The sequence below is a fragment of the Thalassovita mediterranea genome (assembly GCA_019448215.1).
Taxonomy (GTDB): Bacteria; Pseudomonadota; Alphaproteobacteria; order Caulobacterales; family Hyphomonadaceae; genus Henriciella.
This window is the reverse complement of sequence record CP080408.1, coordinates 454,332-511,023: the sequence shown is the minus strand read 5'-3', so window position 1 is coordinate 511,023 and position 56,692 is coordinate 454,332. Positions and strand designations below refer to the sequence as shown.

At 61.2% G+C, this 56,692-nt stretch carries 56 protein-coding genes (2 of these 56 only partly in view); 23 read left to right on the top strand and 33 right to left on the bottom strand.

Translation table 11 applies throughout. The features are described from left to right. The 5 genes from mutL to KUV46_02450 form a co-directional block, all read left to right on the top strand. Positions 1-1,056, top strand: the 3' portion of a protein-coding gene (mutL, locus tag KUV46_02470; protein ID QYJ01268.1) for a DNA mismatch repair endonuclease MutL. Its footprint begins 855 nt before the window's first position; only the last 1,056 of its 1,911 coding nucleotides appear in the window; its start codon lies off the left edge, out of view; its stop codon occupies positions 1,054-1,056. After that, positions 1,057-1,719 (top strand): HAD family hydrolase, encoded by a 663-nt coding sequence (locus tag KUV46_02465; GenBank protein QYJ01267.1) that lies wholly within the window; start codon positions 1,057-1,059, stop codon positions 1,717-1,719. 200 nt (positions 1,720-1,919) lie between these two features. Next, positions 1,920-3,407: a hypothetical protein gene (locus KUV46_02460; GenBank protein ID QYJ01266.1), complete on the top strand. Its 1,488-nt coding sequence runs from the start codon at positions 1,920-1,922 to the stop codon at positions 3,405-3,407. 171 nt (positions 3,408-3,578) lie between these two features. Next, entirely contained in the window at positions 3,579-4,736 is a 1,158-nt protein-coding gene (locus tag KUV46_02455; GenBank protein QYJ01265.1) for an alpha-hydroxy-acid oxidizing protein, read from the top strand. 28 nt (positions 4,737-4,764) lie between these two features. Beyond that, entirely contained in the window at positions 4,765-5,400 is a 636-nt protein-coding gene (locus KUV46_02450) for a methyltransferase domain-containing protein (GenBank protein ID QYJ01264.1), read from the top strand. A gap of 115 nt (positions 5,401-5,515) precedes the next feature. Here KUV46_02450 and KUV46_02445 read toward each other — a convergent pair whose 3' ends face one another. Together KUV46_02445 and KUV46_02440 are read right to left on the bottom strand one after the other, a co-directional pair. Then, positions 5,516-5,965, bottom strand: coding sequence for a YaiI/YqxD family protein (locus KUV46_02445; protein QYJ02336.1), 450 nt, complete (start codon positions 5,963-5,965; stop codon positions 5,516-5,518). A 5-nt stretch (positions 5,966-5,970) separates the two neighbouring features. Continuing rightward, positions 5,971-8,064 carry an amidohydrolase family protein gene (locus KUV46_02440; protein QYJ01263.1) on the bottom strand — a complete coding sequence of 698 codons (2,094 nt, stop codon included), beginning with the start codon at positions 8,062-8,064 and terminating at the stop codon, positions 5,971-5,973. Positions 8,065-8,206: 142 nt separating this feature from the next. On the opposite strand from KUV46_02440, the gene KUV46_02435 reads away from it, so the two are divergent. The 5 genes from KUV46_02435 to KUV46_02415 all read left to right on the top strand — a co-directional run bounded on the left by KUV46_02435 (position 8,207) and on the right by KUV46_02415 (position 11,748). Next, positions 8,207-9,124, top strand: coding sequence for a serine protease (locus KUV46_02435; protein QYJ01262.1), 918 nt, complete (start codon positions 8,207-8,209; stop codon positions 9,122-9,124). Between the two features lie 64 nt (positions 9,125-9,188). Continuing rightward, a complete protein-coding gene (locus KUV46_02430) occupies positions 9,189-10,490 on the top strand; it encodes a sorbosone dehydrogenase family protein (GenBank protein QYJ01261.1) in 1,302 nt (433 codons plus the stop codon). 164 nt (positions 10,491-10,654) lie between these two features. Then, positions 10,655-11,074 carry a DUF2178 domain-containing protein gene (locus KUV46_02425; protein ID QYJ01260.1) on the top strand — a complete coding sequence of 140 codons (420 nt, stop codon included), beginning with the start codon at positions 10,655-10,657 and terminating at the stop codon, positions 11,072-11,074. A gap of 28 nt (positions 11,075-11,102) precedes the next feature. Then, entirely contained in the window at positions 11,103-11,525 is a 423-nt protein-coding gene (locus KUV46_02420; protein QYJ01259.1) for a hypothetical protein, read from the top strand. Positions 11,526-11,529: 4 nt separating this feature from the next. Further along, positions 11,530-11,748, top strand: a complete 219-nt coding sequence (locus KUV46_02415) for a helix-turn-helix transcriptional regulator (GenBank protein ID QYJ01258.1) — start codon at positions 11,530-11,532, stop codon at positions 11,746-11,748. On the opposite strand, the gene KUV46_02410 is transcribed toward KUV46_02415, so the two are convergent. Beyond that, the gene (locus KUV46_02410; GenBank protein QYJ01257.1) at positions 11,745-12,956 is read right to left on the bottom strand and encodes a permease; all 1,212 of its coding nucleotides are present in this window, start codon (positions 12,954-12,956) and stop codon (positions 11,745-11,747) included. The genes KUV46_02415 and KUV46_02410 overlap by 4 nt on opposite strands. A 293-nt stretch (positions 12,957-13,249) precedes the next feature. Here KUV46_02410 and KUV46_02405 point away from each other — a divergent pair, with 293 nt between their 5' ends. Beyond that, positions 13,250-13,960: a hypothetical protein gene (locus KUV46_02405; GenBank protein ID QYJ01256.1), complete on the top strand. Its 711-nt coding sequence runs from the start codon at positions 13,250-13,252 to the stop codon at positions 13,958-13,960. Positions 13,961-13,978: 18 nt separating this feature from the next. Here the strand turns inward: KUV46_02405 and ttcA are convergent, their stop codons facing one another. From ttcA to rnhB, 6 genes are all read right to left on the bottom strand, one after another. Continuing rightward, positions 13,979-14,857 carry a tRNA 2-thiocytidine(32) synthetase TtcA gene (ttcA, locus tag KUV46_02400; GenBank protein ID QYJ01255.1) on the bottom strand — a complete coding sequence of 293 codons (879 nt, stop codon included), beginning with the start codon at positions 14,855-14,857 and terminating at the stop codon, positions 13,979-13,981. A 167-nt stretch (positions 14,858-15,024) separates the two neighbouring features. Further along, positions 15,025-15,375, bottom strand: coding sequence for an endonuclease domain-containing protein (locus KUV46_02395; GenBank protein ID QYJ01254.1), 351 nt, complete (start codon positions 15,373-15,375; stop codon positions 15,025-15,027). Positions 15,376-15,449: 74 nt separating this feature from the next. Continuing rightward, on the bottom strand, positions 15,450-16,412 hold the full coding sequence (locus KUV46_02390; GenBank protein ID QYJ01253.1) for a hypothetical protein: 963 nt from the start codon (positions 16,410-16,412) through the stop codon (positions 15,450-15,452). Between the two features lie 91 nt (positions 16,413-16,503). Beyond that, positions 16,504-18,288 (bottom strand): alpha/beta hydrolase, encoded by a 1,785-nt coding sequence (locus KUV46_02385; GenBank protein QYJ01252.1) that lies wholly within the window; start codon positions 18,286-18,288, stop codon positions 16,504-16,506. 353 nt (positions 18,289-18,641) lie between these two features. Next, the gene (locus tag KUV46_02380; protein ID QYJ01251.1) at positions 18,642-20,273 is read right to left on the bottom strand and encodes an acyl-CoA synthetase; all 1,632 of its coding nucleotides are present in this window, start codon (positions 20,271-20,273) and stop codon (positions 18,642-18,644) included. Between the two features lie 97 nt (positions 20,274-20,370). After that, positions 20,371-20,991, bottom strand: a complete 621-nt coding sequence (gene rnhB / locus KUV46_02375) for a ribonuclease HII (GenBank protein QYJ01250.1) — start codon at positions 20,989-20,991, stop codon at positions 20,371-20,373. Between rnhB and KUV46_02370 the strand changes: the two genes are divergently transcribed. Beyond that, positions 20,990-21,961, top strand: a complete 972-nt coding sequence (locus KUV46_02370) for a quinone oxidoreductase (GenBank protein QYJ01249.1) — start codon at positions 20,990-20,992, stop codon at positions 21,959-21,961. The two genes, rnhB and KUV46_02370, sit on opposite strands and share 2 nt — an antisense overlap. A gap of 6 nt (positions 21,962-21,967) precedes the next feature. Here the strand turns inward: KUV46_02370 and KUV46_02365 are convergent, their stop codons facing one another. The 6 genes from KUV46_02365 to KUV46_02340 form a co-directional block, all read right to left on the bottom strand. After that, positions 21,968-22,414 carry a cupin domain-containing protein gene (locus tag KUV46_02365; GenBank protein ID QYJ01248.1) on the bottom strand — a complete coding sequence of 149 codons (447 nt, stop codon included), beginning with the start codon at positions 22,412-22,414 and terminating at the stop codon, positions 21,968-21,970. Positions 22,415-22,488: 74 nt separating this feature from the next. Next, complete coding sequence (locus KUV46_02360; protein ID QYJ01247.1) at positions 22,489-22,698, bottom strand: dodecin family protein; 210 nt, start codon at positions 22,696-22,698, stop codon at positions 22,489-22,491. Between the two features lie 80 nt (positions 22,699-22,778). Next, positions 22,779-23,639, bottom strand: a complete 861-nt coding sequence (locus tag KUV46_02355) for an SDR family oxidoreductase (protein QYJ01246.1) — start codon at positions 23,637-23,639, stop codon at positions 22,779-22,781. Between the two features lie 10 nt (positions 23,640-23,649). Then, positions 23,650-24,537, bottom strand: a complete 888-nt coding sequence (locus KUV46_02350; protein QYJ01245.1) for a M23 family metallopeptidase — start codon at positions 24,535-24,537, stop codon at positions 23,650-23,652. Further along, entirely contained in the window at positions 24,534-24,752 is a 219-nt protein-coding gene (locus KUV46_02345; GenBank protein QYJ01244.1) for a DUF2093 domain-containing protein, read from the bottom strand. The genes KUV46_02350 and KUV46_02345 overlap by 4 nt, the downstream gene beginning before the upstream one ends. Positions 24,753-24,821: 69 nt before the next feature. After that, positions 24,822-25,556 (bottom strand): hypothetical protein, encoded by a 735-nt coding sequence (locus KUV46_02340; GenBank protein ID QYJ01243.1) that lies wholly within the window; start codon positions 25,554-25,556, stop codon positions 24,822-24,824. Positions 25,557-25,810: 254 nt separating this feature from the next. Between KUV46_02340 and recA the strand changes: the two genes are divergently transcribed. Together recA and alaS are read left to right on the top strand one after the other, a co-directional pair. Then, on the top strand, positions 25,811-26,917 hold the full coding sequence (gene recA / locus KUV46_02335) for a recombinase RecA (protein QYJ01242.1): 1,107 nt from the start codon (positions 25,811-25,813) through the stop codon (positions 26,915-26,917). A gap of 162 nt (positions 26,918-27,079) precedes the next feature. Continuing rightward, entirely contained in the window at positions 27,080-29,731 is a 2,652-nt protein-coding gene (alaS, locus tag KUV46_02330) for an alanine--tRNA ligase (protein QYJ01241.1), read from the top strand. A gap of 125 nt (positions 29,732-29,856) precedes the next feature. Here alaS and KUV46_02325 read toward each other — a convergent pair whose 3' ends face one another. The 3 genes from KUV46_02325 to KUV46_02315 all read right to left on the bottom strand — a co-directional run bounded on the left by KUV46_02325 (position 29,857) and on the right by KUV46_02315 (position 31,697). Continuing rightward, complete coding sequence (locus KUV46_02325; GenBank protein QYJ01240.1) at positions 29,857-30,516, bottom strand: glutathione S-transferase; 660 nt, start codon at positions 30,514-30,516, stop codon at positions 29,857-29,859. Further along, positions 30,513-31,463 (bottom strand): rhodanese-related sulfurtransferase, encoded by a 951-nt coding sequence (locus KUV46_02320; GenBank protein ID QYJ01239.1) that lies wholly within the window; start codon positions 31,461-31,463, stop codon positions 30,513-30,515. Before KUV46_02320 ends, KUV46_02325 begins: the two co-directional genes overlap by 4 nt. 87 nt (positions 31,464-31,550) lie before the next feature. Beyond that, on the bottom strand, positions 31,551-31,697 hold the full coding sequence (locus tag KUV46_02315; GenBank protein ID QYJ01238.1) for an entericidin A/B family lipoprotein: 147 nt from the start codon (positions 31,695-31,697) through the stop codon (positions 31,551-31,553). 124 nt (positions 31,698-31,821) lie between these two features. On the opposite strand from KUV46_02315, the gene purQ reads away from it, so the two are divergent. Both purQ and KUV46_02305 read left to right on the top strand, forming a co-directional pair. Further along, positions 31,822-32,484 carry a phosphoribosylformylglycinamidine synthase subunit PurQ gene (gene purQ, locus KUV46_02310; GenBank protein ID QYJ01237.1) on the top strand — a complete coding sequence of 221 codons (663 nt, stop codon included), beginning with the start codon at positions 31,822-31,824 and terminating at the stop codon, positions 32,482-32,484. 57 nt (positions 32,485-32,541) lie between these two features. Next, on the top strand, positions 32,542-33,729 hold the full coding sequence (locus KUV46_02305) for a DUF418 domain-containing protein (protein QYJ01236.1): 1,188 nt from the start codon (positions 32,542-32,544) through the stop codon (positions 33,727-33,729). Here the strand turns inward: KUV46_02305 and KUV46_02300 are convergent. Then, entirely contained in the window at positions 33,711-34,829 is a 1,119-nt protein-coding gene (locus KUV46_02300) for a GNAT family N-acetyltransferase (GenBank protein QYJ01235.1), read from the bottom strand. The two genes, KUV46_02305 and KUV46_02300, sit on opposite strands and share 19 nt — an antisense overlap. Positions 34,830-34,978: 149 nt before the next feature. On the opposite strand from KUV46_02300, the gene KUV46_02295 reads away from it, so the two are divergent. Continuing rightward, on the top strand, positions 34,979-36,208 hold the full coding sequence (locus KUV46_02295) for a DUF3089 domain-containing protein (protein ID QYJ01234.1): 1,230 nt from the start codon (positions 34,979-34,981) through the stop codon (positions 36,206-36,208). A gap of 19 nt (positions 36,209-36,227) precedes the next feature. On the opposite strand, the gene KUV46_02290 is transcribed toward KUV46_02295, so the two are convergent. Next, the gene (locus tag KUV46_02290) at positions 36,228-37,358 is read right to left on the bottom strand and encodes an FAD-binding oxidoreductase (protein QYJ01233.1); all 1,131 of its coding nucleotides are present in this window, start codon (positions 37,356-37,358) and stop codon (positions 36,228-36,230) included. A gap of 151 nt (positions 37,359-37,509) precedes the next feature. Between KUV46_02290 and KUV46_02285 the strand changes: the two genes are divergently transcribed. Together KUV46_02285 and KUV46_02280 are read left to right on the top strand one after the other, a co-directional pair. Next, positions 37,510-37,734 (top strand): DUF2945 domain-containing protein, encoded by a 225-nt coding sequence (locus tag KUV46_02285; protein QYJ01232.1) that lies wholly within the window; start codon positions 37,510-37,512, stop codon positions 37,732-37,734. Beyond that, positions 37,731-38,075 carry a hypothetical protein gene (locus KUV46_02280; GenBank protein QYJ01231.1) on the top strand — a complete coding sequence of 115 codons (345 nt, stop codon included), beginning with the start codon at positions 37,731-37,733 and terminating at the stop codon, positions 38,073-38,075. The genes KUV46_02285 and KUV46_02280 overlap by 4 nt, the downstream gene beginning before the upstream one ends. 79 nt (positions 38,076-38,154) lie before the next feature. Here the strand turns inward: KUV46_02280 and KUV46_02275 are convergent, their stop codons facing one another. Continuing rightward, positions 38,155-38,763, bottom strand: a complete 609-nt coding sequence (locus KUV46_02275) for a hypothetical protein (protein QYJ01230.1) — start codon at positions 38,761-38,763, stop codon at positions 38,155-38,157. Positions 38,764-39,034: 271 nt separating this feature from the next. Between KUV46_02275 and purL the strand changes: the two genes are divergently transcribed. Next, complete coding sequence (purL, locus tag KUV46_02270) at positions 39,035-41,290, top strand: phosphoribosylformylglycinamidine synthase subunit PurL (GenBank protein QYJ02335.1); 2,256 nt, start codon at positions 39,035-39,037, stop codon at positions 41,288-41,290. A gap of 283 nt (positions 41,291-41,573) precedes the next feature. After that, positions 41,574-43,448 carry a M2 family metallopeptidase gene (locus KUV46_02265; GenBank protein QYJ01229.1) on the top strand — a complete coding sequence of 625 codons (1,875 nt, stop codon included), beginning with the start codon at positions 41,574-41,576 and terminating at the stop codon, positions 43,446-43,448. Between the two features lie 77 nt (positions 43,449-43,525). Here the strand turns inward: KUV46_02265 and KUV46_02260 are convergent, their stop codons facing one another. Further along, the gene (locus KUV46_02260; GenBank protein ID QYJ01228.1) at positions 43,526-44,497 is read right to left on the bottom strand and encodes a M20/M25/M40 family metallo-hydrolase; all 972 of its coding nucleotides are present in this window, start codon (positions 44,495-44,497) and stop codon (positions 43,526-43,528) included. 79 nt (positions 44,498-44,576) lie between these two features. Here KUV46_02260 and KUV46_02255 point away from each other — a divergent pair, with 79 nt between their 5' ends. Then, the gene (locus KUV46_02255) at positions 44,577-44,810 is read left to right on the top strand and encodes a BolA family transcriptional regulator (GenBank protein QYJ01227.1); all 234 of its coding nucleotides are present in this window, start codon (positions 44,577-44,579) and stop codon (positions 44,808-44,810) included. Between the two features lie 6 nt (positions 44,811-44,816). Here the strand turns inward: KUV46_02255 and KUV46_02250 are convergent, their stop codons facing one another. Genes KUV46_02250 through KUV46_02240 form a run of 3 tightly spaced genes read right to left on the bottom strand, consistent with a single transcriptional unit; the run spans position 44,817 to position 48,781 of the window. Next, positions 44,817-46,022, bottom strand: coding sequence for a hypothetical protein (locus tag KUV46_02250; GenBank protein ID QYJ01226.1), 1,206 nt, complete (start codon positions 46,020-46,022; stop codon positions 44,817-44,819). Positions 46,023-46,064: 42 nt separating this feature from the next. Further along, the gene (locus KUV46_02245; protein QYJ01225.1) at positions 46,065-47,894 is read right to left on the bottom strand and encodes an ABC-F family ATP-binding cassette domain-containing protein; all 1,830 of its coding nucleotides are present in this window, start codon (positions 47,892-47,894) and stop codon (positions 46,065-46,067) included. A 47-nt stretch (positions 47,895-47,941) separates the two neighbouring features. Further along, positions 47,942-48,781 (bottom strand): ABC transporter permease, encoded by an 840-nt coding sequence (locus tag KUV46_02240; GenBank protein ID QYJ01224.1) that lies wholly within the window; start codon positions 48,779-48,781, stop codon positions 47,942-47,944. A 230-nt stretch (positions 48,782-49,011) separates the two neighbouring features. Here KUV46_02240 and KUV46_02235 point away from each other — a divergent pair, with 230 nt between their 5' ends. Then, entirely contained in the window at positions 49,012-49,539 is a 528-nt protein-coding gene (locus KUV46_02235; GenBank protein QYJ01223.1) for a GcrA cell cycle regulator, read from the top strand. Between the two features lie 94 nt (positions 49,540-49,633). Here the strand turns inward: KUV46_02235 and KUV46_02230 are convergent, their stop codons facing one another. From KUV46_02230 to KUV46_02195, 8 genes are all read right to left on the bottom strand, one after another. Beyond that, positions 49,634-51,382 (bottom strand): cation:proton antiporter, encoded by a 1,749-nt coding sequence (locus KUV46_02230; protein QYJ01222.1) that lies wholly within the window; start codon positions 51,380-51,382, stop codon positions 49,634-49,636. Between the two features lie 137 nt (positions 51,383-51,519). Further along, entirely contained in the window at positions 51,520-52,200 is a 681-nt protein-coding gene (locus tag KUV46_02225) for a TorF family putative porin (GenBank protein ID QYJ01221.1), read from the bottom strand. Positions 52,201-52,360: 160 nt separating this feature from the next. Further along, the gene (locus tag KUV46_02220; GenBank protein ID QYJ01220.1) at positions 52,361-53,173 is read right to left on the bottom strand and encodes an SDR family oxidoreductase; all 813 of its coding nucleotides are present in this window, start codon (positions 53,171-53,173) and stop codon (positions 52,361-52,363) included. Positions 53,174-53,242: 69 nt separating this feature from the next. Then, on the bottom strand, positions 53,243-53,707 hold the full coding sequence (gene rlmH, locus KUV46_02215; GenBank protein QYJ01219.1) for a 23S rRNA (pseudouridine(1915)-N(3))-methyltransferase RlmH: 465 nt from the start codon (positions 53,705-53,707) through the stop codon (positions 53,243-53,245). Positions 53,708-53,723: 16 nt separating this feature from the next. Beyond that, positions 53,724-54,089, bottom strand: a complete 366-nt coding sequence (gene rsfS / locus KUV46_02210; GenBank protein ID QYJ01218.1) for a ribosome silencing factor — start codon at positions 54,087-54,089, stop codon at positions 53,724-53,726. A gap of 81 nt (positions 54,090-54,170) precedes the next feature. After that, positions 54,171-54,758 (bottom strand): nicotinate (nicotinamide) nucleotide adenylyltransferase, encoded by a 588-nt coding sequence (gene nadD, locus KUV46_02205; GenBank protein ID QYJ02334.1) that lies wholly within the window; start codon positions 54,756-54,758, stop codon positions 54,171-54,173. Between the two features lie 57 nt (positions 54,759-54,815). Beyond that, positions 54,816-56,090, bottom strand: coding sequence for a glutamate-5-semialdehyde dehydrogenase (locus tag KUV46_02200; protein QYJ01217.1), 1,275 nt, complete (start codon positions 56,088-56,090; stop codon positions 54,816-54,818). 84 nt (positions 56,091-56,174) lie between these two features. Next, positions 56,175-56,692, bottom strand: partial view of a TrkH family potassium uptake protein gene (locus KUV46_02195; protein ID QYJ01216.1) — the 3' portion only. Its footprint extends 937 nt past the window's final position; the window shows 518 of its 1,455 coding nt (coding positions 938-1,455); the start codon falls outside the window, past its right edge; it ends in the stop codon at positions 56,175-56,177.

Genomic DNA, 56,692 nt, shown 5'->3' with positions numbered 1-56,692 from the left:
GGCGTCATCCGCGCGGCCTATCAGGATTTCTTAGCCCGCGACCGCCATCCCATGGCTGCGCTCTTCGTTGATTGCGACCCGGAGCTTGTCGACGTGAACGTCCACCCGGCCAAGACCGAAGTGCGCTTCCGTGACGCCGGCAATGTCCGCGGACTTATCATTGGAACGCTCCGCCATACGCTGGCAGCTGCCGGGCACCGCGCAAGCACGACGGTGGCAGGCTACGCCCTCGGCAAGATGCAGCGCGAAGAACGCCCCAAGGACCAGCCGCTTCCCCAGCCATCGGTCTGGGACCGCTCCAGCTTGTTCCGCGACAGCTATGGCAGCACGCCGCCACGTCCGCAGGCACCGTCCCAGCCAATGCCGGATTGGGCCACCCCGCAGGCGCCTGCCTCTGGCTTTGCAGAGGATAGCGGCCGCTACGATGCCCCGTCCGCCCGGTTTGAGCCTCAGCCAGAAACCACACAGCATGACTTCCCGCTCGGCGTCGCCCGCGCCCAGCTGCACGAAACCTATGTCGTGGCCCAGACGCGCGACGGCATCGTCATCGTCGACCAGCATGCGGCCCATGAACGCCTCGTCTATGAGCAGATGAAGGCGCAGATGGCCACCGATGGCGTCAAACGCCAGGCGCTCCTCATCCCCGAAGTGGTCGAACTCACCGAAGACGAAGCGGCCCGCGTCATCGACCGCGCCGATGAGCTTGCCGAGATGGGCCTGGAGATCGAAGCCTTCGGGGCAGGAGCCGTCTGCGTCCGCGCGACGCCAGCGCTCTTCGGCAATATGGATGCCGCAGGCCTCATCAAGGACCTTGCCGATGACTTTGCCGAGTATGAGGAAGGCCTCGCTCTGAAAGAGCGGTTCGAGGACATCATGGGCAATATGGCCTGCAAGGGCGGGGCGGTGCGCGCAGGCCGCCGTCTCAATGCCGATGAAATGAATGCGCTTCTCCGCCAGATGGAGGCCACGCCCTATTCAGGCCAGTGCAACCATGGCCGCCCGACCTATGTCGAGCTGAAACTCGCCGACATCGAAAAGCTGTTCGGGCGCCGCTAGGTGGAAAGACCAGAGGCCATCATCTTCGATTGCGATGGCGTCCTGGTCGACTCCGAGGTCATCGCCATTGCGGTGGAGCGCGAGCACCTGTCCGGCTGGGGACTTGTCTATGACAATGAAGAGTACCTCTCCCGCTTTGTGGGCCTCCATAACCGCGACTATCATGCCGCCCTCCGCCAGGACGCCGAGGACCGGCGCATAGACCTGCCTCACGACTTCCCGGCGATCATACAGGCCGCGATCTGGACGCGTTTCGAGGCGGAGCTTTCAGCCATAGACGGCGCGCTCGACCTTGCGACCCGTTTCGATGGCCCCGTCGCGGTCGCCTCCTCGTCAGAGCAGGACAAGCTCCACCGCAAGCTGGAACTCACAGGCCTGGCAGCCGCATTCGGGGCCCACGTCTATTCAGCTGACCTCGTTGCAAACGGAAAGCCTGCGCCGGACCTTTTTCTCCACGCGGCTGACAAGCTGAACGCACCTCCCGCCCGGTGCCTCGTCATAGAGGACAGCGAAAACGGCGTGCGGGCAGGGCGCGCGGCGGGGATGATCGTTGTCGGCTTTACGGGCGGCGCGCATGCCGATAGTGGTCTCGCCGCACGTCTGGAAGCGGCAGGGGCGCACGCAATTGCCGCCTCATTCGCTGAGGTCTCCCCTCTACTTTGAGACGGCCGAGCGGCGCCGACCGTTAAGGTTATTCAAAAGTAAAATATTACATATTTTCATGTAGTTAGGCCAATTCTGGTTCTCAGGATGCCGATTTTGTGCCATGAGCCGCGCACCCGAAAGCGCGCTGTGAGTCGTCTTCAGCGCTTGAGGGGGGACGCGAGCTGTGAGGGCAGCCCGCGAAGTGAAAGGGAAATCTCATGAAACTGGCCACCAGGCTCGCATCCGGCGTTGCAGTTTTCGCCGTGGTCGCACTCGCTCCATTTGCGAGTGCACAATCGCCAAGCAATGAAGAACTGCTTGCGCGTATCGAAAACCTAGAAGCACAGAACGCTGCCCTGATGGCGCGTCTCGACGGCATGATCGAGGACAGCCAGATCGAGCGCGTTCCGGCAAGTGACGGCCCAGAGGTCGCGACCGACACGCTCGCGAACCGTACTGGCTTTGTCAGCGCGGACGCCGCCTATGGCTTTGACGTTCTCGATGCCGCAGAACACGTCAACAAGAAGCCGATCATCCAGCTCAAGGCGCGTGCCGAAGACCGCCTCGCCACGCCGCTCACCATCAGCGGCTCGATCATCGGTATCGCCAACTATCAGGACAGCAACCGCGACTCCAAGTTCGGCTACCTGATGCGTAACCCGACCTCTGCAAACCAGATCGGCGATCATGTCTCCGAAGCGCTGATCCACTCGGCCCAGCTTGGCTTCACAGCGAACTTCTCCGACTGGCTGACCGGCTATGCAGAGATCCTCTACAACCCGCAGCAGAACTTTGGTCCGGGTACGATCGCTGGCCGCGACCGCAACCAGCTTCTCATGCAGCGCGCCTATCTCATGATCGGCGATCTTGAGCGTTCACCTGTCTTCGGTGTCGTCGGTAAGGTCGATATCCCGTTCGGTCTCAATGATACGGTCAGCCCGTTCACCAACTCGACCAGCTGGCACTCCTTTGCTGGTCTCGCCTATGGCGCGCAGCTTGGCTATGTCGACGAGAATTTGATGATCCGCGCCATGGCGATCCAGGGCGGCGCCCAGTTCCGCGCAGCCAACGCCCCGGTCGAAGGCACCGGGGTGCCATCGCGCATCAACAATTTCGCCGTCGATGCGAACTACACCTTCAACTTCAACGAAGCCGACTGGATGATGCTGGGCGCCAGCTACCAGCACGGGTCTACCTACTGCCAGAACTATCCAATCTTCCACTTCAACCCGTGTGACGACAACAACCCTGCCTGGGCCGCTTATGCGCAAGGCTCGATCGGCAATCTTGAGCTCCTTGGTGAGTTTGCCGAGACGACGGATGTGTGGCCGGGCTCTGCCGTTCCGATCCCGACCAACCCGCTCAGCGTCTTTGACGCCCAGAAGACGCGGTCCTGGACTGTCGGTGGCCGCTATGGCTTCGGCGACACGCTGCTTTCTGGCAAGCGTGACCACTACGTCTCGCTGGAATTCAGCAAGTTCCGCGCTGGCGAAGAAGGTGCCCCATGGGAGCGCCAGAACCAGTTCGTGCTCGGCTATTCACGCTACCTGATCGACAATGTGAACATCTTCGCAGAGGCGATCCACGTCGATGGCTTTGCACCGCTCAACTTCCTGACGGGCGGCAACTTCCCGGATGGTAGCACCTGGTCTGACAATGACGCCAAGACCGAAGTCATCCTGATCGGCGCCCACACCGCCTTCTAGGCCTCGGCCAGACGCAATATAAAAACGCCCGCATGCCTCAACGGTGTGTGGGCGTTTTTTTACCCCGCAACACGGCTCGCAAGGTTTCCCATTTCGCCTTGCAATTGACGCCGGCTTGCTGAGCCGTCTATCGATCTTCCAGTTCCGCCTTCCGGTGAAAGCACCTCTTTCATGAAGCTTGCCCGCGCCACCAATATCGATGACCTCCGCACCATGGCGAAGGCGCGCCTGCCGCGCATGGTGTTCGACTATATCGATGGCGGTGCTGAGGATGAGGTGACGCTGAAGCATTCGGTCACCCGGTTTGACGATTACCAGCTGACCTGGCGCACCCTCCGCGACGTCTCCAAGGTCGATTGTTCGACAACGATCATGGGCCAGAAGACGCGCCTTCCCTTTTTCATTTCGCCTACAGCATCAACGCGGCTCTTCCACCCGGCGAAGGGAGAGCTGGCCATGGCAGGGGCCGCCGATACGAAAAAGGTGATCTACGCCTGCTCCACGCTGGCCTCGCAGACACTGGAAGCGATTGCCGAGGCTAATCCCGGCCCCAAATGGGTCCAGCTTTATGTCTGGCACGACAAGGAGATCGTGAAGACTTTCCTGAAGCGGGCAAAGGCGGCTGGCTTCACTGGCTGTATCCTGACCGTCGACATGCCGGTCGCCGGCAACCGGGAACGCGATCCGCGTAATCATTTCTCTATCCCGCCAACCCCAAACCTGAAAGTCGCTAGCCAGGTGCTCGCCCGCCCGCGCTGGCTCTGGGACCTGGTGCGGAGCCCGAAGATCACGCCAGCCAACTTCACCCATCTTCGCGGCGGCAATGCAGGCCAGACAGGCGGCGTCATCGGCTTCGTGAATGAGCAGTTCTCACGATCGACCACCTGGGATGATGTCAGCTGGATGCGCGATGCATGGGATGGCGGCTTTGCGATCAAGGGCATCTCGCGCGGTGAGGATGCAGAGCGCGCCATCGAGATTGGCGCGAATGCTGTCTGGGTCTCGAACCATGGCGGACGCCAGCTGGATACGGCCGTGCCGGTGATCGACCTCCTGCCAGAGATCGCAGAGGCGGTGGCGGGGCGCGCGGATATCATCGCGGATGGCGGCGTTCGCCGTGGCGCGCATGTCGCAAAGCTGCTGATGCGCGGGGCCACCGGCGTCGCGCTTGGCCGCGCCTCGCTCTATGGCCTCGGCGCAGGTGGGCAGCGCGGCGTGGAGAAGGCACTCTCCATTCTGGAAGATGAGTTCAGGCGCGTCATGGCCCTTCTTGGCGCAACCCGTCTGGAAGAGCTTGACCCGGACCTTTTACGGGCGCCTAAGGCTTAGAAATACGCTTCGTGGGGGACAGCGGAAAATGAGAACAGCATCAAAGAGCGATCAGCGCTTCTGGGACAGGCTTGCATCAAAATATGCGCGCCAGCCCATCTCCGATCAGGAGACCTATGAAAAGAAACTCGCCATTACCCGCAAATATCTGACGCCGCAGAGCAGCGTCTTTGAATTTGGCTGCGGGACAGGCTCAACGGCGCTCCTGCATGCCCCGCATGTCGACTATATTCTCGCCACCGACCTGGCGGAGAACATGCTTGATGTCGGACGGGTAAGGGCAGCGGAAGCCGACATTCAGAATGTCGATTTCCAGCGTATCGGAATTGAGGAGTTTGACCCGGCCGGCCACAGCTTCGACGTCGTTCTCGGCCTCAACATCCTTCACCTCTGCCGCGACCCGGACGCCGTCACGAGAAAAGTCCGCGCCCTCCTGAAACCGGGCGGCTATTTCATCCAGAGCACCGCCTGCCTGAAAGACGCGTCCTTCATCCTGCGCCTCGCCATTCCTGTCATGCAGGCTGTCGGCAAGGCACCCAATGTCAGCTTCCTTTCAGAAGACGACATCCTTTCCATGCTGGACAATAACGGCTTCGACCTCACCGAAAGCCTGCGCACCGACAGCAGCATGTCCGCAAACTTCTACGTCGCCCAGAAACGCTGAAGCACCCGGACAACGACCGCCCTCATCCTGAGCGAAGTCGAAGGACGAGGGCGCGCCGGATGTTCTGGAATCATCTCAACGATCCGCGTCACGCCCGACCGCGCCAGCAGCCGCCTCAGCGTCCCCGCTTCAGCTTCTGGATTTCCACTTCCAGTGCCGACAGGAAGTTGGACCGGTCAGCGGGCTTGAAAGCCGCTGGCCCGCTCGTCTGCTCGCCCATACCGCGCAGGTCCTCCATGATCGCCCGCGTTGCGACGGCCTGACCGATGGAGTTCGTGGTGAACGCCTTGCCCTTTGGTGAGAGCACGCGCGCGCCAACCTTGATGCAGCGTTCTGCCAAGAGGATGTCTGACGTGATCACAATTGTATGCGGCCCAGCCCGCTCGGCGATCCAGTCATCGGCGATGTCGGGGCCTTCGGGCACCGTCACCCGCGTAAACAGCCTGTGCTGTGGCACGCGCATGAAACTGTTGGCCACGACATTCACCGTCAGCTCATGGCGCAGCGCGACCTTGTACACCTCGTCCTTTACCGGGCAGGCATCCGCATCGACGTGGATGACAATGTCGGTCACTCGGCCTCAGTGCCTGCCGGTGCCACCACTTCAGGCGCCTCCACGAATGGCTCGATGCCGAAGGCCGGATAGATCTCGCTTGGGAAATAGGCCGTGCCATCCTTCATGACGAGTTGCACGGTCTTGATCGCCGCGAGGTCATCCAGCGGATTGCCCGGCACCAGGAAGAAGTCAGCTTTCTTGCCCGCCTCGATGGAGCCGATTTCGTCGCCCATGCCGAGATAATCGGCCGCTTCCTGCGTGGAGCGTGTCAGGATCTCGCCCGGCGTGAAGCCGACATCCTGATAAAGCTCCATCTCGCGGTGCTGATTGAACGCGCCGCCCATATCGGTGCCGAACCAGATCGTAATCCCGGCCTCGCGCATTCTCGACAGCGTCTCGACGATCTGGTCGAAAGCGCCTGCATAGGCGGCGTCATCTTCCGGCGTCTTGATGTTCGACCAGGCCTGCTTTGCGCCGCGCTGCACGCCGACCGGCATATGGTCGATATAGTCAGCCACACCGGCACGTGTCTCGCCATTGCGTGAGAGGAGCAGCGCCTCATGGATGGCCAGTGTCGGGTCGATGGAGACGTCATTCTCCACCATCAGGTCAATCGTTTCCTGAACCTGCGGGCTATCAAGATCGACATCCGGCAGGCGCGAGAGTGCTGTCAGGCGCAGCAGCGTGCGCGTGTCTTCTTCAGCTTCAAGCACCCAGCCCAGCATCACCTGGTTGATATGGGTCAGCTCATCATACCCTGCCTCGATCATCGCATTCGCGCGCGAGAAGGCCGGAACGTGGCCCGCCACCTTCAGCCCGCACTCATGCGCGATATCGACCATTTCGGGCACCCATTCGCCCTTCATGGAGTTGTAGATCTTGATCATGAAGAAGTGCCCGGCTTCACACGACGTGCGGACCGCGTCATTGGCTTCTTCCTGATTGGTGACGATGATGCCGTTATTGGAATTATAGGGGCTCTTGCCCTCGATGAAGCTGGAGCGGACGATGCGTGGCCCGGCCAGCGTGCCGTTCTCGATCTTGTCGATCAGCTCACCCAGCACCTCATTGTCATTGCCCATGTCGCGCACAAAGGTGACGCCAGCCAGCACGTTCAGAAGGGCTGAGTTCTGGCCCATATGGCCGTGCATGTCGGAAAGGCCCGCGATCAGCGTGCCGCCATTGCCGTCGATGACATACTCGCCGTCGCCGGTTGCGTCCGCCGCCTCGATGGCGGTGATCCGGTCATCCTCGACGAGGACAGATGACGGCTCGCTCAGCGCCATGCTGGCCGGGTCATAGATGCGCACATTGGTGATGCGGACGGGTGCGTCGAAGTTCTTCGCATATTCGGCCTGCAGCTCTTCAAACCGCTCGGTCGAGTATTGCACCGCACGCTCGCGCAGCATCTCGTCATTTCCCTCAAAGCCTTCCTTGATGATCAGGAATTCCGGCGAGATGATGCCAAGATAGTCTTCGCCCGACGCGTCCATCAGGAAATAGGTCGGGTCGAGCTCTGGCCCGATCAGGCCATAGACCATCGCGTCGACCGTCCCTTCGCCAGCGTCCAGTTGCACCCGGTCCAGCTCTTCAAGGCTGAGAGAGCCTGCAGGCAGTGCCGGCATGGAGCGGTCATCATCGGCCAGCAGCGCGCCAGCATAGACGGCCAGCGCATAGGGCGTGCCCGACTGGGCGATATACATGGACGGCTCGATGACGTTCGCTTCACCGCTACCGGTCGAGTCGGTCCAGCTCGCCGCGCCATCTTCCAGGCTGAAGCTCTCCTCGACCGCATTGCCGAAGGTCGTATTGCCGGTCACCGTCCAGGCGACAGGCATGCCGTCCTCGTCCAGCGTGATCTCTTCGGCCATGGTCGGCCCGCGGCCATTATTGCGATACTCGTAATCGACCGTGATCTCATTGCCCACCCGGTCGACGACCATGTCGCCAATCTTCGTGCCGCTGGTCATGATCGTGTAAACGGTCTGGCTCGTTTCCGCGGTCTCGCTCGCGCTCTCTGCAGGCGCGTTTGCGGCCTCATCGCCGGAAGGATTTGAACAGGCGCCCAGCGCCAGAAGGCCCATCGCGGCCAGCCACTTATAAGTCATTGTCGAAAACTCCCTCAGCCCGATTACGGATTTTGTGCATCAAAGCAGACCCGCGCGCTGAAAGCGAGAGGCAGGGCTTCCCTCACCCCCGGCAAGCTGCTTTCTATGCGATAATGAACGGGCAGGCAGGAAGGGGACCTCTATGCACCGCAAACACGCTCTAGAGCTGGTCGGGCTATCGCTGCTGCTGGGGGCAGCAGGCTGCGTCGCGGGCGGTGAGGAAGCCGACATTGCTGACTGGTCCGGCATGGTCTCGGTCCAGTACATGGAAAGGCGCAGCGCCATGCATCAGTGCGGCGGCACGCTGATCGCCGAACGCTGGGTGCTGACCGCCGCCCATTGCGTCGAATATGCCGCCTCAGGCTCCAACGGCCGCATGACGCAATACGCCCCGGCTGATGACGGCACGATGGAAGAGCGCGGGCCGCTGCGCGTGGCTATCGGGCGCGAACATCTTGGTGAGGGTGAGGACACGGCCACCTATGCCGTGACAGACATCCACATCCACCCAGACTACACAGCCGGGCGCTTCATCGAAGGCGCCGACATCGCCCTGCTTGAGATCGAGGCGGGCTATACCGGCCCCGTCATGTCGCTCAACGTGTTCGAAGACACTGTGGCTGAGCCTGTCCCCGGCGACTGGGTCATGGTGGCTGGCTATGGCAACACGTCTGCAGATGATGATTATTCCGGCGCGCTCAACGCACGCGGGCGCGGCGTCTTCGCCCCCAGTCTCGCTCTGATGCAGGCAGAGCTTGAAGTTATCGACAATGAGACCTGCCGGGCAGAGCTTGGCGGCAATATCACAGGCGATGCCTCGCTTCCCGAATGGCCAGAAGACGCCGTGCTCTGTGCGGGTGCACCGGGGCGCGACGCCTGTTCAGGCGATAGCGGCGGGCCCATCACGCTCACCTCCTACGATGGTTGGCCGGTCCAGGTCGGCCTTGTCAGCTGGGGGATCGGATGCGCAGAGGAAAACCTGCCCGGCGTCTATACCGCCCTCGGCCCGTACCGCGACTGGATTGCCGAAACGATAGGGGCGTCAGGCATGGCCAGCTGATCGGCGGCGCCAGTTCGCCTCACCGGGTAATCGCTCCATCTTCTCCTCTCGAAGGAGACCCATGATGATGCGTTCTATTTCCATGTTTGCTCTGCTGGCTGGTGCCCTCTCTGCGTGTGGCACCACCGCCGATGCCCCCGTCTCGATTGGCTATGGCCCGTCGCCAGAGCTGCCAGCGCCGTCCAACAATTTCCTCCCGGTCGTGAATGTTCAGGAAGCGACAGGTTGGCCCGAAGGTGCCATGCCTGTGGCCGCAGACGGGCTCAGCGTGCAGGCCTTCGCCACCGGCCTCGATCACCCGCGCTGGCTGCATGTCCTTCCCAATGGCGACGTGCTTGTCGCCGAAACCAACGCGCCGCCCCGTCCGGAAGATGGCGATGGCATCCGCGGCTTCTTCATGAAGCAGGCAATGGAAAAGGCGGGCGCGGCCGTGCCAAGCGCCAACCGTATCTCGCTCCTGCGCGATCGTAATGGTGACGGCGTCGCGGATGAAAAGCACGCCTTCCTCACCGGTCTCAATTCCCCTTTCGGCATGCAGCTCGTCGGCGACACGCTCTACGTCGCCAATACCGATGCCATCGTCGCCTTTCCGTATGAGGAAGGCGCGACCAGCATCACCGCGCCGGGTGAAACGCTGACCAGCCTGCCTGCCGGGCCGATCAACCATCACTGGACCAAGAATATCCTCGCCTCGGAGGATGGCACGAAACTCTACGCTACGGTTGGCTCAAACTCGAACATCGCGGAAAATGGCATGGAGGCCGAAGAGGGCCGCGCAGCCATCTGGGAAGTCGATATCGCGACCGGCGAGAAGCGCCTCTTCGCCACGGGGCTTCGCAACCCCAACGGCCTCGCCTGGGCCAGCGATGGCAGCCTCTGGACTGCCGTCAATGAACGCGATGAGCTCGGCAACAATCTCGTGCCTGACTATGTGACCTCGGTCCAGGATGGCGCCTTCTATGGCTGGCCATGGAGCTATTACGGCCAGACGGTCGACACCCGCGTAAAGCCCGCCAACCCTGCCATGGTCGCGGCCGCGATCCCGCCAGACTATGCCCTCGGCAGCCACACCGCTTCGCTCGGTATTGAATTCGCTGACGGCGCGAACCTCGGTGAAACCTTCTCCGAGGGCCTCTTTGTTGGCCAGCACGGCTCCTGGAACCGCAAGCCCGCCGTTGGCTACAAGGTCGTCTTCGTTCCTTTCGATGGCGCAGAGCCATCCGGCATGCCAGTCGACGTGCTCACCGGCTTTCTCAACGGCAACAAGGCCCGCGGCCGCCCCGTAGACGTCGCCCTCGCCAATGACGGCGCACTTCTCGTCACCGACGATGTGGGCAATGTGGTCTGGCGGGTAGCCGCCGACTAGGCGACCGCCCCGACCAAAAGACATCACAGCCAACCGCCACCTCATCCTGAGCCTGTCGAAGGATGAAGCGGACATTATCCCATGCTTGTAAAAAAAAATTGACAGGTCAAAAATATTTGACTACCTGTCGTGTCAGATATTTTTGACACGGAAGGAAGGCTGTCATGTCTTTCAGGGAAAAGTTCAACTGGATTATTGTCGTCGCCACGGCACTGACGCTTGCCGCGCTCGGCTACTGGTATGTCCGCCAGATGGGGGCAGGCTCACCGGCCGATACTGCTGGGCCGGTCATCATCGCCTACATCGCCTGGTTCATCCTCATGACCATCGGCGCCATCGTCATCGCTGCGCGTGACCCGAAAGACGCCGAAGCGCCAAGCGATGAGCGTGACCGCATCATCAACATGAAGGCGGCCCTGCCGACCATGCACCTCTACGGTTTCGCGCTGACCGGCCTCATCCTGCTGATCTTCGTCTTCGATTTGAGCAAATGGGACGCGCTTTACGCCATTGTCGCCATTCAGCTTGCGGCGACCCTGCTCGAGGCAGGCGCCAAGATCCGCTTCTACCAGATGGCCGTTTGAGCCAACCCAGCCACCAAGGACTTCAACCATGTCTTTTCACGAAAAATCCGCCTGGGTCATGGGGCTCATCATGATCGCCGGCATGGCCTTCTACTTCAGGACGGTCGCCGCCATGTCCGAAGGGATGGAGCAGCTCGCGCCGCCCGTCCTGCCGCTGGTCATCATCTACATCGTGGTGATCGTCGTTCTGTCGATCATCGGCCACATCCTGATCGCCTTCAGCAAACCCTCAGAGGCTGACGATACGATGGATGAGCGTGACAAGCTCGTCGCGGCACGGGCCGGCAATATCGCGGGCGTCGTGCTCGGCGTTGGCCTGATCAGCGCGCTCGGCATCTATCTCTTCACCTATGACGGCAACCAGCTTTTCCACGCTGCCTTCGGGGTGCTGATGATCTCGCAGATCGCAGAATACGCCGCCCGCATCGTCTATTACCGCGCCGGGGTCTGAGCCGATGGCCAAACGTCCCCCCATCACAAACCGGGTGAAGGAGCTGCGCGAAGCCCACGGGGCGATGTCACAGGCCGCCCTCGGCGAAGCGATCGGCGTCACCCGCCAGACCATCATTGCGATAGAGCAGGGGCGCTACTCCCCCTCGCTCGAAAGCGCCTTCCGGATCTCCCGGGTCTTCGGGGTCGGGCTGGAAGACGTGTTCGGCTGGGCGGGCGACTAACCTGCCAGCATCGGCGCGATGACCAGCCCGCCTGCGAGCCAGAGATAGGCAATCACGGCGAGTACGAAGAGGATCTTCTCCGTCACGCCTTCACCGACCGGGTTGCCAAAGCCCGCGGTCACGCCTTTCCACCAGAGGAAAACCCCGGATAGCGCCAGGAAGGCGAGGTTCAGGAACAGCGTGTAGTCGACCTTGAAGAACTCCCGGTCCGTCACCGCCTGCACGCCCGATGGGTCCGGCAACAGGCCGAATGCACTCAGCGCATAGTGCAGCACCAGCGCGGTGCCGACCAGCGCGGCGAGGAATACGCTCGCGATATAGAGCGCCATAGGCCAGCCATAGAACTTTGCCTGTATGCGCAGCACCGGCAGGACCACAAGGTCTGAAAAGATAAAGGCCATGATGCCCGCAAAGGCGACGCCATTGGAGAACAGCACGGCCGCGAGCGGGATATTCCCCATGGAGCCAATGAAGGTGAAAAAGGCCGCCAGCGGCCCCACAATCGTCTGCGCCAGCACCTGCCAGAAGGCTGGGTCGTCGGTGCCCGACCCAATGAAAAGCGTTTCAAAGAAAGCACGCGGCACAAAGGCGGCGATGATGCCAGCCACGGTAAACCCGACCGTCACATCCTTCCACACCATGCCCCATTCCATGACATAGCGGTGCGAAACCTTGCGCCAGCCCTCGCGGCTCTTGATCAGCCGCTTCCAATTAGGCACGTCGCTCTCTTCGTCTGATCCTTCCGCCTCACGCGCCTTCTCGCGCGCCTTGTCGATCAGGCCAAACCCGCCGGTCAGTCGCACGATCATCCAGGTAAAGAGGATCAGCAGGATGCCGCCGACATATTCGCCGACCACGAACTGCCAGCCGAGGAAGACGGCAATGATGATCCCAAGCTCGATGACGAGATTGGTCGAGGCGAGGAGAAAAGCCAGCGACGCGACAAATCCGGCCCCCTTGGCAAAGAGAGAGCGTGTCGTCGCCAGCGCCGCAAACGAGCAGGAGCTTGAAATAAAGCCGAAAAACGTGCCGAGCGCGATGGGCTTTGCGCCTTCGCCGCCCATGGTCTGTTTCATCCGCTCGCGCGTTACGAAGACCTGGATCATCGATGAAATCAGATAGCCGAGCCCGAACGCCCACAGCGCCATCCAGAAGAGGCCAGCCGTCGTGACGGCGGCCTCATGCCAGGTCGAAATGAAAGAGTCCAAACCACTTGCCCCATATGTTGCGTTGTGAACGCAATGCGAGTGGCGCTGTCAGGTTCCGCAACCTGTGGAGTTCAGAACGGCACGTTCGGGTCGTCTTCGCCGGTGCCGCCCAGCGCGAGCCCCGCAAAGTCGAAGACGCGCTTCCCGCATCTAGCGCGTCTTCGGTGCCGGATTTGAGGATATCTCCGCCTGTATAGTGAACTCGACCAGCCGGAGGTCGGATGACGCCTCAGATCGCTCTTGCTTGCAGACTGATACAGGGCCAGTCTGCACCTTCAGATAGAAGGTGCAGCATGAAACTTGTCATCCTCTCGGCGCTGGCTGGCCTGGCCCTCACTATTCCGGAAGCTCGCGCGCAAGATATCCGCCAGCAGACCGTTACAGTTACCGCGTCGCAGATTGATGTTGATGACTTGCGGTCAGCTCCAGCGATCTACAGCGTGATACCGGCTGATTTTGTGCTTGTTGAAGTAAACTTCCAAAGTGGCTCCCGTGATGCCGAAGAACGCGAACAGGAGCTAAAAACCTCATACGACCGCCTGATTGCCAAGGCTGCCGCCACGAGCGGGTTCGAATTGAGCGGCGGCGACATCGGCGAAACCTCGGCACCAATCGAGTCGGTGAAGTTCACCGATGTCTTCTCCCTTTACGGCAATAGGGCCAGCTTTACGCTGACGCTCAGTGTCGATGTCGCGGCGGACGAGACTTTTGACGATGTCATGGCGCGCGCCAATGATTTTCTAGACAGTGTTAGGCCAGAGGGCCGCGCCGAAGCTTATCTGGGAAGCGAGCAATTTATTGGGGCTCGTAATATGGGAACGCGGCGAGACGCGCTGCTCGCCGACATCATCGCCTCGGTCGAACAGCTTCAGAGTCAGATGGGCGCAGGCAAGGTCACGGTATCGGGGCTGGAGTCGCGTGTGATCACCCAGCCATCGGGGCCTTTGGAACTAGAGATATTCATTCCGTACGAAATGAGCGCTGAATGGTCCGCGGCCAATTAAGGTCGGAATGATGATGACTTAGAAAGGCACGTTCGGGTCGTCTTCGCCGGTGCCGCCCAAAGCGAGGCCCGCAAAGTCAAAGACGCGCGGGTCGTGTAGGTGGCTCGGCCGCACGGTCGCCAGCGCATGCGCCATGACCTGCCGCACGCCCGGCTTCTTGCGCTCCCACTCATCCAGCATCGCCTTCATCGCCTGACGCTGCAGTCCGTCCTGCGACCCACAGAGGTTGCAAGGGATGATCGGAAATTCCATCGCCTCGGCAAACTTCGCAAGGTCGTCCTCAGCGCAAGTGATCAGCGGGCGCAGCACGAAAAGATCGCCCGCATCATTGAGCAGCTTTGGCGGCATCGCTGCCATCCGGCCCCCATGGATGAGGTTCATCATGAAGGTCTCAAGCGCATCGTCGCGGTGATGGCCGAGCACGATCGCCTCGCAGCCTTCCTCGCGCGCAATGCGGTAGAGAATGCCCCGGCGAAGGCGCGAACACATCGAACAGAAAGTCCGGTTCTCCGGCACTTTTTCGGTCACGATGGAATAGGTGTCTTCGGTCTCGATCCGGTATTTGACGCCGACCTTGTCCAGCCATTCTGGCAGGACGTGTTTTGGGAAACCGGGCTGACCCTGATCAAGATTACAGGCAATCAGCTCCACCGGAAGCGCGCCTTGCCATTTCAAATCGATCAGTGCGGCCAGCAGGCCATAGCTGTCCTTGCCGCCTGACAGGCAGACCAGCCATTTCGGCGGCTCCCCCGTGCGGGCGCGGTCGACCATGCCATACTGGTCAACCGCCTGCAGCGCGCTACGCACAATCCGCTTGCGCAATTTCTTGAAGGACACGCTTTTCGGCACATCAGCAAAAAGCGGCGGGACCATCCCCGTCATCACATCGTCAGCCATGTAGGCGTCTATGCCACAGACCCACCACTACGTCATCCAATGGCGTCAGGCCCCCTCCGCCCTGCCGGGCACCTCCCCCGCAGGCGGGGGAGGAAGAAGATACGAGACGTCGCGATAAGTCATCCTCCCCCGTGGACGGGGGAGGTGCCGGCAGGCGGAGGGGGCGACTACCTCTCAATCAAGGCAAGCCTGATCGCCTCCAGCACACCATCCAAATTCCCATAGACCTCGACATTGCTCGCCCGCACGATCTTCCAGCCTTCTGCTTCCAGTAGTTCTGTCCGTTTCCGGTCATATGCCCATTCGGCCTCCGTCGAATGCGTCGCGCCATCGACCTCTACAATCACTTTGCGTTCAACACAGGCGAAGTCAGCGACAAACGGCCCAACCGGATGCTGGCGCCTGAACCGGCAGTCGGCGATCTGGCGCCTGCGCAACCTGGTCCATAGTTTCGCTTCCGCTGAGGTCGGGGCTTTGCGCATCGAACGGGCTAGTTTCGTCTTCGCGCCGTCACGCATGTTCAGCTCCCCCTCCGCCCCTCATCCTGAGCCTGTCGAAGGACGGCAGGGCGGAGGGGGCGAAACTGCGTTCTCTACTCCTCCACCCACCGGCAATCGCCATAAAGCTCGATGCAGCGTCTGTAGGCTGAGTTCATTGTATCCCAGCGCTGGAAGATTTCTTCCGCTGAAGGGCCCTGATTGGCCCGGCTGAGGCGATAGCGTTTCTCTTCTGCGGCGGCGGCTGACTGGCGCTGGCGTTGAATCTGCCGGGAGAGGGTGAGTATGCGCTTCGGGTAATCGGCAACGCATTGCGGATTGCCGTTCGCGACCCTGGTTTTCCATTTCGACAGCCAGTCGCGCTCGCTCGCGCTGGCGCTGCGTTCATAGGACATGCCCGACGATGAGTATGAATAGCCCGGATTGTCGATGAAGGACTGGATCGTCCCGGCAACCTGCCAGCACTCTTCAACTGGTCGTGGGGCCTGCGTCGCCGCATAGGCGTCGGCTGCCACCTCAGCATCGGATTTGAGGCGGCCTGGCTCCAGTACGCAACTGCCCAGGTTTGCCGCCAGAAACTCGACAGTCTCAGGGCCGTAGGCCGGGTCGAAGGATGTTTTCATCGCGGCCCGTGCCCAGTTTCGCTCTTGCGAAAAGGTCTGCGACCTGCGGAACAGGTTGGAGTTCGGGGGCAGGCCACAATCCATCGCCGGGGTGCCGCCTTCAGCCGCGACGCAATTGGCCAGAACCCGGACCACGCCGTGAACATTTGGCGCGCCCGCAACTTCCAGAAGCCGCTCAACGCCGAGATTGTTGACGACATAGAGTGCGTAGGCGGTCCTCACTGTTTCTGCCGTGACGCTGCCATTACCCGGATCGAGCTGAGGGGCCAGCTTCTCCGCGCTCATCGATCCAAGCACGTGAAGACGCAGCGTGTGGATATCAAGCGTCCTGTCGAGGGCAGGGTGACAGACCGAAGCGCTCGGTGCCTGCGCGAGCATCGGTGTCGGCAGCGCCGAGATCACCAAAGCGACCAGAAACAGCTTCAGCTTCTTCATATCATGTCCCCTCTACCAGCCTTGTTGGTAACGCTGGTCGGGAGGTGGTCAACCTTGAATGTCGCTGGGCCGTCGGTTGTCAGACCCGCCCCTATTCATACACCACGGTCACCACGACACGCCGGTTCTGAAGCTCGTCAACGCCGTCTTCAGTCTCAACGGCAAGGTCATCTTCGCCATGTGCTGTCACGGTGATGATCGACGGGTCGACATCGAGCAGGACAAGAAGCTCACGCACCTCAGCGGCCCAGAGTTCTGTCATCGCGCGGCTGTCATCCTCTGCCAGCAGCGTGTCGGTATAGGTGTCAACGCGCACCTCGACCGGTTCACCGCGGGCCAAGGCCAGCATCAGCTCACCTGAGAAATCGGCGGGACGAAAGCTCGCGCGGTCCTCGACCAGATAGGTGATGGTCTCGTCTTCGGGCGCGCCCGGTTCAACGCTGCGGGCGCTTGGCTCAGGCATGCTATCTGTATCCATCGACCCCGGCGGAGGTGGCGGCGGCGGAGGTGGCGGTGGTGGAGGCGAGACAGGCGATGGCGGCGGCGGCGGCGCCATTGGCGCCGGCTCATCCATCTCCGGCGCCTGTGACACATCCGTCAGCGGGAAGGCATCGCGGTAGAGCGAGCATTCCTCATAACCGGGCTCGATATCCGGGCGTACCCGGAAATATTCGAGCCCATCCGGCGTGCCTGCATAGCGAAGCCGCTCCAGCGCGCGCGCTTCGGGGTTGGCTTCCGCCATGGCGCACAGCATGTCGCCAAGGATGAAGGGATTGTCGGAATAATAGTTGTGGCCAAGGCCGAACAGCTCGGTCGCAACGCCCGTCGCATCGACCGTCTGATAGAACTCATTCTCGCGAATATAGGGCCGGTTGGTGTCGGTATCGCCAAGGCGCATCTTCTGGTTCACGATGTTTGAGACCTGCAGCGCCTTGTCCGCGTCAGAGGTGTAGATCGTGATGTTGGCGCGCATATTGTCGATGATGCCGGCCGTCGCGTCGAAGATCTCGCGGTCCACATCGGCGGCGACCAGGATGATCCGGAATTCGATACCGCTCTCGCCATGCGTTTCGAGATAATCGGCGGCGAAATCCTCCAGCGCCTGCGTCAGCACCCGGTTGCCCATCGAATGGGCGACAATATTGATCCGGTCGACATCGGCATTGGCGGTCAGCAGCTCGAGGAATTGCTCAAGATAGGCCGCCGACGCCAGAGAGCGGTCACGGTCGCCCTGATAATCGTCAAGCGAGACATTGCCCGCAGATGGCCAGCTGAACAGCACCGGCACACCGACATCAAAGACATCGCGGCGCGACAGGTCGGTCGAGAGCTGGGCCGACCGGATCAGCGCATCCTCAAACGGCGTGTTGAAGCCATGCACGAAGAGGAGAAGCGAGTAGGAATCGCGGTCGATCAGCGCGTCATCGAGCTGGGTCAGAAAGCGTTCCTGCCCGGCCGCCGTGATGCGGGTAATGAGCGCGAATTTGGCAAGCTCGCTTGGCTCTTCAGGGGCTTCGCCTTTCAGGAAAGGCGTCTCGCCGCGCTCGCGTGAACCGCCTTCCTCGATCAGCTTCGGTAGCCAGATATCAGCCCGGCCAAGGGCCAAGGTTTCGCTATCCTCTGCGACGACGTCCTTCGTATCAACTTCGTCATCCTTGCCCGGCGCTGCGCCATCGGTCACGACCGTTCGATTGGTGCCGAAAAAGACGCGGACGCAGTCGACGGCGTTCTCTGTCGCCTCGTCGACGAGGTCGACGCAGTCATTGCCGAAATCGGGATGATGCATGGTCGTCTTTGGCTGCGTCACAAACCAGCCGGCAGCGGCTGCCAGACCTGCCAAAGCGAAAAATAAGCCCCAGATCAGCACGCGCTTCATGATCGTCCCCTCAAACTCCACTCATCGAAGCTATCACCACAGAGAAACGGCGATTTCAAGACGAGGGTTGGGCGCTCCCCTGCCAACTCGCCTGACTGCCGCAATCGAGGTCGCTACTCTGCCACAAGAAGACATGCGGTCTGAAGGTGGCGCTGCGGTTGCAGGCATAGACGGGCCGAAGCTCGGGAAGCGGGCGAATCGTCCGCGACCGGTCTCACCGCGCGGCTCGGATGGGTAGATCGCTGCACCGGCAAAAACACCGCCAGTACACCGTCAGTGCACCATGAAAACAGCCGACTATCCGACCGGATGAAAACGCCTCACCCGGTCGGATAATTCATTCGTGCGAAACCTCAGGCAGACACGCCGAGGCTGTCCATCGCGAACGACTTGATCGACTTGTAGTCCGCTTTGCCATTTGGCGCGCGGCCAAGGCTGTCCTTGAACAGGATACGCTTTGGCGCCTTGTAGCGGGCGAGCTGTGTCTGGACGAAGGCGCGCAGCGTGTCTTCATCGACAGAGGCGCCGTCATTGAGCTCGACGACCGCCGTCACCGCTTGGCCCCACTTCTCATCGGCAAGGCCGACGACCAGCGCATCGCGCACAGCGTCATGATTCTTCAGGGCTTCTTCGACCTCTTCGGGGTAGATCTTCTCACCCGCCGAATTGATACAGTTGGAGCCGCGTCCAAGAAGCGTGATCGTGCCGTCCTCCTCGACCGTGCACCAGTCACCTGGCACGGCATAGCGAACGCCATCGACCTCCCAATAGGTCTTCTTGGTCTTCTCAGGGTCCTTGTAATAGCCGAGCGGAACGGCGCCGCCGCGGGCGATAAAGCCGGGCTCGCCAGAGCCGGGTTTCACCTCGCGCCGGTCTTCGGTGAAGACCTTGCAATTGTCGCCAAGCTCGAAGCGGGCAGTCTTCTGCGTGCCTTCGATCGTGGTCACCGACATGCCGAAACCGACAGCTTCAGACGCGCCGAAGCTGTCCATCAGGGCAACTTGCGGCATGTGCTCGATCAGGCCACGCTTGACCTCCATCGACCACATCACACCAGAGCTCGTGATGGTCGCGACCGAAGAAAGGTTATATTTTCCAGGGTTCTCGTTGAGGACGCGGAGCATCGGCTTCGCAAAGGCATCACCCACAATCGCCATCGCTGTGACGCCCCGCCGGTCGACCGTGGACCAGAGCTCTTCCGGGTCGAACGTCTTGGTGTTCTCAAGCGTCACGATACACCCACCGGCGATGATGGAGCCCATCGCGGTGAACAGGCCGGTGCCGTGCATGAGAGGGCAGGCAGGTAGCTGGCGCGAATGTTTGCCGGCCTCATGCGTCCAGGCAATGTGCTCGGCCATCGTCTCGGGCGCCGAGCCATAGATCTTGATCATCGACTCGCGAGAGCTCTCGCGCCAGATCTTGTGGCTCCACATCACGCCCTTCGGCATGCCGGTCGTACCTCCGGTATAGAGGAAGATAAGATCATCGTCGGAGCGCTCGATATCGAGCGGCTTGCCATCGCCCTTGGCAGCAAGCGTTTCATAATCGACCGCGAAGTCCGGCGTGTCGGAGCCATCGCCGCCAATCTCGACCCAGACCTTCACCTTCGGCAGGCGGTCACGCACGCGCTCGACATGCTCGCGGAACTCGCGGTCGAAAAAGACGACGGCGGAGTCCGAATTGTCGAAAATATAGGTCAGCTCATCGTCGAGATAGCGATAATTGACGTTCACATGGGTGAAGCGGCCTTTGAAGCAGGCGACCAGCGCTTCCATGTATTCAGGCTGATTGCGGAGATAGAAGCCGGCCTTGTCGCCGCTTTCGACGCCCATCGCGCGCAGCTCCCGCGCAAGATTGTTCGAGCGCTTCGTCATTTCCGGCCAGCTTATGACCCGCTCGCCGTGAATGAGGGCAGGGTGTTCCTCACCAAGCTCTGCGCCAACGGCGTCGAGCATATCGCCGAGATTATAGATGCTATCGCCCATAGTGTGACGTTCCTCCGATGAACTTTTCTGTTTGGGCCCATACTAGGCGCAAATCAGGCCGTTCACGAGGGGTAACGTGGCGTCGGGGGAGGGCTGTTCAGGCCGCTTTCAGCGCGCGAGCGACGGGCGCGAAGCTCTTGCGATGGCAGCCGCAGGGGCCGAGTGCCTCAAGCGCTTCGGCGTGGGCGGCCGTGCCATAGCCTTTATGCTTGCTGAAGCCATAGCCCGGATACCGGTGGCAAAGCTCGGCCATCGCCCGGTCGCGGGCGACCTTGGCAAGGATCGAAGCGGCTGAGATTGCAGGTTCGGTGAGGTCACCCTTCACGATGGCGCGGGCCGGGCAGGGCAGCTCTTTCGGCATACAATTGCCATCAATGATGAGCTCGCGAGGGACGAGCCCCATAATGGCGATCGCCCGCGTCATGGCGAGGAAGGTCGCTTCGCGGATGTTGAGCTGGTCGACCTCTGCCGGGCTTGCCCAGCCAATGCCGAACGCGACTGCCTTGACCTTGATCTCGGGGTAAAGCGCCTCGCGCGCGGCCTCTGTCATTTTCTTGGAATCTGTCAGCCCCTCAATGGGCTGTCTCGGGTCCAGAATGACTGCGCCAGCCGTCACCGGCCCGGCCCATGGTCCGCGTCCGGCCTCGTCAACGCCGCAGATCATCGCTATGTCCCTCATCAAGAGAACAAGACCACGATTCCGGGAGGATTTCTTCATGAGCGGCGCATATTGCATTCAGATGAGCGAACTTGGCGGTCCGGACGTGTTGAAAAAGACACAAATGGAGCCGCGAGAGCCAGGGCCCGGCGAGGTTCTGGTGCGCCAGTCGGCGGCGGGTCTCAACTTCATCGACACCTATTTCCGCACCGGCCTCTATCCGGCCAAGCTGCCTTTCACACCCGGACAGGAAGGTGCTGGCGTCGTGGAGACAGTCGGTGAAGGCGTCGAGACGCTGAAGGTCGGCGACCGCGTCACCTACCTCGGCCAGGGCACCTATGCGACGCATTTTACCGGCCCTGCCTCGCGCATGCTGAAACTGCCGGACGGCATCAGCGAGGACGAGGGCGCAGCTGTAGTTCTGAAAGGCCTGACCGCCTGGATGCTGCTCTTTGAAGTCTACCGCCCACAGCCCGGTGAGACGGCGCTCGTCTGGGCCCCTGTCGGCGGGGTTGGATCGCTGCTGGTGCCTTGGGCGACCTCGATGGGCGTGCGCGTGATCGCGGTAACGTCAAGCGATGAAAAGGCCGAGCTTGCGAAGAAGTCAGGCGCTGCAGAGGTCATCATGTCGAGCGACGATGTGGCGAGCCGCGTGCGTGCGCTCACCGACGGCAAGGGCGTCGATGTCGCCTATGACAGCGTCGGCAAGGACTCTGCCAAGGCGTCGCTGGACAGCCTGAAAAGCCGGGGCTGGTTCGTCACCTATGGCAATGCCTCAGGCGCGGTCGAGCCGCTGGCCCCGGGCGAGCTGAACCGCCGCGGGTCGCTTGTGATGACCCGGCCCGGCCTCTTCCACTTCGTTGCCGACGAAGCGGGCCTCAAGCGCGGCGCAGCCGCCCTGTTCGGTGCCATGCGCGCTGGCACGCTCAAGGCGCAGATCGGCCAGACCTTCGCGCTCGAAGATGCTGCCGAGGCACACCGCGCCATCGAGAGCGGCAAGACGATCGGCTCGACGTTGCTGAAGCCCTGACAGGCCTTAGTTTTCTTCCGGAGGCGGCGTCTCGCCGTCTTCCAGAAGGATACGCTCTGGCATCCCGTCGCGGTGGACGCGGAAGACGATGGCGCGCGCGCCGTCCGGGCCGCCGCGCGGCGAATGGGCGGCTCGCGGCGGGATGACGTAGGAATCGCCAGCCACCAGCTCGATATCGTCTTGGCCGTCCTGAACGTGCACGGCTGAACCGGAAATCACGTACAGAAACTCCTCGCCGGGATGATAATGGCGGGGAACGGTGGCGTTAGGCGGGATCACGACATCGGAAATCAGCACTTCCAGCCCGTCAGCAGATGCGATGGGTGAGCGTAGCTTTTCGTTGGAGCCGGGCGGCGGGGTGGCCGCGTGATGTTCGGAATGTTGCGGCCCGTCATGGGCATGTGCATGGCCTGAAAGCGCAAGCAGAATGGCTGTCGCCAGTATTCTTTTCATGAAAAACCTCCCTCAAGGTTGCTCGCAGGATGAACCTGCGCCCTGAGGGAGGCAATCAAATTCGGTCGGGAGACCTAGTCTTCGTATTTGAAGCCGATCTCGATACAGACCTGATAGTAAGCGACCTGGCCGTTCTCGATATAGCCGCGGGTCTCGGTCACGTGGAACCAGTCCATGTTGCGGATCGTCTTGCTCGCGCTTTTCAGCGCGCCATTGATCGCTTCCTCAATGCTGGTTTTGGACGTGCCGACGACTTTGGTCATTGCGAACGTGTCAGTGGACATGGGTTTTCCTTTCTGGATCTGTGACCCAAGCAACTAGCCCAGCCGCCTCGTGTTCCGACTCGCGGACAAAATTTTCGCGCTTATTGCGGCGGTGGGTCTTCGGACTCGATCTGTGCCTTCAGCTCCGTGACCTTGTAGTTTGCGTCGTCAGAGCCGGGCGGTGCCTGTCGATGGAAGGCATCCTCGATTTCGTCCCAGCGCTCCTTCGCGCCTTCGCGGGCGACCGCGTGGGTCATGATCAGCCACTCGCCCATCATGGCCCCTTCAACCGCGGCGCCAGCGGCCTTGTGGGCAGGCATGCCTCTGGCCATCAGCTTCTCACCTGTCCGAAGCGCTTCATTGTCTTCCTCCAGTCCGGCCTTTTCGCGGCTGGCATAGAAGCCTGTATTCACGAGGCCCGGGCAGAAAACGCTGATACCGACGGCTTCGGGCATCTCGCGGCGCATGACGTCGGCGAGACCAAGAATGGCGTGCTTGGTGCCGGTATAGAGCCCCGCGCCATCGTGCTGGAAACCGAGGCTGTGCTCTGATCCGGTAAAGCAGATGCGGCCTTGTTCGCCGCGCTCGATCCAGCGATTGGCGAAGGCCTTCGCGGTCATCCAGCTGCCTTTGACATTGGTGCCGTACTGAAAGTCGAACTCCTGCGGCGTTGCCTCCAGAAGCGGGGCATCGAACTGCAGACCGGCATTCGCAAAGACGAGATCAACGCGTCCCAGTTTCTCGAATGCCTCGTCGGCCATCGCTTCGACATTGGATTCGCGCGAGACATCGGTTTCAAATGTGAAGGCCGCCTCGCCAAGGTCACTGGCAGCGAGCGCGAGGGCATCCCTGTCCATGTCTGCGATAAGGACCTTGCCGCCGCGCTCAACAATATGCCGCGCCATCTCCAGTCCCATACCGGAGGCACCGCCTGTCACGACGGCATTTTTCGACTGTGCCATGTGGATTCTCCTACTGCGGCTCCAGCGCCAGAAGAAGCGCCGGGTCAATGTAGAAATCCTCATCCCGGTTTAGGGTTGCCTGATTTCTCCATTTTACTGCCCAGTGGAGGTGGGGGCCGGTGGTGCGGCCGGTATTGCCGGAAAGCCCGATCTGCTCGCCAGCTTCGACTTCGTCGCCAGCGCTCACGTCGACTTTCGACATGTGCATGAAGACAGAGACGAGGCCTTGTCCATGATCGAGGAAGACCGCGCCGCCTTCGTAGTAGAGGTCCGGGTCGCCGAGGATTACCGTGCCCGGTGCCGGCGCGATGATGGGCGTGCCAATCGGCGTTGCAATGTCATAGCCCTGATGGACGGATACCTTCTCGCAGGTTTCACCGTCCGCGCCGGTGCCGGTATATTTGCGCTCTGGCCCGAAGGGCGAGGAGGCGCGTCCTTCTGCAGGCCGCTTGAAGCCGAGACTGGCGCCGGGGCCATCATTGAAGGTTTCGAAGGCGTCTCTCTTCTTCAGCCAGCTTTCCTCGACTTCGGCGAGCTGCTCCGGCGTGCGGGCATCGACCTTGTCGCAATCCAGCCCGCGAAGAAGACGGAAATCATCGCTGCGCGGCGCGATATCGACCGAGATCGGCGCGCCGCCTGCTGGCGTCAGGATCAGCGGGCTCGCTTCGGTGCGGGTCAGGCCCACCGTCACAACGCCGTCTGCATTTGTGCGAACTTCGCGGGCGCCGCTGCCATCCTCGCCAGCGACGCGGACAGACGTGTCGGACGGGCCGGTACAGACAAGAAGGCCGCCCTGCTTGGCCGCGCCAGAGCAGGAGAGAGGTGACGTTTCAGCTAGTGCGGGCAGGGCGAAAAGCCCAGCCGAGGCGATCAATCCAAGACAGGCCGCCCGCTTCATGCAGTGCCTTTGCCTTCAACCATCCGCGAGGCCGCAGCTGCCGCATCGACGTAGGCTTCCTGATGATCGACGCTCCAGTAGCGCAGGGCCGCAATCGGGATTTTCCGGCCAGTTACCGCGCAGGTCACGTAATCTCCCGGCTCAACGACTTCGATATCACCATCGAGATAATGAAGCCTGGCTTCGCCGCCTGATTGTCCGTTTCGTGTCAGCATGGGCGATATAATGGGACGAAGGCGGGGGCTTGGAAAGGGCGCCTTGTCAGCTTTTGACGCGTCCCCCGCTTACTGCGCGCCTGCGTCTTCCGGCGTCGGCTCTTCTGGCGGCGGCGGAGCATCTGGATTGGGGGTGCGCAGGATAAGCGACAGCGTGCGGATATAATCGTCAGGCCACTGGCCGAGCTTGTTTCGCTGCTGCGCGCGCACGACCATTTCGACGTTCACATTCGGGTGGCTGAACACCTGGTCAGAGATGAGCGCGCCATTACGCTCGCCCGGCGTGTCGACCAGCTCTGCCTGCCATTCGGCGACGGCGGGGCAGGCGGCGATCCGGTCCTTCAACTCGTCGCGGCGCTGGCGCATGGAGTCGAGGCTCGCCTCATCCGACTGGTCGATCTGCAGCGTGCAGGTCACCTGATTATAGGGCGAGGCGACGCTGAAAGGCGCTGCGCCTGGTATGACGACGGCGCAGTCGCTTGCGCCCAGCTCACTGAGGGCGTCGCCCGCGGGAAAGCTGCCAATGGCAGAGCCTGAAGCGGTCGACGGGCTAAGCGCGGCAAAGCGTGAGGCGCTCGCGCCTTCGCGGATATAGGGGCCGATCTCATAGCAGAGCGGGTCGCCGGGCGGCGGGGCAGGCTCTGCCTGAACGCTTGGCTGCGGCGTGGTCTGCCGTGTATTAGAAGGGCGACTGTCCGGTCTTGCTGGCTGTGGCTCATAGCCGGGCGGGGCAGATGGCACGGTTGGCTCGAAGGGCAGTGTCGTCGGCGGCGCGCCCTCATCCTGCTGCGCACTCGCTGTCATGGGCAGTCCAAGCGCGGGGAGCGCTGCGAGGCTGAGGAGAAGCCCGCGACGAGGATGTCGAATCGATATCATATGCGTGGCAATGCCGCTCTGCTTGATCAGGTCCAGACACTAGGCGGGATGCACCGCCTTCGGCAAGCGTCTGGATGAGCTTCGAAGTTTTTGTTTTGTTCTCGTGAACAAGTGTGGTACAGACTGCGCTCTGACAGGAACGCCGGCCTTGCAAAGCCGGGCCATATATGAGGAGACTGAACATGGCCAAACGCGGCAATCTGCAACTCGTGGACAAGGAATCCGGCGTGGACAAGCAAAAGGCACTCGAGACAGCTCTCTCCAATATTGAGCGCTCTTTCGGCAAGGGCTCGGTCATGCGGCTCGGCGATCAGAAGTCGCTCGACATCGAAGCGGTGTCGACCGGTTCGCTCGGCCTCGATATCGCTCTCGGTATTGGCGGCCTGCCAAAGGGCCGCATCATTGAAATCTATGGCCCTGAAAGCTCTGGTAAGACGACGCTCTCGCTGCATGCGATCGCAGAAGCCCAGAAGGATGGCGGCGTCTGCGCCTTCGTGGACGCAGAGCACGCGCTGGACCCGACCTATGCCGCCAAGCTCGGCGTTGATCTTGATGACCTGCTCGTCTCCCAGCCGGATACCGGTGAGCAGGCGCTCGAGATTGCAGATACGCTGGTGCGCTCTGGCGCGGTTGACCTTCTGGTCATCGACTCTGTGGCCGCGCTGACCCCGCGCGCTGAAATCGAAGGCGAGATGGGCGATTCGCTGCCGGGCCTTCAGGCACGCCTGATGAGCCAGGCACTACGCAAGCTGACCGCCTCGATCTCCAAGTCGAAATGTATGGTCATCTTCATCAACCAGATCCGCATGAAGATCGGTGTGATGTTCGGTAGCCCGGAGACGACCAGCGGCGGTAACGCCCTGAAATTCTACGCTTCTGTCCGCCTCGACATCCGCCGCATCGGTGCGATCAAGGACCGTGAGGAAACCATCGGCAACCAGACCCGCGTCAAGGTGGTGAAGAACAAGGTGGCCCCGCCCTTCCGGCAGGTGGAGTTCGACATTCTCTATGGCGAAGGCATCTCCAAGACGGGTGAACTCATTGACCTTGGCGTCAAATGCGAAGTCGTCGAGAAGGCGGGCTCCTGGTATTCCTACAAGGAAGAACGCATTGGTCAGGGCCGCGAGAAGACCCGCCAGTTTCTCAAGGACAATCCGGATATTGCCGATGAGATCGAGCATGAAATCCGCCGCCAGTCGGGCCTTCTCTCTGATGTGATGCTGTCTGCTGAAGAAGAGGCAGAGCTCGAAGCGAGCAAGGATGACGACGATGAGGCGAAGGCTGGCTGAGGCGGTACCCGGACCGGCGCGCTGCAGTGAACTGAGCCTGCGGCGTGGCTGCTTCTTGGCGGGCCTCGCTCAAGCCTTTATATCAAAAACAGGAAGCGCCCGGCTGACATTCGGCCGGGCGCTTGAATTTGGGCAAGCTGCAAGGACGGGCCAGACGAGAAGATGACGAGCGTCAACGAGCTTCGAGAAACATTCCTCTCCTATTTCGAGCGGCAGGGGCACACCCGCAAGCCGTCCGCGCCGCTGGTGCCGGACAATGATCCGACCCTCCTGTTCGTGAATGCCGGCATGGTGCCGTTCAAGAACATCTTTACCGGCGCCGAGACCCCGTTTGCACCGCGCGCCGCGACCTCTCAGAAGTGCGTGCGCGCTGGCGGCAAGCACAATGACCTCGACAATGTCGGCTATACGGCCCGCCACCACACCTTCTTCGAGATGCTCGGCAACTTCTCGTTTGGCGATTATTTCAAGGACGATGCGATCGCGTTTGCTTGGGAGCTGGTGACAAAGGAATTCGGTCTCTCGAAGGACCGCCTGCTCGTAACTGTCTATTCAGAAGACAAGGAAGCCGCGCAGATCTGGAAGAAGGTCGCAGGGCTTTCTGACGACCGGATCATACCGATTTCGACCTCGGACAATTTCTGGTCGATGGGCGACACGGGGCCTTGCGGTCCATGCTCTGAGATCTTCTTCGACCATGGCGACAAGATCCCGGGCGGCCCTCCAGGTTCACCGGATGAAGATGGCGACCGGTTCATCGAGATCTGGAATCTGGTCTTCATGCAGTATGAGCAGGAAGCCAATGGCACCCGCAAGGACCTGCCAAAGCCTTCCATCGATACCGGCATGGGCCTTGAGCGCATGGCCGCCGTCCTGCAGGGCGTTCATAACAATTACGAGATTGATCTCTTCCAGGCGCTGATTGCGGCCGAAGAAGAGGTCTACAAGGCAAAGGCGACGGGCGACCAGCTCGCTTCCTTCCGTGTCATCGCCGACCACCTTCGCACCTCCGCCTTCCTGATCGCCGATGGCGTGACCCCGTCGAATGAAGGACGGGGGTATGTGCTTCGCCGTATCATGCGCCGCGCCATGCGCCACGGCCATATCCTTGGCGCGCGCGAACCGATGATGCACAAGCTTGTCGGCGCGCTGACTTCTGAAATGGGCGAGGCTTATCCAGAGCTTGGGCGCGCGCAGCCTGCTATCGAAGCAGCGCTCGAGCAGGAAGAGGCCCGTTTCCAGCGCACTCTGGGCCGCGGCCTTGCGCTGCTGGATGAGGCCACTGACGGACTTGGCGAAGGCGCAGAGCTTTCCGGCGAGACCGCATTCCGCCTCTACGACACCTATGGCTTCCCGATTGACCTGACCGCCGACATCCTGCGCGGCCGCGGCATGAGCGTCGATCAGGCAGGCTTCGACACGGCTATGGCTGAACAGAAGAAAGCCGCCCGTGAGGCCTGGTCGGGGTCTGGCGACACCGCGTCTCAAGCGGTCTGGTTCCGCGTGCGCGACAAGATCGGCGCGACCAGCTTCCTCGGCTATGCCGGGACAAGCGACGAGGGCGTCTTGAAAGCCATCGTCGCTGATGGCGAGATGCGCGATGAAGTCGCCCCGGGCGACTGCGAACTCGTCTTCGATCGCACGCCTTTCTACGCCGAAAGCGGCGGCCAGGCTGGTGATCATGGTGAAATTCACTTCGCTTCTGGCGCCCGGTTCATCGTGCGCGATGTCCAGAAGCGCGCAGGTGATCTGCATGTTCATGTCGGTGAACTGACCGGCGGCAGCGTCAAACTTGGTGACAAGGCTGAACTCGTTGCCAATGCGGCGCGCCGCCAGCGCATTCGCGCCAATCACTCTGCTACGCACCTTCTCCATGCCGCGCTTCGCAATGTACTCGGGGCGCATGTCACGCAGAAAGGCTCCCTCGTTGAGGAAGACCGCCTGCGCTTTGACTTCTCACATGGCGGGGCGCTCAGCGCTGCGGAGATCGAGGCGATCGAGGATGAGGTCAACGCCGTCATTCGCCAGAATGACGAGGCCCGCATCCAGACCATGGCGCCAGACAAGGCGATCGAGGCCGGAGCGCTCGCCCTTTTCGGCGAGAAGTATGGCGACGAAGTCCGTGTTCTTTCGATGGGGCAGCCACTCACCGATGAAAAGCGGCCTTATTCGGTTGAGCTTTGCGGCGGCACCCATGTCGCGCGCACGGGCGATATTGCTGCCTTCGTCATCACGTCAGAGGGCGGTGTTTCTGCCGGTGTTCGCCGGATCGAGGCGGCCACGGGCGCTGAAGCGCTCGCCTTCCTGAAGGGCCGTGCGCAGGTGGCGCTCGACCTTTCCGATACGCTGAGGGTGCCGCTGAAAGATGTCAGCCGGAAGGTTGGCAGCCTGATGGAAGAGCGCCGCAATCTGGAGCGCGAGCTGGCTGAAACCAAGCGCAAGCTCGCCATGGGTGGGGGCGGCGGCGCCGCGCCATCTGGTCCGGAAGAGATCGGAGGCTTCAAGCTGATCGCCCGTGTCGCTGATGGTGTTGGCGGCAAGGATCTTCGCGGTCTTGTCGACGAAGCCAAGGGCAAGCTCGGCTCAGGCATTGCTGTCTTTATTGGCGTCAATGAAGGCAAGGCGGCGGTCGCGGTCGGTGTGACAGATGACCTGACCGACAAGGTCTCTGCGGTTGACCTCGTACGCGTTGCTGCAGCCGAGGTCGGCGGCAAGGGCGGCGGCGGGCGCGCAGACATGGCGCAGGCTGGTGGCCCCGATGGCGACAAGGCCGAAGCCGCTCTGGACGCTGTGCGCAAGTCGCTGGCGGGTTAACAGAAATCTGGAAGTATTTTCCGTGTCCCCACCGAAAGGTGGGGTCTATGGCGGCTGGGACGTTCGTGCTCAACCGCCATGGGTCCCAGCTTTCGCTGGGAAGGCGGAAAACCGGGCTGTTTGGTTTAAGGAGCAGATGGAAAGACGGGTTCTTCGTCGCCGGGCTTCCACTGGTCGAATTTTGGCATGATGGATTTGAAGCGCGAACTGGCAAGGTGCGCGGCGAGCCAGGCTTTCAGGGCCGGGTAGGGCGATGCGTCGAACCAGGCCTGGTCTGTATTTGCGAACTGCCGGATGAACGGCATCACGGCCATGTCAGCGAGCGAGACGCGCTGACCGAAAAGCTGCGTGCGCGACGATAGGCGCGCGTCCAGCGTCTCCAGAAAGGCTGAACCAGCCTTGCGGTGGTCTTCAGACACAGCGCCTTCGTCTTCATAGCGATTGGCGTATTTGTAGCGGTCGAGGTGATGCTTGAACGGGCCGTCGCAAGCGGCGATCAGGTCCATCATCTCGGCCCGGCTACCTTCATCAGGGGACAGCCAGCCTTCGGGGTCGTTCTGCCCAAGCGCATGCAACATGACATCGAGGCTTTCGTCGATGACGGTGCCGTCCTGCATCACGAGCACCGGCACGGTCCCTTTCGGGGAGGCGTCCAGCATCTCCTGCGGCTTGTCACGCAGGACTACTTCGCGCAGGCGGCATTCAAGCCTGGCGGACTGAATGGCGAGCCGGGCGCGCATGGCATAGGGGCAGCGGCGGAAAGAATAGAGGACCGGAAGCGTCATGACGCGTCGGTGTTGGCCGGTTTTGCTTTCTTGCGCCCGATATGCGTTTCGCCGCGCTTCTTCGCGAGTTCGACCTGCTTTTGGCGCTCGGCGAAACGGGCGCGTTGCTCATCGGTGACGGTGTCGTGGCAGGTCGGGCAGCAGATGCCTTCCTCATAGCGGGGATCGCGGCGCTCAGCCTCACTGACCGGGCGCTTGCAACCGTGGCAGAGTTCATAATCGCCGATTTCGAGACCGTGACCGACCGAGACGCGCTGGTCGAATACGAAACACTCACCCTGCCATTTACTTTCGGCCTGCGGGACAGTTTCGAGATATTTCAGGATGCCGCCCTTGAGGTGGAATACCTCATCAAGGCCTTCGGACTTCACGAAGCTGGTCGCCTTTTCACAGCGGATGCCGCCGGTGCAGAACATGGCGACTTTCGGCTTGCGGCCTTCGGCTTCCAGCTTTGCGCGGAAGTCGCGGAACCAGTCAGGGAATTCGCGGAAGGTCGCGGTGTTCGGGTCGATCGCGCCTTCGAACGTGCCGATGCCGTACTCATAATCATTGCGCGTATCGATCAGCACCGTGTCAGGGTCGGTGATGAGCGCGTTCCAGTCTTCCGGGTCCACATAAGTGCCGACGAGGTTATTCGGGTCCGTGCCCGGCACGCCCATGGTGACGATTTCCTGCTTGAGGCGCACTTTCAGGCGCCAGAAGGGCATCGTCTCGGCGTGGCTTTCCTTGTGTTCGAGAGTGTCGCAACCGGGAAGCGCGCAAAGAAATGACATGGCCTCATCGAGCGCGTCGCCCTCGGCAGCGATCGTACCGTTCAGGCCTTCAGCCGCAACCAGGACCGTGCCGCGAATACCAAGCGTCTCGAAGCGCGCTGCGATATCGGCGCGAATCGCTTCGGGGTCAGCGAAGGGGACAAATTTATAGAAGGCAGATACGCGAAAGCTCATGACCTGCCCCTTATGCCAGAGCCGGCCATGAGCTTCCAGACAGGCGCGTCAGCAGGCGTGCTGCTGACGCGCTCTGATCATCAAAGATCAGGTTTCGCTTTCAGCGCCCTGAGCTGCGCCGCTAACGGCTTCGCCAGTTGCTTCGACGTCTTCGCCAACGCCTTCAACGGTGTTGCAGGCAGCGAGGGTGCCCAGCGTCATCAGGGCAGCGAGAGAGAGTGCGATCTTCTTCATTTTCGATTTCCTTCTTCGGATAATCCATAACAGCCGGGCCGGACCTCCCGACCAGACCTGCTAATTAAATCCCACCGACATCTTTGGTTCCCAACGAGGTCGCAATCCTGCTAAAGGGAGCGCCATGAAAAGCGCTGTGATTGTCTTTCCCGGATCGAATTGTGACCGCGACGCCCAGACGGCCCTGACAGAGGTCATGGGTACGCCGCCAGCGATGGTGTGGCACAAGGATGGCGAGCTGCCTGAGGACCTCGACCTGGTGGTCGTGCCTGGCGGGTTTTCCTATGGCGACTATCTTCGCTGCGGCGCGATGGCGGCGAACTCTCCGGTCATCGAAGGCCTGCGCCGTCATGCAGACCGGGGCGGCTATGTCCTTGGTGTCTGCAACGGGTTCCAGGTGCTGACAGAAACGCAGCTTCTGCCCGGCGCGCTGTTGCGTAATGCGGGCCTCGATTTCGTGTGCCGGCCGCAGCCGCTTCGCATCGAGACCAGCAATTCGGCCTTCACAAGTGCCTATGGCGACCGCGCCGAGATCACGATCCCGATTGCGCACCATGACGGTAACTATGTCGCCGACGAAGAGACTCTGGACCGCCTGGAAGGCGAGGGACGCGTTGCCTTCCGCTACAATGGCAATCCGAATGGCTCTGCGCGCGATATTGCCGGCGTCCTGTCGGAAAATGGCCGCGTCCTTGGCCTGATGCCACACCCGGAGCGCGCAATCGGCGGGCATGAGGGCGGCGATGATGGCCGCGGCATGTTCGAAAGCCTGCTGTCGGCGATCTAGGTTCGCAATTCCGAAGTATTGAGGCATACTCTCCTCGACCTTGGGGGAGGGTGACGCATGACTTATCTGGAAGAAACTCGGGCGGCCGGACGGGAAATCTTCCCTGATCTGGCGCGCGCTTTCGCGTTGATCGGCATCGCGCTGGTCAATGTCGCCATTTTCTCTCATCCAATGATGACGGGCTATACGGACCTGCAAGGGGCCGACCAGTGGGCCTATTTCGGGGTGAATTCCCTTTTCCTGCTCAAATCCTACACACTCTTCTCTTTCATGTTCGGTGTTGGCTTCGCCTATCAGATGATGGCGGCAGAGCGCCGGAGCGTCGGCTTTGCGGGCCGATACTGGCGCCGGATACTTGGCTTGCTGATACTGGGCCTGCTCCACGTCGCATTGGCATTCCAGGGCGATATTCTGGTGATCTACGCGATCCTTGGCTGCTTTCTGTTCCTGTTCAGAAAGTCGAGCGCGAAAACGCTCATCCGCTGGGGTATTGGTCTATATGCGGTGCAATTCCTGATCGTTCTTCTGGGGCTAGGCTTCTTCTGGATGGGGGCGACCTTTGCGCCCGAGCAGATGGCCGCGGAAATGGAGACGAGCGCCGCAGCGGCAGATGCTGCGCGTCAGGCGTTCGGGGAGGGTAGCTTTGCAGATGCCTCGGTCCAGCGCTTCGTCGATTGGTCGATGGTGCTTGTGGGCGGCCTGTTCATGCAGGGCATCGGCGCGATGTCGTTCTTTGTCTTCGGCCTCGCGGCTGTTCGCTATGAGGCGATTTCCGATCCGCGCAAGCCAATCTGGAAAACGCTCAGGCGGTTTTTCCTGCCCATTGGCGTTGCTGGTAGCGTCTGGGGCGGATGGCTGATGGCGTCATCAGGTAGCGGAATGATGAGCGTGGACATGCTGGCAGGCATGACTGTGATCACTTTGTTCAGCCCATTCTCGACGGCGGGCTATCTGGGGCTCATCGCGAAGTGGGCGGAAAAGCCAGAAGGGCGTATCAAGATCTTCCTCGCGCGCGGCGGGACCGCATCTCTGACGGCCTATATCCTGCAGAGCGTGCTCTTCTCGCTCATCTTCAATAATTACGGGCTGGGACTCTACGACGAGGTTGGGGCTTTCGTGTCTATCGCCATCGCTTTGGTGGTCGGCTTCGGTTCGATCGCGGTGGCCAGCCTCTGGCGCATCAGGTTTTCGCGCGGCCCGCTTGAAGTCCTGCTGCGCGGCTGGACCTATCTGGGCGCGCGCTGAGGCGCCACCCGCAGGGCAAAGTGGAAGTCGCCCTCATACCCTGTTGGCACCCAGTTCCGGGCAAACGCGCCCTCCTGATCAGCGAATGAGGCGTGGGCGGGGTCGTAGGAGAAGCGGCGATGGAGGCGCAGGCCGGTGCCTTTGAGGTCTGGCGCGCTGAAGCGATCCGAGAAGGGAAGACGAAGCCGTGCGGCACCCGCGGCTCGCGCGATCTTGCGCGCTGATCGGATGAGTTGCGCAACCGTGGCGGCATGCGGCACGCCGGGGGCAAGCTCCAGATCAATAATGTCCAGGCCGGCAGGTTCAAAAGCGTTCGGTTTGCTGAGGATGACGAGCATCAGTCCTGCGATTTTCGGACCCTCCCGGGTTGCGAGCAGGACACTACGGCCGGGCGCGTCGGGATCGGATAGCAGATAATCGTAGAAGGCCGCGCTACGGACTGGCAAGGCTGGGCGACTGGCGCGCAAGTCTGCGTCGAAGGAATTGATTTCGCGCGCGTGATCTGTGGCAGATGGGTCGAGCCAGTCGCCTGCCTGCAGAAGCTCACGCGAATGGTCTGCGAGCGGCTTTTGCTTCACAGCGAACCATTCGCGCGCCGAAAGTGCATCGTATATACGGTTAGAGCGCGCCATGCGAGAGAAGGCGAGACCCGTGCCCATTGCGGCAGGCCTGACTGGCCATTCAATCCGGTTGCGGGCGCCATCGCCCAGCCAGGCTTTCATGCCTAGCTTCTTGTAGAGGCCTGCGGAGGTCGCATTGTTGTTTAGTGAATAGACCGATGCCAGGCCGGGATAGGTGATCGCGCGTTTGGCCAGCCGTGCGCCGCTGCCACGCCCTTCTGGCCCAGCAATAAAGGTGTGGCCCGTCGCCGTCCTAACGGGCTCATTGTTCAAGACGAAATCGCGTGCCTGCAGGCCCACCATAGCGACAACGCGGCCTTCCTTCACGGCGACGAAGCCGGCCGGAATGTCGCCCTGCTGCGGGTTTTCGAACAGCGCCCAATGCCAGCCGGCATGACTGCGCCATGGAAAATCGACCTTCGCAACAAGGTCCATGACGCCTGGAAGGTCGCCGGGAATGATCGTCCTGATTTCGGTCAAGCGCGGTCCTGAGCTCTAGCCCTGCGGGATCAGCAGGCAGTCGAGGGCTAGCGCAGAGAGGTTGAAAAAGAATTTGCCCGATTTGAACTATTCGAAATCGATGGGCGGGGTTACTCAAGGGAAAAGATAGCTAGAGGGAGAGCTGATTGATGAAAATCCAGACGAGTGTCATCGCACTGTTGGGCCTGACGCTGGCCGCATGTGGCGGTGCAGAGGAAAGCGCTTCGCCAGAACAGGCCGCAGATGACGTCGCCGAGGCGAGCGAGAGCGACGCCGATGCGGTTGAGGATACGGCGCAAACGGTCGAGCAGGCTGACTATGGCGATATGTCAAACTGGCTCTGTCACCCGGGCAAGGAAGATGACGCCTGTTCCGAAGACCTTAGCTACACGGTCGTCAACGCCGATGGTACGCTTGAAGAGATGGCGTTTGAGCCTGCAGAGGCCCCGCCCATCGACTGTTTCTATGTCTATCCGACGATTTCCTTCGACTCGACGCCGAACAGTGACCTCTATGCCGGGCCGGAGGAGAAGCGCGTTGCCGCCTCGCAGTTTGGCGCATTTGGCGAGACATGCCGCCTGTTCGCGCCGGTCTACCGCCAGGTCACGCTGACCCACCTTCAGAGCATGATGGGCGGCGCTGAGTTCACTGCAGACCCAGAGCTCGGCTTTGGTGATGTGGTCGATGCGTGGAACACATATCTCGAAACCGAAAATGACGGGCGCGGCGTTGTCCTTGTCGGGCACTCGCAGGGCGCGCGCATGGTCGAGCGCCTTCTGCGTGAGGAAGTCATCGGATCGGATAGCGAAGACCTGATCGTCTCGGCGATGCCGATCGGCTACACGATGTATGCTGACGCCGATACCGGCAATGTCGGCACATTTCCTCTGTGTGAGAGCGGCGATCAGACAGGATGTGTCATTGGCTATGTCAGCTTCCGCTCTGATTTCCCGCCGCCGGAAGATAGCCGCTTCGGGAATATGGGGCCGGACGGTCAGCGGGCGGTCTGCGTGAACCCGGCTGAGCTGTCAGGCGACGATGGTGAACTGGATGCGCGTCTATCGCAGTCTGGCTTCTTCGGGATCGAGAATGCGTCCTTCGTAGAGGGGCAGTCGATCACGACGCCTTATGCGGCTATGCCGGGCATGTTGTCTGCCGAATGCGTCGAGACCGACGGGCACACTTATCTCGAGGTGACCGTCGACGGTGATCCAAGCGATCCGCGCGCCGATGATATTCTGGGTGACGTGGTCGTTGGCAACAATGTGCTTCGCGACTGGGGCCTGCACCTCATCGACATGAATGTCGCGATGGGCAACCTCGTCTCCATCGTGGAGGCGCAGTCTGACGCGTGGACCTCTGCCAGCGCTGAAGAATAGGAAAAGCGGTTAGCCCGGTTCAGGCATTTGCGCTGAGCCGGGCTGCCAGCTCTGCATGGCCTTCGACCATGCGTGTGATCTGGGCCGGGTCCGGCTCCAGCGTGTCATCGCCCTCATCATGCGTGCCGCCGAGCACGATGCCGGTCTTGCGCGGGAACATGTAGAGGACGCCGCTCGAGGTGGGGGCGACGTAGGAATAGGTCACATCCGGTTGGGGCAGCAGATGGCTGAGCTGGCCTTTTACCGGCACCAGCGTGTCGTCACCGAACAGGCCAGCTGCGCCAAGGCCGGTACAGTTCACGATGGTCTGCTCCGGTAGCGCCATCACATCATTGATGGAGGCGAGGCGTACGCGCACCGTGCGCGCGCCAGCAAGCTGCGCGTCCTGCAGGATGGCATCGAGATAATAATCAGGGTCAATGATCATCGCCTTGAAGCGCTCTTCATAGGCATAACCGAACAGCGTGTTCTCGGTCGACGTGTGAAGGGCGGGATAGATATCGTCGCCGCCCGGCAGCTCGTAGCGCGGTGACGGGATGCGGCGGCCAAGCTGGTGGTGGTCGGCCCAGTAGACGCCATATCCCGGCCGGTTCACGTAAGGCAGGAAGCCATAATAGGCGAGGCGGATGAGTTTTCGGTTCATCGCCAGCCATTCCTGGCTGACGGCCGAGCGATTAAAGTAACCTGTCGGCATCCAGAGAACGCCCGCAACATTGGACGTGGTGTGCGGCGGCAGCTGTTCTGCATAGATCGTGACGTTATGGCCGCGCCGGGCCAGGATGAGGGCCGCGGTGAGGCCCTGAACGCCGCAGCCAAGGACGGCGATATCAAGCGCGCCGGTAGCGGTCGCTTCATCGGCAGCGACGGAGGCGGTGCCCCATGACATGGTCACGCCGCAGCCGCCATGGCCGTAATTATGAATCACCGTCTTCTCGCCGAGCTTTTCAGTCTCCAGCCGGTAGCCTGTGGGCCGGTAAGGGCGATGGCCGACCACGGTGCGGGTGATGCGCGACAGGCTGGACTGAACCGGGACGTAGCTCGCGTATGGATTGGCCGGGGCAGGCGGCGCTAATGTCTCTGTTGCTGGACGGGTGGCACAGGCGCCAAGCGTGGCAAGACCCAGTCCGTTCACAAAATCGCGTCGCCGCATTCAATCCACCTAACGTCAATCTGCTGCCCGCCCGCCAGTCGCGACAGTGCCTGCAGCCTGCGACGAGAGCAAGGCTTTCGCCGCCGCCATCTGGAACTGCGGGCCGGTTCTCCGGTTCATCCTTGGCAGACAGCAACCAAAGGAACAGCATATGTCGAAGGGAAAAGGATATAATGAAGGCGACAAGGTCGAATGGGACTGGGGCAATGGCACCGGGTCCGGCAAGATCAAGTCAGTCTACACGCAGAAGCGCACGGTGAAGATCAAGGGTGAGGACATCACTCGCGACGCCAGCGAAGATGAACCGGCCTATCTGATCGAGAGCGACGATTCAGAAGTCCTCAAAAGCCATTCCGAGGTTCGGAAGGCATCATGAGCACGCCGAAGAAATATGAGGACATCGACTTCGAGCCGCCCAAGAAGGTTGCCGATGAAGCTGAAAAGGAGCTGAAACTTCGCGAGGAGTTTGACCGCGGCGGCACGGATGTCGGTGTTGCGCGGGCCCGGGACCTGAAGAATCGCCAATCACTGTCGCCCGACACGATTGAGCGGATGGTCAGCTATTTTGCCCGCCACGAGGTCGACAAAAAGGCTGACAATTTCGGAAATGATGACGACCCGTCGGCCGGGTATATCGCCTGGCTCCTATGGGGCGGGGACTCCGGCAAGGACTGGAGCGAACGCGTGAAGTCCCAAATGGAAAAGGCTGACGCCTGAGGCGCTTGTCGCCACCGGAGCTAAAAGAAAGGCCGGTGCGGTTCTCGCACCGGCCTTCATGATGTAGAGACCTGAAACCTTATTCCTCGGTTTCGGCCTCTTCATCCATTTCGCCTTCAGCCTCTTCTTCAGCTTCTGGACGTTCCGGGCGACAGTCGTTGACGAGGGTCTTCATCTCTTCGCCCGCGGGGACAACGATCTCATCCTGGCCGGAGCGGACGCGTATAGCGTCATTCGCGTTGACGAGCGTTGCGACACCGTTGGTGGCAGGATCAACCGAACCGCCAATCATCGGCGTTTCCATCTCGAGCGCGACGGCATCGATGCTGACATTGCCAGCAGAGGTGAGGAAGTCGATGGAGTCGCCGCCTTCGCTGGTCGCGCGCTGCACGACGAGCGTCTTGCCTTCGCCTTCAACCTGTTCTGCGCGGCAGATCAGCGTCAGCAGGGTTTCACCTTCGGATGAAAAGCTGACGGCCGGGTCGCCGCGATCAGTCGATGTGGCCCAGCTGCCTTCCATTGGCGTTGGCATATCGCTGGAAACGCCCGCATTTGACTGGGCTTCAGCTGCGGCCTCTTCCATTGAAGGGCCAGGCGCCGGCATCGTGCCGTCTTCGCCGCTATAGCCGGCTTCATTACCGCAAGCTGCAAGGGCGGCGGGCAGGAGTGCTAACAGGATCAGTCTCATGGAAGGTATCCTTTCTTTCACGTATCCAAGAACCGGTGCACCAACGCAAAACCCCACGTTCCGGTTTCGAGATTGGTCGAATTTGCGGTGAGCGGCGGCCGTCCGACGGCTTCATCGCGGTAGCTTGAACTGGATAGAAGCGCGCAAATTCCGCATTGGAGCATTGTCCCCGGCCCGCGCGGCAAGTATCGAGCATCTCAGCAGACCCAATCAGAATCGAGCACCTCAATTGACCGACACTTCTGACCTCGCCAACCGGATCGTTTCTGCCATGCAGGCCGAGCAGTCCGAAACCGACGCTGCCGGCCACGGCATCAATGCGGAGGAATGGGACCGGCTGGTCACAAGGCTGGGTCGCAACCCGAACCTTGTCGAGCTTGGTATCTATTCGGTCATGTGGTCGGAGCACTGCTCCTACAAGTCGTCGCGCCGTCACCTGTCGAAATTCCCGACCAAGAATGACCGGGTCATCCAGGGGCCAGGCGAGAATGCGGGCGTCATTGATATTGGCGACGGTCAGGCGGCGATCTTCAAGATGGAGTCGCACAACCACCCGTCTTACATTGAGCCTTACCAAGGCGCGGCGACGGGCGTTGGCGGCATTCTGCGCGACGTGTTCACCATGGGCGCACGCCCGATTGCGCTGGTCAATGCGCTGCGCTTTGGCGACCCGAGCCACCCGAAGACGCGCTCACTTGTGGCGGGCGTTGTCGCGGGCATCGGTGGCTATGGCAATTGCGTCGGCGTGCCGACCGTGGCGGGCGAGACGCAGTTCGACGAAGGCTATAATGGCAACATCCTCGTCAATGCGATGGCCGTTGGTCTCGCGGACCAGGACAAGATTTTCTATGCGCGCGGCGCAACGCCCGGGAACCAGATCTTCTATGTCGGCTCCAAGACGGGCCGCGACGGCATCCATGGCGCGACCATGGCATCGGCTGAGTTCTCTGAAGGCGACGAGGAAAAGCGTCCGACCGTGCAGGTGGGTGACCCCTTCACGGAGAAGCTGCTCATCGAGGCATGCCTCGAGCTGATGGCGACCGATGCCATTCAGGCCATTCAGGATATGGGCGCGGCGGGTCTCACCTCCTCGTCTGTCGAGATGGCTGACAAGGGCGGCATCGGTATCGAGATGGACCTCGACAAGGTGCCTCAGCGCGAAACCGGCATGACCGCCTACGAGATCATGCTGTCGGAAAGCCAGGAGCGGATGCTCATGGTGCTGAAGCCCGGCAAGGAAGACCTCGCCAAGGCGGTCTTCGAGAAATACGACCTCGACGCTGAAGTCATCGGCATGACGACTGATACCGGTCACATGGTGCTGAAGCAGTTCGGCGAAGTGGTCTGCGATATCCCTGTCGCGCCGCTGGCAGAAGATGCGCCGAACTATGACCGCCCTTGGGTTGAGCCAAAGGCGCGCGCGCCGCTCGATATCTCGAAGTATCCGGAGCCTGAGGATTACGGCGAAGTGCTGCTGAAGCTCATGTCCTCGCCGGACATGGCCTCCAAGCGGTGGATCTGGGAGCAGTATGACCGCCATGTGATGGGCGATACGGTGGACAGCTCACAGAGCATGGGCGACGCCGCCATTGTGCGCATCCACGGCACCAACAAGGCGCTCGCGATCTGTTCAGACTGCAACCCGCACTATGTCGCCGCTGACCCGTTTGAGGGCGGCAAGGCTGTGGTGGCAGAAGCTTATCGCAACCTGTCCAGCGTCGGCGCAACGCCGATCGCCATCACCGACAACCTCAATTTCGGCAATCCGGAAAAGCCCGCCACGATGGGCTATATCGTGAAAGCCATCGAAGGCATGGCCGAAGCCTGCCGTGATCTCGACTTCCCCGTCGTGTCCGGCAATGTCAGCCTCTATAACGAGACCGATGGCAAGGCGATCCCGCCGACGCCCGTGGTTGGCGGCGTTGGCCTGATCGAGGATGTGTCCAAGGTCGCGACGCTGAAAGGTGCGCAGCCGGGCGATGCTCTGATCCTGATCGGTGATTTTGAGAATTGCGCCATGGATGCCTCGCTTTATGCGCGCCAGTGGCTCGGCTTAAAAGGTGAGGAGCTCGGTCCTGCCCCGCGTGTCGATCTCGCTTCTGAAATCGACAATGCAGCGCTTGTGAGGACGCTGATCAGCAAAGGTCTCGTCAATGCGGTACATGACGTCAGCGATGGCGGCATTGGATGCGCGCTTACTGAAATCGCTCTAGCGAGTGACATGGGCATTGAGGTCGACATCAGTGCGCGGTTTGGTGATCTTTCGCCGCTACGCTTCCTGTTTGGTGAAGGCGGCGCGCGCTATGTTGTGGCCGCGAAGGGAAGTGAAGACCCGATCTTCGACCTGATCGAAGCCGAGGGCGACAAGGTGAAATGTCTCTATCTTGGCTACGTTCAGGAAAAGGGCACACCGACGATCAGTCTGGTGCATGATGCCCGCAGCGGCAAGGCGACCAAACTTGCCCTCTCCACCCTGCGCGACGCCCATGAAGGCTGGCTGCCGCGCTATATGAAGGGCGAGGACTAGTCCCCCACAGCGCACGCGCTGCGCGTAGATGTATAAAAATTCACTGTTTTCTGATCCGCTATAGTTTATGCAACGTATGCGTGTGCGAGAGGAAAACCGTCGATGGTGGCCTTGTGCCTCTTCTTCTCGCGCGCGCGCCAGCGTTCTAAAGGATGCTGGCGCGCCAAATTTTTTCTAGCCTTCTTATTTCTGCCGCTCAGCACGTGGATTGAACTTCCCGCCGCTCTGGCATTGACCTTTCATGCGGCTGGCGCTTCGGTGCTGCCATCATGGAGGTTCCCCAATGAAAACCAGTCTGATTTCCACCAGCGTGTTCGCGCTCAGCGCGGCGCTGCTTGTGTCCTGTACAAACAATTCCGGTGAGGTGCCGCCTGCCGAAGTGCCGGTTCCGCCAATGGCGGGTGACCCGGTCGAGGCAGAGAGCACTGAAGTTGCTGAAGCCCGCGCCTTCCTGGAGCGCGCTGATGCAGAGCTCGGCCAGATGTCCAAGGAGATCAGCCCGATCTTCTGGGAGCAGGCGACGAATATCACGGATGAGACGAATGCGGCCGCAGCCGAGGCGGGTGCCCGCGCAACCACAATGGCTGTTTCGCTCGCCAATGAGTCCAAGCAGTTCAACGATGTCGACCTGCCAGCAGACCTCGCGCGCAAGATGCAGCGGCTTCAGTCGGGCGTCACCATTCCGGCCCCATCGACCGAAGGCGCAGCCGAAGAGTTGTCGCAGATCACGACTGGCCTGGAGGCGACCTATGGCACTGGCACCTTCAATTATAAGGGCGAGGATCTGAACCTCGACCAGCTGTCGACCATCATCGAGACGAGCCGCGACCCGGAAGAGCTGCAGGCTGTCTGGGAAGGCTGGCGCACCATCTCGCCGCCGATGAAGGATGACTATGCCCGAATGGTCGAGATCGCCAATGAAGGCGCGACCGAGCTTGGCTACGACAATCTGAAAACGATGTGGCTGTCGAAATACGACATGCCGCCGGAAGAAATGGCGACCGAGGTCGACCGTCTCTGGAGCCAGGTGTCACCGCTCTATGAAGAGCTGCACTGCTATGTGCGGGCTGAACTCAACGAAGAGTATGGTGACGATGTCCAGCCTGCCACGGGCCCGATCCGTGCGGACCTGCTTGGCAATATGTGGTCGCAGCAATGGTCGAACATCTATCCGCTGGTTGAGCCGGAAGGCCTGCCGGGGCAGGGCTATAACCTGACCGATGAGCTGATCGCGGCTGACTATGACGCCATCAAGATGGTCGAGACCGCAGAGGCGTTCTTCGTCTCGCTCGGCCTTGATCCGCTGCCGCAGACTTTCTGGGAGCGGTCGATGATCGTGCGCCCGGAAGACCGTGAAGTGGTGTGTCACGCGTCTGCCTGGGACCTCGATGACGAGGAAGATGTGCGCATCAAGATGTGTACCGAGGTGAATGCCGAGGACTTCTACACCGTCCACCACGAGCTGGGGCACAACTACTACCAGCGCGCCTACAAGGATGTGGATTACCTCTACAAGGACGGCGCCCATGACGGCTTCCACGAGGCGATTGGTGACTTCATCTCGCTCTCGATCACCCCATCCTATCTGGTCGATATCGGGCTTATCACCGAGGATCAGGTGCCGGGCGAAGAGGCCGACATCTCGCTTCTGATGAACACCGCGCTCGACAAGATCGCCTTCCTGCCATTCGCCATCACGGTCGATAGCTGGCGCTGGGACGTGCTGGACGGCACGACGCAGCCTGCAGACTATAATGATGCCTGGTGGGCAAAGCGCACGCAGTATCAGGGCATCGTCCCGCCGGGCCCGCGTCCGGCAGACGCGTTCGATCCGGGTGCGAAGTACCACATTCCGGGCAATACGCCGTATCTGCGTTACTTCCTGTCCTACATCATGCAGTTCCAGTTCCATAAGGCTGCCTGTGAGCAGGCTGGCTGGGATGGCCCGCTGCATCGCTGCTCGATCTACGGAAACGAGGAAGTCGGCGCACGCTTCAATGCGATGATGGAAATGGGCGCATCAGAGCCTTGGCCAGACGTTCTGGAGACCTTCACCGGCACGCGTGAAATGGATGGCTCTGCGATCATCGAGTATTTCGATCCGCTGATCGGCTATCTCGAAGAGCAGAATGAAGGCCGCAGCTGCGGCTGGGAATAGGGGCGTCGCCCTCTAGAAACTGAAAAGCCCCGGGCGAGCGATCGTCCGGGGCTTTTTATTGGTTACGAGGGGCTTGCCTATTCGGCGTTGCTGGCGACGTGCTCATCTATGGCTTCCGCGACCATTAGAACTGTATCGACCGCCCTCGCAAACGTGTTCGGGTCGACCTTGTCGAACGTGTCGGTGACCTTGTGATAGTCGGCATGGTCTTCGACGCCGAGATAGATGATCGGCACCCCTGCGCGCAGGAAGGGGGCATGGTCTGACATGGTCGACCAGTCCTGATTGCCCCATTCCGGGCTGTCATGCCCCTTGCTGAGCGTCAACGGGGCTTCGGCCGCGACCGCGTCGATCACCGGCACCAGCTCAGGATAGTGATAGGTGCCGACAGCAAAGATCTCACCCTTGTCAGCGCGTGAGACCATGTCGAGATTGAGGTTGAAGGCGAGGCGGTCTTCAATCTCCTCGGGCAGGTCGTGAACAAAGGCGGCGGAGCCCGCAATTCCCATTTCTTCAGCGTCAAAGAAAGCGAAGACGAGCGTGGTTTCTGGCGCGTTCTGCTGGAACCAGCTGACCGCTTCCAGAAGCGCGGCGACACCAGACGCATTGTCGTCCGCGCCATTATAGATGCCATCCTCACCCGTGCCGACATGGTCATAATGCGCCGACATGACGATGACGGGTGCGTCCGGCGCATAATTGATGACGGCGAGAAGGTTGGTGCCGCTGACGCCTTCCTTGTCTTCGGAGAAGCTGGCTGTCTCAAACGAGGCTTCAAAGCCATCGGCAAGCAGCGGGTCCACGCCGCGCGCTTCAAGCTGGTCGATGATCCATGCGCGGGCCTTGAGATTGCCCGGCTCTCCGGTCTTGCGGCCTTCGAACTCATCAGAGGAGAGCGTCTCCAGCGCAGACAGCGCCCGGGCACTGTCATGGAACTGCGCGGTGTAGGCGGCGGTCGCGGTTGCTGTCTCTGTAGCAGCGGGATCGGTGGCAGGCGGGCTTGAGCAGGCGGCGACCAGCAGGCCGGCGGCGAGGACGGATCGGATCATCTAGGCTGAGAACTCCATGGTATGTCGCCTTGACCATAGGCCCATTGGCCGCCATGTGCGAGCGGCAAAGGAGACTGTCATGGCAATGGACCGCGAGACCCTCGAGACCTATCTGAAGGACGCCTTCCCGGAGGCGGACATCACATTGACGGATCTTGCCGGTGACAATGACCACTGGCAGGCCGAGATCGTCTCACCGCAATTCAAGGGCGTTCCACGCGTGCGCCAGCACCAGATGGTCTATGCGGCCCTTAAAGGGAAAATGGGCGGTGAGCTTCATGCGCTCGCGCTCAAGACACGGGCGCCAGACTAGGCGCGTCTAGTCCTCATCCATGACAGTGCTGCCAATCGGGCCGCCGAGTGGGTCTGGATACTCAGGATAGCCTTCCGGCCAGCTGGCCTCCTCGTCGCTGCCATTCTCATCATCTGAGGAGCGCTCACGCTCGCGATTGTTGCGGGCGATTGGCTCTACGCGGCTATTGGCTGGCAGGCCGTCGACATAGCCTGCGGCAGCTTCAGCGTCACCCGGCATATTGCCCATGCGCTGAACGGAATAGGCCGTGCCATTGCGCTGTAGAGGGCTTGGCAGGGATGGCAGTCGACTCGGACGCGGCAGGGGCGGGCGCGTGTCGACCGCTGCGCTCGCCGCAGGCGCCGTGGGGCGCTGCGTTCTCGTCGATGCCGCTCTCGAGACATTGGAAGCAGCAGCGGCCGTTGCAGCGGATTGTCGTTGCGTTTGGGTCGGGGCCGGCGTCGAGGAGGAGACGGTCCGGCGGGTTACCGTGCGGGTTGGCGCCGTTGACGTTGCCGGACGCTGGGCAGCCACGGCCGTGGCGGCAGGCGACTGGACTGGGCGGGTCGTCACGCGGCTAGAGATGGTGGGCGTCGATGCGCTTGGCTGACGGTTCACCTGCTGGGAGCGGGCCTGAGAAGCGACCGATGTGGTTGCAGCGCGCGTCGTGGTGTTGCTGGCGAGCTGTGTGCGTGTCGTCGGCTGTGCCTGCTGGCGAACAGGCGCCCTTTGCACAGACGGCGCGACCGGCGTTGGCAGCATATGGCTGGTGGCTGCGCCGTCCGGGGCTGGTGGCATGGAGGCTGTCGTTGCAGCCGTCTGACGGGTTTGCGCATAGCCGCCCGAAAGTGCTTGCGACCGCGGCCGGGCCTGCGTGGTGGCGGCAGACTGGACAGGCGTCCGGCTCATCTGCGGTGCTGCGCTCACGCCGCTAAGGCCGGACGTATAGCCGGGGCGCGACTGGCTTTGCCCGGCGCTGCTCTTCAATTCGCAGCGGGGGCCGACGCGGAAAGTCGGCGGGGTCAGCGACCAGGCGACACAGCGCTGATCTTCGGCGCAGGACTGGGCGCAGGCCTGAAGACCGCGCGCGCGTTCTGATGAATAGGTCTGCCCGACACGGTAGCTGTCAGTCTCAACCGCGTCGTCGGCCAGGGCAGGGGCGGTGAGGCCCGTTGCCATTATGGCGAGTGCTGTAAGGCGGCCCAGAAGGGCGGGCTTGGCAGAAAATGACATCTTCATACCGACCAGAATAAACCGGCATGGATTAAGAGGTGGTTAGGCTCCAGAGGCCTTCTCAAGCTCTTCTTTCATGGCCTCGATTTCCAGCCAGACCATTTCTGCCTCGTCGAGTTCGCTGCGCGCAGCTGCGAGGCGGTCGCTGACTTTCTGGAATCGGCCCGGATCCTTATTGAACAGTTCGGGGTCCGAAAGTTCGCTTTCCAGCTTCTCGATCTCGGCGCTGAGACGCGGCATTGCGGCCTCGGCTTCCTTCAGGCGGTGCTTGTCCTTGAAGGAGAGCTTGGCTTCGCGTTTCGAGCCGCCTGAAGTTTGGGTGCTGGCCTGCTTCTTCTGCGCCTTGTCGGCTGGTTTGGCAGCTGTGCGCGTGCTGAGTGAGGGCACTTGGCGTGCCGCATCGCTCCAGCCACCAGAGGTTTCGACCCAGCGGCCACCGCCTAAAGGCACAAGGCAGCTCGTCACGATGGCATCCAAGAAAGCGCGGTCGTGGCTGACGAGGATCAGCGTGCCGTCATAGTCGCTCAGCATCTCCTCAAGAAGGTCGAGCGTCTGCATGTCGAGATCGTTGGTCGGTTCGTCGAGGACGAGGACGTCGGCAGGCTGGGCGAGGGCAATCGCCATGGTCAGCCGGTTGCGTTCACCGCCAGACAGGGCAGACACTGGCTGGCGCAGCTGTTCAGGTGAGAACAGGAAGTCCTTGGCATAGCCGGCGACATGCTTGGGCTGGCCTTGAACGATGATGGAGTCGCCACCTGCAGGCGTTAGCGCTTCCCACAGCGTTTCGTCGGGCTTCAGCGTGTCGCGCGTCTGGTCGAGATAGGTGACGTTCAGCGTCTGGCCGATCTTCACAGAGCCTGTGTCTGGCGCGAGCTCTCCTAGCAGGATTTTGAGAAGCGTCGTCTTGCCGACGCCGTTGGGGCCAACGATGCCGATCCGGTCACCTTTGAGGATACGAAGCGACAAGTCCTTGGCGATCACCGTGTCATCGAAGCTCTTCGAGATACCGAACGCCTCGAGCACCTTACGGCTCTGGCTGTCGCCGCTTTCGGCGCTAAGGCCCGCGGTCGACTTTGCGTCATTGACCAGTGATTTCTGCTTGGCGTGCTGGGCGCGCAATTCGTGCAGGCGCGACAGACGGCCCATATTGCGCTTGCGGCGCGCCGTGACGCCGCGTGACAGCCAGTGCTGCTCTTCCTTGAGGTGGGTCTTCATTCGCTGAAGCTGCTTTTCCTCTTCAGCCTCTATCCCGGCGGCCCACTCATCGAATTCGGCATAGCCCTTGGGCGACTTCCAGACTTTGCCTTGACGAAGCCAGAGCGTGGTGGTCGTGACATTTTCAAGAAAGCGGCGGTCGTGGCTGACGAGGAGGACGGCGCCGGAGAAAGATTTGAGGCGCGTCTCCAGCGTCTCGATCATGGGGACGTCGAGGTGGTTGGTAGGCTCGTCGAGGAGCAGGATATCCGGGTCACGCGCAAAGGCGCGGGCAAGGGCGGCGCGCCTAATCTGGCCGCCGGATAGCGTCTTCGGGTCGGCTTCAGGGTCGATCCCGAACAGGCCCAGTTCGGCCTCAGCCATCCAGATTGCTTCAAGGTTCTCAGCTGCGTAATCGAGCACGGTGTCGAAAGATGAAAGGTCCGGCTCCTGCTCAACGGTTGCGACTTCAACGCCGGGCTGGCGCCAGAGATCGCCCGCGTCCGGCGCATGGGTGCCAGTGACCAGCTTCATCAGCGTGGATTTTCCCGCCCCGTTGCGTCCGACCAGCGCAGCACGTTCACCGCGCGCAAGGGTGAAGGTCACGCCCGTAAAGATCGGTGTGCCACCAAAAGTCAGCTCGACATCAGCGAGCCGGAGAATGGGAAGGTCTGCCATGGGGTGTGAGGTGCGGCCTGCGGGCAGGTCCCGTCAAGCCAGCTTCATCAGGACTTCAGCTTGTAACCTGTCCGGAACAGCCACCAGACCCAGAGGCACGCCAGGAAGGTAAAGGCCGCCGAGGCGATAACGCCAGTCATCAGCGAGGAGTTGGAGACCCCGATGAAGCCTGCGCGGAAACCGTCGATCAGGTAGAAGATCGGGTCGAAATGAGCCGCGGTTTGAAACGGCTCGACCAGCACCTTGATGTCGTAGAATGTGCCAGACAGGAAGGTCAGCGGCACAATTACGAAGTTGGTGATGGCGGCCAGGTGATCGAACTTTTCTGCCCAGATGCCGGCGATTGCGCCGAGGGCAGCAAGGAAGATCGTCGCCATCAGGCTAAACCAGATGATCGGCCAGATCATCGAGATATTGAGATCGGCAAGACCTGAGAAGTGAATGGCAAGACCACCGATTACGCCGACCATCAGGCCGCGCGTGACGGCGCCGAAGATGAAGCCAAGCGTCAGTTCCAGCGGGGACAGCGGCGGCATCAGGAAGTCGACCTGGCTACCTTGCACTTTGGCGATGGTCAGCGAGGAGGAGGTATTCTGGAAAGCGTTCTGCAGCATCGACATGATGATCAGGCCGGGCGCGAGGAAGGCATTATAGTCGAGACCGGCAAAGTCACCCGTCAGCTCACCTCGGTTTCCGAAGGCCAGTTTGAACACGGTCATGAACAGAAGCGTCGTGATGACGGGGGCGAACAGGGTCTGCATCCAGACCTTCAGAAAGCGGCCCACCTCACGCTGGTAAAGCGTCCAGAGCCCGATCCAGTTGATCGCGCCATAGTTGCGCGGCGGGGCGGGAAGCGGGCGGGCATCTGCAGAAATCTGATCGCTCATGCGCGCTATTTAGGGTCTCGGCTGGCCAATGACGATAGCTAAAAACTTCTGGCGCAAGGATTTTTCGATTCTATCCACAAGGCCATACTACATATAGAAAGGTTGTGGAGAACTCTGATCATCATGTTGTGTTTCGTTTCGCCTTAGATACGATATATAGGTGTTCAGCACGGCGGCAAAAATGGGCCGTCACTATATCTAGGGTCGCACAACGCCAGGAGGCCATCCAAATGTCATGGACCGAAGATCGCGTCGATGTTCTGAAGAAACTGTGGGCAGAAGGTCACTCAGCCAGCCAGATCGCAAAGCAACTCGGGGGTGTGACCCGCAATGCCGTGATCGGCAAAGTGCACCGTCTCGGACTGTCCGGCCGCGCAACGCCGTCGCGCCCGGTGAAACGCCCGCCGCGCCTGGCGCGTCCAAAGCCGCAGATCCAGGCCACGGGAGCGGTCGAGGTGCAGGCGCCAACGGCATCCCCGGAAGAGAGCCGGATTCGCCGCTCCGATCAGCAGGCAATCCTGTCCGCACTGGCGCCAGCGCCCGTCGCAGACGGCGAAGCTGCAACGATCCTCACCCTGCGCGACTCCATGTGCAAATGGCCGATCGGTGACCCGGCAGATCCGCAATTCGCTTTCTGCGGCCGCAAGTCGGACTGCGGTCCGTATTGCACCGAGCATGCGAAAGTGGCGTTCCAGCCGCAGCGCAAGCGCGACCGCAAGGGCGGCGAGGAAAAGGTGGCCCGCAAGATCGCTGGCTAGGCGGTCTTCTGGGACAGATCAAAGAAGCCGGGTGCAGCACGCGCCCGGCTTTTTCGTGTCGAGGTTTGAGACGTGGCTCAGGTCATTTCGAAGATCAGGCGGCTTCTGTCTCGACGCGTTCGCCAATCTCTCTTGGTTCATCGACCTCGAAACGGTCAGCCTCGCGGGACACCCAGTCAGCGACTTTTTCTTCCTCCACGCCAAGCTGGCGGAGAATATCGGCTGCCATCTCGATACCCTTCGGCTCTCCCATGGAGATCCAGGCGCGCATGCCGAGATTGGCGAATTTTCGCCGGTCAGCTTCATTGTCGACTGAGACGAAACGCGTTGTATTCGGGAATTCGCGCTGCGAGGCTGGCGTGAGGTCTCGCGAGACGTCATAGCGCGGCGCCCCGATGACGACGGCGCGAGGGTTCGGTCCGGCCACCGCTTCCACGAGGCGCAGATTGGCGGCATTGCCGAAGGCGACCTTGTAACCATCGGCAATTGCGGACACGAACCGCTCCGGCTCTGCGTCGAGACAGACATGGGGGATGTCATGGTCGGCCAGCGCGTCGGCTGCAAGGCGTCCAGCCTCGGTCATGCCGAAAATGATGACAGGGCGGTCCGGGCCGATCGGCGTGATCTCGTTCACCGGGCGGGTCTGGCCCTTCAGCATGTTGGCGACCTTGCGCGACAGGCGCATGCCGCCAGCCGCCCAGAATGGCGCCGCCGCAAGCGAGAGCGCGATCGAGGCAACAGCAATCGTATCAAGCGCCGGTGGCACGGCGTCTGTTGTCATCACGAGAATGGACAGGACGACCAGCGTGAATTCCGAGCCCTGCGCCAGAAGGAAGGAGAGCTGCACGCTGCCCGGATTGCTCCACTTGTTGAGGCGCGCGGCGGCAAAGCCGGTCAGCGTCTTCACGAGCAAGATCGCAACGGTGACGCCGAGTACGATAGGCCATCGCGCGAGCAGCACACCGAGATCGACCGACAGGCCGACCGACATGAAGAAGAAGGAGAGAAGCAGGCCGCGAAACGGACCTGTTTCCATCTGTACCTGATGCCGGAAAGCCGTCCCTGAAACCGCAAGACCGGCCAGGAAGGCGCCAAGAGTCAGGGAGAGGCCGAGGAAAGCGGTCGCCGAAGCAGCGCCGAGGACAAGCAGCAAGGTGACGGCGGTAAAGGCTTCCTGATTGCGCGTCTGGGCGAGCCCTCGGAAGATCGGACCCATCAGGTAGCGACCAGCGGCGAAGGCAACTACGAAGGCGAGCACGGCGAGGCCGGCGGCCTTGGCGAGATTAAGCGCGAGCTGCATCCCGTCCCCGCCCGCGCCGAGTGAGTTGGCGAAGATGAGCAGGAAGATCGCGACGATATCCTGAAAGATAAGCACATGCGTCGTGGAACGACCGAGCGGGCAGGAGCCGAGCCCCCGTTCCACCATGACGCGCGAGACAACGGCGGTCGACGACAGGCCAAATGATATGCCGAGCGCGAGCGCTATGGGCCAGTCGAGCCCGAACAGTGTCAGCGCAATCGTGAAGGGGACGCTGGTGAGGACCAGGTGCGCAGGCGCAAGCCCCATCAGGTCGCGTTGGCTCTCCTTCAGCTCACGCAGGGAGACGTGAAGGCCGATGTCGAAGAGCAGGAAAACCACGCCCAGCTCTGCCAGCAGGTGCGTCGTCGAGCTTTCCTCCATGAGTCCGAAGACGTGCGGTCCCATGAGAATGCCGACAGCAAGATAGCCAACGATCGGGGAAAGTTTTAGCGCCTTCGAGGCCAGCGCAGCGGCGCCGCCTGCGGCGAGCAGGGTCATGGCTGGGATCAGCGCGTCAACTGGTGCTGTAGCCGGGTCTGCCATGCCGATCCTCCTCTGGCCCCTATATTGGGCCATTGATTGATTAAAGAAAGACCGCCGCTCCCATTGAAGCGGCGGTCTCTTGCCAGACCCGGTGACGAATTCTTTCGGACCGGGTCTGGTGAGGAGCTTGGTTCGGCTTAGAGCGAACGGCCGATCGACACGACGAAGTACTCGTCGATGGCGTCGCTGTCCGTACCGATGAAGCGGAAATCAAGGTCAAAGCCTTCGAATGACGTCGTCAGACCGAGCGAGTAGTCGGTGTAGTCGCCGCCTGCGTCCACGAAGTCGGAGTAACCGACGGTCGCGTCAATCGAGAACAACTCGTTGATCGGAAGCGCTACGCTACCTGCGTAGTAGAAGGCATCGCCGATCTCAAGATAGAACTCTGGCGAGTAGGCCACCGAAGCGCCAACTTCGAGCGTATCGCCAAGCGTGGTGCTTGCACCGGCATAGGCTTCGAAGAAGTTCTGCTCTGGATTGTCCGGTGCGTCCGGGTACCAGTAATAGATGACGCCGAGATCAAGGTCGAACGCGCCGACAGTTGGCGTCCAGCCAGCATAGAGATCGATTTCGGTGGACGTGCCGTCGCCGAAGTCGACGCCGGAAGCCCAAGTGCCGACATAGAAGCTGTCACTTGCCCAGTCGAAACCGCCCTGGATCATCGGAGCTTCGTCAGTCTGCGTAATGCCGCGGAAGACATAGTTCGACGTGAGCGTAACGTTGCCGCTCCATTCGCCCTCTTCCTGCGCGAGAGCAGGTGTTGCCATGACCACTGTTGCAGCTGCGAGCGCCGCAAGGCGTGTGAATGATTTGAGCATTGTTACTACCTCCTTTGCATCCTCATCACGAGGCACAAACTGGAGGGGTGCTCAAAAGTCAGCCATGATGAAGTAATCGTAACCGTAAAATTTTGCGCCGCAGCACGAAAATCAGGCACATGGCGCAAAAATCGCCTGCATAAGGTGCTGATTAGGTCGCTTATCTCGCAGCGAGAGGGGCGTAACCAAGGTGAGTCCCCGCATCGACGAGCAGTGTTTCACCGGTGACGTGGCGTGAAGCGTCGGTGAGGAAAAACACTGCAGAATCTGCGATATCGTCTGGCCCGCTGGCTGCGTTGAGCGGCGTGGATCGGGCAACGCTTGCCTCAAGGCGCTCATATTGCTCAGCGCCCATTTCATCCTTGAACCAGCGTGTCCCGATAAAGCCGGGGCAGACAGCGTTTACGCGGATGGCTGGGGCGAGCGCGCGGGCAAGCGACAGGGTCATCGTATTGAGTGCGCCCTTGGTGGCGGCATAGGCAACCGATGAGCCGATACCCGTCACGCCTGCAATCGAGGAAATGTTGAGCACGGTCGATGCACGGCCGGTCTGTTCGAAGGCCTTCACCATGAGCGGCTTGCAGGCCTGCATGACCAGAAACGGCCCGGCGACATTCACGGCATAGGTGTCGAGGAAATCCTCACGGCTGAGCGCGTCGAGGTCAGAATGGTCTCGGGCGTGGCGGGTTATGCCTGCATTGTTGACGAGGATATCAAGACGGCCCCAGGCAGAAGCGGCATCTGCCAGCTTCCTAGCACCTTCATCCGTCGACACATCGGCGGCGACCAGCTGGGATTGCGCGCCAACTTCGTTACAGGCTGCCACTGTCGCCTCACCATCGACGATGCTTCGCGTGCAATTGATGATGACGTCGGCGCCGCGTTCAGCAAGGCGCAGCGCGATGGAACGGCCAAGCCCGGTTGCTGAGCCCGTTACGATTGCCTTGCGTCCTGCCAGATCCTTGTCAGCCATGCCTGTTTCCTTCCCGGTTTTCTTTGGCGTCACTTGGCCCGGTGAAGGCTGCGGCGTCAATCGGGCCGCTCAGGCTTTATGATAGGGAAGGCCTGCTTCCAGGCTTGCAGCCCGGTAGAGTTGCTCGGCAAGCATGACCCGGACGAAGCGATGCGGCCAGGTCTGGACACCGAATGCCATTGTGTGCGGAACAGCTTCACGCACCGCTGCGCCATAGCCCTCGGCCCCGCCAATCAGGAAGCAGAGATCGGGCAGGCCCTTGTCGCGTTCATTGGCGAGGAGGCTCGAAAATGCGGTCGAGGTGTATTGTTCGCCAAATTCATCAAGGCGGATTGTGCGTGCACCTGCAGGGATCTTGGCGAGGATGCGGTCAGCCTCTGCGTCGAGGCCGCCAGAGGAGTCGACCTCGACCAGGTCAGCACTACGAAAGCCGAGCTGGCGCCCGGCTTTCCTGAAACGGTCTATATAGTCGTCGAAGAGGTCGCGTTCGGGGCCTTTTTTTATACGGCCCACAGCGATTATCGAGATGCGCACAACTCAGGACCGCCGATCAGGCGTGTCCATGCGAGCTGTCGTCTGCCCAGATCTTCTCAAGGTTATAGAAGCTGCGCACTTCCGGGCGGAAGAGGTGAACGATGATGTCACCGATATCGAGAAGCACCCAATCAGCATTGGGCAGGCCCTCGACCTTTACAGGGCGGCCTGTGACTTCTTTCATCGTCTGGGAAAGATGGTCTGCGATTGAGGCGACGTGGCGTGCTGAGCGGCCAGACGCAATGATCATCACGTCAGCCAGGGATGATTTCCCCTGAAGATTGATCGAAATGATATCTTCGGCCTTATCATCTTCAAGATTGTTGATGACGGAGTCGGCGAGCGCGCGAATGTCATCAGCACTGGCTTTGGCGGCCTTCAATGGCTGCGGGCTGGAAGAGGGCAGGGCTTAATCCTTTTTTCTCAATACAACCCGCTTCATAACATGCGAGGCCTAGCGGCTCTAGCCTTTTTGCGCGTGCGCTCGCAGTTGGGTTGAGGAGGTCGCATCGAAGGGGGCTTTCAGATAAACCCAGGCTGGTGGCTCCATGAATGGCAGGCAAGCGGCGTCACGCTCTGGCAGGCGGAACTTTGCGAAGCGGCGCGCGAACGGAGAACTGAGCGCGCGCGGGCCTGCATCTGGGCGAGACACGATGCAGAGCGGCAGGGTCGCGGCCACCGATTCCCAGTTCTTCCAGTCGTGAAAGTTGCGCAGGCTGTCGGCGCCCATGAGCCAGACAAATCTCGCATTCCGGCTATGGGCCGTGAACGCCCGGACGACGTCTGCGGTGTATCGAAGGCCCGCCCAATGTTCGAAATCACTGACGAACATTTTCGGATGGCCGCCTGCAAGCTCCCGCACGGCGTGCAGCCTGTCATAGAAATCAGCAGGTTTCGATTTCAGCGGGTTACCACTCGCCGGCAGCCAGTAGATCCAGTCGAGACCCAGCCGTTTCATCGCTGTCTTTGCGACGTGGAGGTGGCCCGAATGCGGCGGGTCGAAGGATCCACCGAATAGACCGATGCGCTGGGTGGTCTTTGCGGGCGGCAGCGTGCGCACAGGTGACAGGAAAGAGGATGGCAAAATCAGCGGGCTTCTTCTGTCTCTTCAGGGCCGGGTCTGGCCCTTGCCGCGCACGACATATTTGAATGTCGTCAACTGCTCGGCGCCTACCGGGCCGCGCGCATGAATGCGGCCAGTCGCAATGCCGATCTCCGCGCCCATGCCGAACTCCCCGCCATCGGCAAACTGGGTCGATGCGTTGTGAAGCACGATGGAGGCGTCTACCTCGCGCAGGAAACGCTCTGCGGTGGAGTTGTTCTCCGTGATGATCGCCTCGGTGTGGCCGGTGCCATAGCGCGCAATGTGGGCCAGCGCGCCATCGAGATTCTTCACCACTTTGATCGACAGGATCGGCGCGAGATATTCGGTGCGCCAGTCTTCTTCCGTGGCCGTCTTCATGTCAGGCAGTAGCGCCTTGGCCTGCGCGTCTCCGCGCAGCTCACATCCCGCATCCCGCAAGGGCGCGGCGATAGCTGGCAGAAGGCGGGCAGCCACGGTTTCATTGATCAACAGCGTTTCCATTGCGCCGCAGACGCCGGTGCGCCGCATCTTCGCATTGAAGGCGATGTCGATGGCTTTCTGAGGGTCTGCGTCCGCATCGATATAGATGTGGCAGAGACCCTCAAGGTGACCGATGACCGGGATGCGTGCATCCTTCTGGACCCGTTCGACAAGGCCTTTGCCGCCACGTGGGACGACAACATCGAGGTTACCTTCCAGCCCGCTCAGCATGTGTCCAACCGCTTCGCGTTCACGCGTGCCAACAAGCTGAAGCGCGTCAGCGGGAAGCCCCGCGCCTTCAAGGCCAGACCTGAGCGCCGTTGCGATGGCGAGCGCAGAGTTGAGGCTTTCGCTGCCGGCCCGCAGGATCGCGGCATTGCCCGAGCGAAGGCACAGCGCCGAGGCGTCGGCCGTCACATTCGGGCGCGATTCATAGATGATGCCGATCACGCCCAGAGGTGTGCGTACGCGTGAAATGTCGAGCCCTGAAGGGACGGTCCAGTTCGCGATTGTCTCGCCGACAGGATCCGGAAGACCGGCAATCATGCGAACGGCGCCTGACATGGATCGCATCCGTTCTGGCGTCAGCAGTAGCCTGTCCAGCATGGCGTCTGACAGCTGCTTCTGTTTGGCTTGCTGCATATCAAGCGCGTTGGACTTCAGGATGTCATCCTGCGAGGTTTCGAGGGCATCCGCCATGGCAAGCAGTCCGCGGCTGCGGTCTTTTGCTGTGAGGTGCGACAGGCGCATCGACGCGGCGCGCGCACGCTTGCCCATGCCAATCATCATGTCGGCAAGGCTCGTTTCGGATGTCTGCATAATTCGGCTCATCGTGAGCAGTGTGTGCCGGAAACCCGATAGGCGTGCAAGCCGGTGAGCGGCACCTTGCGGAGCGGTAAGCCTTTAGCCGCGCCAGAAACGCGACGTCATCAGTGTAAAGACGGCGACAAACTCAAGCCGGCCAAGCAGCATTGTGGTCAGACAGACCCACTTGGCGGCGGTTGGAATGTTCTGGAAGGTGGAGGACGGGCCGATTTCAGGGCCTAGGCCGGGGCCGACATTCGAGACGCTGGTCGCCGCACCGGAAATTGCCGAGAGCGGGTCCATCCCTGTCAGCGACAGGAGCACCGACGCGACAACGAAAGTCGCGAGATACAGGAAGACAAAGACCATGACCGACTGCAGCGTGTCAGAGGAGACGACGCGGCCTGCATAGCGAACACGCACGATGCGGTTGGGCCGGACGATCTGGGCCGCATAGGCGGCGACTGCCTTGAAGCTAATCTCCAGCCTGAACATCTTGATGCCGCAGGCCGCTGACCCTGCGCAGCCGCCAAGGAACGTCGCCGCCAGGAAGATGATGCTGACAGGGCCGCCCCAGGTGTCATAGGGCGCCGAGGCGTACCCCGTGCCGGTCATGA

Coding starts and splice junctions, on each gene's coding strand:
- KUV46_02420 (QYJ01259.1), top strand. CDS start 11,103: ATGTCTTTTCACGAAAAATCCGCCTGGGTCATGGGGCTCATCATGATC.
- recA (QYJ01242.1), top strand. CDS start 25,811: ATGGCCAAACGCGGCAATCTGCAACTCGTGGACAAGGAATCCGGCGTG.
- KUV46_02250 (QYJ01226.1), bottom strand. CDS start 46,022: ATGTCATTTTCTGCCAAGCCCGCCCTTCTGGGCCGCCTTACAGCACTC.
- KUV46_02320 (QYJ01239.1), bottom strand. CDS start 31,463: ATGAGCTTTCGCGTATCTGCCTTCTATAAATTTGTCCCCTTCGCTGAC.
- KUV46_02345 (QYJ01244.1), bottom strand. CDS start 24,752: ATGCTGACACGAAACGGACAATCAGGCGGCGAAGCCAGGCTTCATTAT.
- rnhB (QYJ01250.1), bottom strand. CDS start 20,991: ATGAAGAAATCCTCCCGGAATCGTGGTCTTGTTCTCTTGATGAGGGAC.
- KUV46_02285 (QYJ01232.1), top strand. CDS start 37,510: ATGTCGAAGGGAAAAGGATATAATGAAGGCGACAAGGTCGAATGGGAC.
- ttcA (QYJ01255.1), bottom strand. CDS start 14,857: ATGGCTGACGATGTGATGACGGGGATGGTCCCGCCGCTTTTTGCTGAT.
- purL (QYJ02335.1), top strand. CDS start 39,035: ATGCAGGCCGAGCAGTCCGAAACCGACGCTGCCGGCCACGGCATCAAT.
- KUV46_02395 (QYJ01254.1), bottom strand. CDS start 15,375: ATGCGTGACGGCGCGAAGACGAAACTAGCCCGTTCGATGCGCAAAGCC.
- KUV46_02200 (QYJ01217.1), bottom strand. CDS start 56,090: ATGCAGACATCCGAAACGAGCCTTGCCGACATGATGATTGGCATGGGC.
- KUV46_02380 (QYJ01251.1), bottom strand. CDS start 20,273: ATGGGCGATAGCATCTATAATCTCGGCGATATGCTCGACGCCGTTGGC.
- KUV46_02460 (QYJ01266.1), top strand. CDS start 1,920: ATGAAACTGGCCACCAGGCTCGCATCCGGCGTTGCAGTTTTCGCCGTG.
- KUV46_02450 (QYJ01264.1), top strand. CDS start 4,765: ATGAGAACAGCATCAAAGAGCGATCAGCGCTTCTGGGACAGGCTTGCA.
- KUV46_02255 (QYJ01227.1), top strand. CDS start 44,577: ATGGCAATGGACCGCGAGACCCTCGAGACCTATCTGAAGGACGCCTTC.
- KUV46_02360 (QYJ01247.1), bottom strand. CDS start 22,698: ATGTCCACTGACACGTTCGCAATGACCAAAGTCGTCGGCACGTCCAAA.
- KUV46_02455 (QYJ01265.1), top strand. CDS start 3,579: ATGAAGCTTGCCCGCGCCACCAATATCGATGACCTCCGCACCATGGCG.
- KUV46_02275 (QYJ01230.1), bottom strand. CDS start 38,763: ATGAGACTGATCCTGTTAGCACTCCTGCCCGCCGCCCTTGCAGCTTGC.
- KUV46_02425 (QYJ01260.1), top strand. CDS start 10,655: ATGTCTTTCAGGGAAAAGTTCAACTGGATTATTGTCGTCGCCACGGCA.
- KUV46_02245 (QYJ01225.1), bottom strand. CDS start 47,894: ATGGCAGACCTTCCCATTCTCCGGCTCGCTGATGTCGAGCTGACTTTT.
- KUV46_02240 (QYJ01224.1), bottom strand. CDS start 48,781: ATGAGCGATCAGATTTCTGCAGATGCCCGCCCGCTTCCCGCCCCGCCG.
- KUV46_02260 (QYJ01228.1), bottom strand. CDS start 44,497: ATGATCCGATCCGTCCTCGCCGCCGGCCTGCTGGTCGCCGCCTGCTCA.
- KUV46_02230 (QYJ01222.1), bottom strand. CDS start 51,382: ATGGCAGACCCGGCTACAGCACCAGTTGACGCGCTGATCCCAGCCATG.
- KUV46_02440 (QYJ01263.1), bottom strand. CDS start 8,064: ATGACTTATAAGTGGCTGGCCGCGATGGGCCTTCTGGCGCTGGGCGCC.
- KUV46_02355 (QYJ01246.1), bottom strand. CDS start 23,639: ATGGCACAGTCGAAAAATGCCGTCGTGACAGGCGGTGCCTCCGGTATG.
- KUV46_02415 (QYJ01258.1), top strand. CDS start 11,530: ATGGCCAAACGTCCCCCCATCACAAACCGGGTGAAGGAGCTGCGCGAA.
- KUV46_02290 (QYJ01233.1), bottom strand. CDS start 37,358: ATGCGGCGACGCGATTTTGTGAACGGACTGGGTCTTGCCACGCTTGGC.
- KUV46_02405 (QYJ01256.1), top strand. CDS start 13,250: ATGAAACTTGTCATCCTCTCGGCGCTGGCTGGCCTGGCCCTCACTATT.
- KUV46_02370 (QYJ01249.1), top strand. CDS start 20,990: ATGAGCGGCGCATATTGCATTCAGATGAGCGAACTTGGCGGTCCGGAC.
- KUV46_02350 (QYJ01245.1), bottom strand. CDS start 24,537: ATGAAGCGGGCGGCCTGTCTTGGATTGATCGCCTCGGCTGGGCTTTTC.
- KUV46_02385 (QYJ01252.1), bottom strand. CDS start 18,288: ATGAAGCGCGTGCTGATCTGGGGCTTATTTTTCGCTTTGGCAGGTCTG.
- KUV46_02365 (QYJ01248.1), bottom strand. CDS start 22,414: ATGAAAAGAATACTGGCGACAGCCATTCTGCTTGCGCTTTCAGGCCAT.
- KUV46_02235 (QYJ01223.1), top strand. CDS start 49,012: ATGTCATGGACCGAAGATCGCGTCGATGTTCTGAAGAAACTGTGGGCA.
- KUV46_02325 (QYJ01240.1), bottom strand. CDS start 30,516: ATGACGCTTCCGGTCCTCTATTCTTTCCGCCGCTGCCCCTATGCCATG.
- purQ (QYJ01237.1), top strand. CDS start 31,822: ATGAAAAGCGCTGTGATTGTCTTTCCCGGATCGAATTGTGACCGCGAC.
- KUV46_02390 (QYJ01253.1), bottom strand. CDS start 16,412: ATGAAGAAGCTGAAGCTGTTTCTGGTCGCTTTGGTGATCTCGGCGCTG.
- KUV46_02430 (QYJ01261.1), top strand. CDS start 9,189: ATGATGCGTTCTATTTCCATGTTTGCTCTGCTGGCTGGTGCCCTCTCT.
- KUV46_02265 (QYJ01229.1), top strand. CDS start 41,574: ATGAAAACCAGTCTGATTTCCACCAGCGTGTTCGCGCTCAGCGCGGCG.
- KUV46_02315 (QYJ01238.1), bottom strand. CDS start 31,697: ATGAAGAAGATCGCACTCTCTCTCGCTGCCCTGATGACGCTGGGCACC.
- KUV46_02295 (QYJ01234.1), top strand. CDS start 34,979: ATGAAAATCCAGACGAGTGTCATCGCACTGTTGGGCCTGACGCTGGCC.
- KUV46_02305 (QYJ01236.1), top strand. CDS start 32,542: ATGACTTATCTGGAAGAAACTCGGGCGGCCGGACGGGAAATCTTCCCT.
- KUV46_02280 (QYJ01231.1), top strand. CDS start 37,731: ATGAGCACGCCGAAGAAATATGAGGACATCGACTTCGAGCCGCCCAAG.
- KUV46_02340 (QYJ01243.1), bottom strand. CDS start 25,556: ATGACAGCGAGTGCGCAGCAGGATGAGGGCGCGCCGCCGACGACACTG.
- alaS (QYJ01241.1), top strand. CDS start 27,080: ATGACGAGCGTCAACGAGCTTCGAGAAACATTCCTCTCCTATTTCGAG.
- KUV46_02220 (QYJ01220.1), bottom strand. CDS start 53,173: ATGGCTGACAAGGATCTGGCAGGACGCAAGGCAATCGTAACGGGCTCA.
- KUV46_02435 (QYJ01262.1), top strand. CDS start 8,207: ATGCACCGCAAACACGCTCTAGAGCTGGTCGGGCTATCGCTGCTGCTG.
- KUV46_02225 (QYJ01221.1), bottom strand. CDS start 52,200: ATGCTCAAATCATTCACACGCCTTGCGGCGCTCGCAGCTGCAACAGTG.